The sequence below is a fragment of the Gardnerella sp. DNF00747 genome, assembly GCF_049262675.1.
GTDB lineage: Bacteria > Actinomycetota > Actinomycetes > Actinomycetales > Bifidobacteriaceae > Bifidobacterium > Bifidobacterium swidsinskii.
Map to the genome: position 1 here is coordinate 1,384,115 of NZ_CP058394.1, position 57,671 is coordinate 1,441,785.

62 protein-coding genes and 2 tRNA genes (2 of these 64 running past the window's edge) are annotated in these 57,671 nt (G+C 45.0%); 7 read left to right on the forward strand and 57 right to left on the reverse strand.

The window, feature by feature from the left end:
- Positions 1–1,415 carry the 5' portion of an App1 family protein gene (locus HXT32_RS05420; RefSeq protein WP_415692895.1) on the reverse strand. It extends 70 nt beyond the left edge of the window, so only the first 1,415 of its 1,485 coding nucleotides appear in the window; its start codon is at positions 1,413–1,415; its stop codon lies beyond the left edge, outside the window.
- Positions 1,412–3,229, reverse strand: a complete 1,818-nt coding sequence (locus HXT32_RS05425) for a L,D-transpeptidase (protein ID WP_116431919.1) — start codon at positions 3,227–3,229, stop codon at positions 1,412–1,414. Before HXT32_RS05425 ends, HXT32_RS05420 begins: the two co-directional genes overlap by 4 nt.
- Positions 3,230–3,610: 381 nt before the next feature.
- Between HXT32_RS05425 and HXT32_RS05430 the strand changes: the two genes are divergently transcribed.
- The 4 genes from HXT32_RS05430 (at position 3,611) to rpiA (ending at position 8,860) form a co-directional block, all read left to right on the forward strand.
- The gene (locus HXT32_RS05430; RefSeq protein WP_102703356.1) at positions 3,611–4,738 is read left to right on the forward strand and encodes a diacylglycerol/lipid kinase family protein; all 1,128 of its coding nucleotides are present in this window, start codon (positions 3,611–3,613) and stop codon (positions 4,736–4,738) included.
- Positions 4,739–4,768: 30 nt separating this feature from the next.
- A complete protein-coding gene (pgm, locus tag HXT32_RS05435) occupies positions 4,769–6,442 on the forward strand; it encodes a phosphoglucomutase (alpha-D-glucose-1,6-bisphosphate-dependent) (protein ID WP_004574076.1) in 1,674 nt (557 codons plus the stop codon).
- A 35-nt stretch (positions 6,443–6,477) separates the two neighbouring features.
- Positions 6,478–7,563, forward strand: a complete 1,086-nt coding sequence (locus tag HXT32_RS05440) for a ribonuclease H family protein (protein WP_004110200.1) — start codon at positions 6,478–6,480, stop codon at positions 7,561–7,563.
- A gap of 598 nt (positions 7,564–8,161) precedes the next feature.
- Positions 8,162–8,860: a ribose-5-phosphate isomerase RpiA gene (rpiA, locus tag HXT32_RS05445; RefSeq protein WP_415692894.1), complete on the forward strand. Its 699-nt coding sequence runs from the start codon at positions 8,162–8,164 to the stop codon at positions 8,858–8,860.
- A gap of 704 nt (positions 8,861–9,564) precedes the next feature.
- Here the strand turns inward: rpiA and HXT32_RS05450 are convergent.
- Together HXT32_RS05450 and HXT32_RS05455 are read right to left on the reverse strand one after the other, a co-directional pair.
- Positions 9,565–9,654: a 30S ribosomal protein bS22 gene (locus HXT32_RS05450; RefSeq protein ID WP_004268639.1), complete on the reverse strand. Its 90-nt coding sequence runs from the start codon at positions 9,652–9,654 to the stop codon at positions 9,565–9,567.
- A gap of 104 nt (positions 9,655–9,758) precedes the next feature.
- The gene (locus HXT32_RS05455) at positions 9,759–10,415 is read right to left on the reverse strand and encodes a hypothetical protein (protein WP_004109607.1); all 657 of its coding nucleotides are present in this window, start codon (positions 10,413–10,415) and stop codon (positions 9,759–9,761) included.
- Positions 10,416–10,522: 107 nt separating this feature from the next.
- Here HXT32_RS05455 and radA point away from each other — a divergent pair, with 107 nt between their 5' ends.
- Positions 10,523–12,010 (forward strand): DNA repair protein RadA, encoded by a 1,488-nt coding sequence (gene radA / locus HXT32_RS05460; RefSeq protein WP_174182672.1) that lies wholly within the window; start codon positions 10,523–10,525, stop codon positions 12,008–12,010.
- A 28-nt stretch (positions 12,011–12,038) separates the two neighbouring features.
- Here radA and HXT32_RS05465 read toward each other — a convergent pair whose 3' ends face one another.
- The 9 genes from HXT32_RS05465 to nusA form a co-directional block, all read right to left on the reverse strand.
- On the reverse strand, positions 12,039–12,596 hold the full coding sequence (locus tag HXT32_RS05465; protein ID WP_004109612.1) for a cysteine hydrolase: 558 nt from the start codon (positions 12,594–12,596) through the stop codon (positions 12,039–12,041).
- Positions 12,597–12,637: 41 nt separating this feature from the next.
- Positions 12,638–14,146, reverse strand: a complete 1,509-nt coding sequence (locus HXT32_RS05470; protein ID WP_422118943.1) for a purine-cytosine permease family protein — start codon at positions 14,144–14,146, stop codon at positions 12,638–12,640.
- 75 nt (positions 14,147–14,221) lie between these two features.
- A complete protein-coding gene (locus HXT32_RS05475; RefSeq protein WP_116773820.1) occupies positions 14,222–15,346 on the reverse strand; it encodes a PfkB family carbohydrate kinase in 1,125 nt (374 codons plus the stop codon).
- A gap of 54 nt (positions 15,347–15,400) precedes the next feature.
- A complete protein-coding gene (locus HXT32_RS05480) occupies positions 15,401–16,444 on the reverse strand; it encodes an ADP-ribosylglycohydrolase family protein (RefSeq protein ID WP_422118944.1) in 1,044 nt (347 codons plus the stop codon).
- A gap of 120 nt (positions 16,445–16,564) precedes the next feature.
- Positions 16,565–17,809 (reverse strand): bifunctional riboflavin kinase/FMN adenylyltransferase, encoded by a 1,245-nt coding sequence (gene ribF, locus HXT32_RS05485; RefSeq protein ID WP_422118945.1) that lies wholly within the window; start codon positions 17,807–17,809, stop codon positions 16,565–16,567.
- A gap of 61 nt (positions 17,810–17,870) precedes the next feature.
- Entirely contained in the window at positions 17,871–18,974 is a 1,104-nt protein-coding gene (gene truB, locus HXT32_RS05490; RefSeq protein ID WP_004105445.1) for a tRNA pseudouridine(55) synthase TruB, read from the reverse strand.
- A gap of 48 nt (positions 18,975–19,022) precedes the next feature.
- Positions 19,023–19,577, reverse strand: a complete 555-nt coding sequence (gene rbfA, locus HXT32_RS05495) for a 30S ribosome-binding factor RbfA (RefSeq protein WP_004109626.1) — start codon at positions 19,575–19,577, stop codon at positions 19,023–19,025.
- A gap of 2 nt (positions 19,578–19,579) precedes the next feature.
- Positions 19,580–22,444 carry a translation initiation factor IF-2 gene (gene infB / locus HXT32_RS05500; RefSeq protein WP_102706235.1) on the reverse strand — a complete coding sequence of 955 codons (2,865 nt, stop codon included), beginning with the start codon at positions 22,442–22,444 and terminating at the stop codon, positions 19,580–19,582.
- Between the two features lie 318 nt (positions 22,445–22,762).
- On the reverse strand, positions 22,763–23,845 hold the full coding sequence (gene nusA, locus HXT32_RS05505; RefSeq protein ID WP_004109632.1) for a transcription termination factor NusA: 1,083 nt from the start codon (positions 23,843–23,845) through the stop codon (positions 22,763–22,765).
- Positions 23,846–24,015: 170 nt separating this feature from the next.
- Here nusA and HXT32_RS05510 point away from each other — a divergent pair, with 170 nt between their 5' ends.
- Positions 24,016–25,017 (forward strand): hypothetical protein, encoded by a 1,002-nt coding sequence (locus HXT32_RS05510; RefSeq protein ID WP_064622096.1) that lies wholly within the window; start codon positions 24,016–24,018, stop codon positions 25,015–25,017.
- Between the two features lie 441 nt (positions 25,018–25,458).
- Here HXT32_RS05510 and HXT32_RS05515 read toward each other — a convergent pair.
- From HXT32_RS05515 to HXT32_RS05720, 42 genes are all read right to left on the reverse strand, one after another.
- Positions 25,459–25,544: transfer RNA gene (locus tag HXT32_RS05515), tRNA-Ser, on the reverse strand.
- Between the two features lie 91 nt (positions 25,545–25,635).
- Complete coding sequence (locus HXT32_RS05520) at positions 25,636–26,553, reverse strand: tRNA pseudouridine synthase A (RefSeq protein ID WP_064622099.1); 918 nt, start codon at positions 26,551–26,553, stop codon at positions 25,636–25,638.
- A gap of 27 nt (positions 26,554–26,580) precedes the next feature.
- A complete protein-coding gene (locus HXT32_RS05525; RefSeq protein WP_119504591.1) occupies positions 26,581–27,825 on the reverse strand; it encodes an Mbeg1-like protein in 1,245 nt (414 codons plus the stop codon).
- A gap of 128 nt (positions 27,826–27,953) precedes the next feature.
- Positions 27,954–28,388, reverse strand: a complete 435-nt coding sequence (gene rplQ / locus HXT32_RS05530; protein ID WP_004129014.1) for a 50S ribosomal protein L17 — start codon at positions 28,386–28,388, stop codon at positions 27,954–27,956.
- Positions 28,389–28,465: 77 nt separating this feature from the next.
- A complete protein-coding gene (locus HXT32_RS05535) occupies positions 28,466–29,461 on the reverse strand; it encodes a DNA-directed RNA polymerase subunit alpha (RefSeq protein ID WP_004574084.1) in 996 nt (331 codons plus the stop codon).
- A gap of 79 nt (positions 29,462–29,540) precedes the next feature.
- A complete protein-coding gene (gene rpsK / locus HXT32_RS05540; protein ID WP_004105468.1) occupies positions 29,541–29,939 on the reverse strand; it encodes a 30S ribosomal protein S11 in 399 nt (132 codons plus the stop codon).
- Between the two features lie 83 nt (positions 29,940–30,022).
- Positions 30,023–30,400, reverse strand: coding sequence for a 30S ribosomal protein S13 (gene rpsM, locus HXT32_RS05545; RefSeq protein WP_004105472.1), 378 nt, complete (start codon positions 30,398–30,400; stop codon positions 30,023–30,025).
- A 144-nt stretch (positions 30,401–30,544) separates the two neighbouring features.
- Positions 30,545–30,658, reverse strand: a complete 114-nt coding sequence (gene rpmJ, locus HXT32_RS05550) for a 50S ribosomal protein L36 (protein ID WP_003842636.1) — start codon at positions 30,656–30,658, stop codon at positions 30,545–30,547.
- A 20-nt stretch (positions 30,659–30,678) separates the two neighbouring features.
- Positions 30,679–30,897 (reverse strand): translation initiation factor IF-1, encoded by a 219-nt coding sequence (gene infA / locus HXT32_RS05555; RefSeq protein WP_004105485.1) that lies wholly within the window; start codon positions 30,895–30,897, stop codon positions 30,679–30,681.
- 142 nt (positions 30,898–31,039) lie between these two features.
- On the reverse strand, positions 31,040–31,600 hold the full coding sequence (locus HXT32_RS05560; protein WP_012913828.1) for an adenylate kinase: 561 nt from the start codon (positions 31,598–31,600) through the stop codon (positions 31,040–31,042).
- 28 nt (positions 31,601–31,628) lie between these two features.
- The gene (secY, locus tag HXT32_RS05565) at positions 31,629–32,972 is read right to left on the reverse strand and encodes a preprotein translocase subunit SecY (RefSeq protein ID WP_004574086.1); all 1,344 of its coding nucleotides are present in this window, start codon (positions 32,970–32,972) and stop codon (positions 31,629–31,631) included.
- A gap of 194 nt (positions 32,973–33,166) precedes the next feature.
- Positions 33,167–33,622: a 50S ribosomal protein L15 gene (rplO, locus tag HXT32_RS05570; protein WP_004109667.1), complete on the reverse strand. Its 456-nt coding sequence runs from the start codon at positions 33,620–33,622 to the stop codon at positions 33,167–33,169.
- Between the two features lie 2 nt (positions 33,623–33,624).
- Entirely contained in the window at positions 33,625–33,807 is a 183-nt protein-coding gene (gene rpmD / locus HXT32_RS05575; protein ID WP_004105491.1) for a 50S ribosomal protein L30, read from the reverse strand.
- Positions 33,807–34,535 carry a 30S ribosomal protein S5 gene (gene rpsE / locus HXT32_RS05580; RefSeq protein ID WP_004574087.1) on the reverse strand — a complete coding sequence of 243 codons (729 nt, stop codon included), beginning with the start codon at positions 34,533–34,535 and terminating at the stop codon, positions 33,807–33,809. Before rpsE ends, rpmD begins: the two co-directional genes overlap by 1 nt.
- A complete protein-coding gene (rplR, locus tag HXT32_RS05585; RefSeq protein ID WP_004109670.1) occupies positions 34,532–34,903 on the reverse strand; it encodes a 50S ribosomal protein L18 in 372 nt (123 codons plus the stop codon). The genes rpsE and rplR overlap by 4 nt, the downstream gene beginning before the upstream one ends.
- A gap of 1 nt (position 34,904) precedes the next feature.
- Positions 34,905–35,444: a 50S ribosomal protein L6 gene (gene rplF, locus HXT32_RS05590; RefSeq protein ID WP_004109673.1), complete on the reverse strand. Its 540-nt coding sequence runs from the start codon at positions 35,442–35,444 to the stop codon at positions 34,905–34,907.
- A 16-nt stretch (positions 35,445–35,460) separates the two neighbouring features.
- Positions 35,461–35,859, reverse strand: coding sequence for a 30S ribosomal protein S8 (rpsH, locus tag HXT32_RS05595; RefSeq protein ID WP_004105495.1), 399 nt, complete (start codon positions 35,857–35,859; stop codon positions 35,461–35,463).
- Positions 35,860–35,945: 86 nt separating this feature from the next.
- Positions 35,946–36,131 (reverse strand): type Z 30S ribosomal protein S14, encoded by a 186-nt coding sequence (locus HXT32_RS05600; RefSeq protein ID WP_003808046.1) that lies wholly within the window; start codon positions 36,129–36,131, stop codon positions 35,946–35,948.
- 1 nt (position 36,132) lies between these two features.
- The gene (gene rplE / locus HXT32_RS05605) at positions 36,133–36,705 is read right to left on the reverse strand and encodes a 50S ribosomal protein L5 (protein WP_004109679.1); all 573 of its coding nucleotides are present in this window, start codon (positions 36,703–36,705) and stop codon (positions 36,133–36,135) included.
- Complete coding sequence (gene rplX, locus HXT32_RS05610) at positions 36,702–37,037, reverse strand: 50S ribosomal protein L24 (RefSeq protein ID WP_012913827.1); 336 nt, start codon at positions 37,035–37,037, stop codon at positions 36,702–36,704. The genes rplE and rplX overlap by 4 nt, the downstream gene beginning before the upstream one ends.
- A 1-nt stretch (position 37,038) precedes the next feature.
- A complete protein-coding gene (gene rplN / locus HXT32_RS05615; protein ID WP_004574089.1) occupies positions 37,039–37,407 on the reverse strand; it encodes a 50S ribosomal protein L14 in 369 nt (122 codons plus the stop codon).
- A gap of 90 nt (positions 37,408–37,497) precedes the next feature.
- Entirely contained in the window at positions 37,498–37,764 is a 267-nt protein-coding gene (gene rpsQ, locus HXT32_RS05620) for a 30S ribosomal protein S17 (protein WP_004114365.1), read from the reverse strand.
- A 2-nt stretch (positions 37,765–37,766) separates the two neighbouring features.
- The gene (gene rpmC / locus HXT32_RS05625; protein WP_004105502.1) at positions 37,767–38,018 is read right to left on the reverse strand and encodes a 50S ribosomal protein L29; all 252 of its coding nucleotides are present in this window, start codon (positions 38,016–38,018) and stop codon (positions 37,767–37,769) included.
- Positions 38,018–38,437, reverse strand: coding sequence for a 50S ribosomal protein L16 (rplP, locus tag HXT32_RS05630; protein WP_004109684.1), 420 nt, complete (start codon positions 38,435–38,437; stop codon positions 38,018–38,020). The genes rpmC and rplP overlap by 1 nt, the downstream gene beginning before the upstream one ends.
- 4 nt (positions 38,438–38,441) lie before the next feature.
- Complete coding sequence (rpsC, locus tag HXT32_RS05635) at positions 38,442–39,260, reverse strand: 30S ribosomal protein S3 (RefSeq protein WP_004574090.1); 819 nt, start codon at positions 39,258–39,260, stop codon at positions 38,442–38,444.
- 2 nt (positions 39,261–39,262) lie between these two features.
- On the reverse strand, positions 39,263–39,622 hold the full coding sequence (gene rplV, locus HXT32_RS05640) for a 50S ribosomal protein L22 (RefSeq protein WP_004105510.1): 360 nt from the start codon (positions 39,620–39,622) through the stop codon (positions 39,263–39,265).
- A gap of 16 nt (positions 39,623–39,638) precedes the next feature.
- Entirely contained in the window at positions 39,639–39,917 is a 279-nt protein-coding gene (gene rpsS, locus HXT32_RS05645) for a 30S ribosomal protein S19 (protein WP_004114357.1), read from the reverse strand.
- A gap of 15 nt (positions 39,918–39,932) precedes the next feature.
- On the reverse strand, positions 39,933–40,763 hold the full coding sequence (gene rplB / locus HXT32_RS05650) for a 50S ribosomal protein L2 (protein WP_004574091.1): 831 nt from the start codon (positions 40,761–40,763) through the stop codon (positions 39,933–39,935).
- A gap of 34 nt (positions 40,764–40,797) precedes the next feature.
- A complete protein-coding gene (gene rplW / locus HXT32_RS05655) occupies positions 40,798–41,094 on the reverse strand; it encodes a 50S ribosomal protein L23 (RefSeq protein ID WP_004105515.1) in 297 nt (98 codons plus the stop codon).
- 5 nt (positions 41,095–41,099) lie between these two features.
- Positions 41,100–41,765: a 50S ribosomal protein L4 gene (gene rplD, locus HXT32_RS05660; RefSeq protein WP_012913826.1), complete on the reverse strand. Its 666-nt coding sequence runs from the start codon at positions 41,763–41,765 to the stop codon at positions 41,100–41,102.
- 5 nt (positions 41,766–41,770) lie between these two features.
- Positions 41,771–42,421: a 50S ribosomal protein L3 gene (gene rplC / locus HXT32_RS05665; RefSeq protein ID WP_004105519.1), complete on the reverse strand. Its 651-nt coding sequence runs from the start codon at positions 42,419–42,421 to the stop codon at positions 41,771–41,773.
- Positions 42,422–42,437: 16 nt separating this feature from the next.
- Positions 42,438–42,746 carry a 30S ribosomal protein S10 gene (gene rpsJ / locus HXT32_RS05670; RefSeq protein ID WP_003808013.1) on the reverse strand — a complete coding sequence of 103 codons (309 nt, stop codon included), beginning with the start codon at positions 42,744–42,746 and terminating at the stop codon, positions 42,438–42,440.
- 323 nt (positions 42,747–43,069) lie between these two features.
- Positions 43,070–45,775 carry a bifunctional acetaldehyde-CoA/alcohol dehydrogenase gene (gene adhE / locus HXT32_RS05675; RefSeq protein ID WP_422118946.1) on the reverse strand — a complete coding sequence of 902 codons (2,706 nt, stop codon included), beginning with the start codon at positions 45,773–45,775 and terminating at the stop codon, positions 43,070–43,072.
- Positions 45,776–46,131: 356 nt separating this feature from the next.
- Positions 46,132–46,620: a 30S ribosomal protein S9 gene (gene rpsI / locus HXT32_RS05680; RefSeq protein ID WP_410310961.1), complete on the reverse strand. Its 489-nt coding sequence runs from the start codon at positions 46,618–46,620 to the stop codon at positions 46,132–46,134.
- A gap of 17 nt (positions 46,621–46,637) precedes the next feature.
- Positions 46,638–47,087, reverse strand: coding sequence for a 50S ribosomal protein L13 (gene rplM / locus HXT32_RS05685; protein WP_012913824.1), 450 nt, complete (start codon positions 47,085–47,087; stop codon positions 46,638–46,640).
- Between the two features lie 260 nt (positions 47,088–47,347).
- A complete protein-coding gene (gene malQ, locus HXT32_RS05690; RefSeq protein WP_422118947.1) occupies positions 47,348–49,522 on the reverse strand; it encodes a 4-alpha-glucanotransferase in 2,175 nt (724 codons plus the stop codon).
- A gap of 8 nt (positions 49,523–49,530) precedes the next feature.
- Complete coding sequence (locus tag HXT32_RS05695; protein WP_415693584.1) at positions 49,531–50,157, reverse strand: AbrB family transcriptional regulator; 627 nt, start codon at positions 50,155–50,157, stop codon at positions 49,531–49,533.
- Positions 50,158–50,167: 10 nt separating this feature from the next.
- A complete protein-coding gene (locus HXT32_RS05700) occupies positions 50,168–50,836 on the reverse strand; it encodes a YigZ family protein (protein WP_288231018.1) in 669 nt (222 codons plus the stop codon).
- 15 nt (positions 50,837–50,851) lie between these two features.
- Positions 50,852–51,145: a metal-sensitive transcriptional regulator gene (locus HXT32_RS05705; protein WP_004109707.1), complete on the reverse strand. Its 294-nt coding sequence runs from the start codon at positions 51,143–51,145 to the stop codon at positions 50,852–50,854.
- Positions 51,146–51,328: 183 nt separating this feature from the next.
- Positions 51,329–54,187 carry a peptidase gene (locus HXT32_RS05710; protein ID WP_415691676.1) on the reverse strand — a complete coding sequence of 953 codons (2,859 nt, stop codon included), beginning with the start codon at positions 54,185–54,187 and terminating at the stop codon, positions 51,329–51,331.
- A 308-nt stretch (positions 54,188–54,495) separates the two neighbouring features.
- A tRNA-Ser gene (locus HXT32_RS05715) sits at positions 54,496–54,582 on the reverse strand.
- Positions 54,583–54,694: 112 nt separating this feature from the next.
- Positions 54,695–55,627, reverse strand: coding sequence for an EamA family transporter (locus HXT32_RS05720; RefSeq protein ID WP_004105538.1), 933 nt, complete (start codon positions 55,625–55,627; stop codon positions 54,695–54,697).
- 109 nt (positions 55,628–55,736) lie between these two features.
- Between HXT32_RS05720 and dinB the strand changes: the two genes are divergently transcribed.
- Positions 55,737–57,047 carry a DNA polymerase IV gene (dinB, locus tag HXT32_RS05725; protein WP_415693586.1) on the forward strand — a complete coding sequence of 437 codons (1,311 nt, stop codon included), beginning with the start codon at positions 55,737–55,739 and terminating at the stop codon, positions 57,045–57,047.
- 34 nt (positions 57,048–57,081) lie between these two features.
- Here the strand turns inward: dinB and fdxA are convergent, their stop codons facing one another.
- Together fdxA and HXT32_RS05735 are read right to left on the reverse strand one after the other, a co-directional pair.
- Positions 57,082–57,414, reverse strand: a complete 333-nt coding sequence (gene fdxA / locus HXT32_RS05730; RefSeq protein WP_012913817.1) for a ferredoxin — start codon at positions 57,412–57,414, stop codon at positions 57,082–57,084.
- A gap of 122 nt (positions 57,415–57,536) precedes the next feature.
- A protein-coding gene (locus HXT32_RS05735; RefSeq protein ID WP_064621619.1) for an APC family permease crosses the window boundary here: on the reverse strand, positions 57,537–57,671 show its 3' end. 1,497 nt of this gene lie beyond the right edge of the window; 135 of the gene's 1,632 nt are visible here — the last part of the coding sequence; its start codon lies off the right edge, out of view; the stop codon is at positions 57,537–57,539.

The following is a 57,671-nucleotide window of genomic DNA, read 5'->3' on the forward strand; positions in this document are numbered from 1 at the left end:
AAAAATGGCACGCCTTGCAAAGTACCAACAGCACCTTCTGCTTCAATTATGCGCATTTGAGCATCATCAAAATCATCAATATCACCAGAAAACTCGTTAGCATTATGTAATTTTTCGATCGCCATAGTAGGAATTTCTTGTGCATCTTCACACGTAGTATCAAGAGCATCCGAAAAAACATATGCACGCTTAGACGCACTTAAAGCAACCGCAAAATCACGAGATAATTTACGACGAAAATCCTCAACAGTAGCATGCTTACGCAATTGCCTAATACCTACTGCAAGCACACGACCTGGATGCTTACGAATAATATTCGCATACGTTAAAGGATCCTTTTGACCATCATCGCCAATAAGCACAAAACGCATACCCGGAAAATCATCCATAAGCTGAGTTGCAAATTCTAATTTATGCTGCGGTCCGTTTGGGATAAAAGTTTTAGGACGTGGATCCAAATCACGAAGAAGAAGAGGACCCTCAGGAAACTTTTCGCGATCAATAAAGTGACGAATTGAAGCCTCAACATTCCACGGAGAAGTAGAAAGATAGAAAAATGGAATATCGTCACGTAAACGCTCTAAAGACTGGAAAAACTCAGACATTCCAGTAACTGGCGAACGATGAGCAGGATTCATAATAAGCAAATTATAAGCAGCACGAATTGGCGAAGGCGCTTGAGTTACCATAATAGTGTCGTCAACGTCCGAAATAACACCAACAGGAACATTTGCGTCAATAGCAAACAAGCTCGCTTTTACAGGCTCACGATCACTAACAGAATACGAAACAACGTGACGACCAGGCTCTAAAGCGCGCTCAGTAATTAAATCTAAATACCCTGCACGGTCAGAAATACAATACTCTGCACTACCATCGCGCGAACCTTCAGGCTTATCGTATATTTCAGAATCGCCAATTTGAGCTGTTTCTACAGGAATACCGTCAATAGACAAAGCCACGCGCACACGCACAGCAGGAACAACAAGCATCGCGTAAATTCCGCGTTTTAGAGCAGAATGATGACCAAGCTTTGGAGCATACACAGTTCTGCAAATCAAGCGAGCATATCTATGCGTTCCATACCCAATATATGGCTCAACACTTGGAAACCAGCCAAGACGACGAGCAACACGACCAGCAAGACGCATCCACATGCCGACAATAGACGTAACGAGCCTGCGACCAAAACGCACAAGCAATGGCTTATTGTCAATACACTCAGCTTTAGACGGAGTGTCAAACAATGTTGCAGTAACATGCACAGGAATTGGCGCGCTGCTAATTCGTCTAGACGCAGCTAACTTCGGAGTAGATTGTGGACTTTGCACACACTCAAGATTAGAACGCGCAGAAAGCAAAAGTTCTTCGGCGCGTTCATCTTTGTTAAGTGAGTTACCCACAGATTCGCTCATTCGCGTACCGGACCATCTGGAGTCGTGCCAACAATTTGTACAATAGTGCCACGTGGGCAATTTTCAAAAATCCAGCGAGCATCCTGCTCATACATGTTTATGCAACCATGAGAGCCGTGATTTGCAGCATCGCCAGTTGCAATACCCTTATAATTCCAAGAAGCAGTGTGGAAGCCTTCTCCACCATGGTAATAGCTAACCCAACGCACTCCAGGAGAGAAGTAAGGAGAGCCATCGCCGTTCCTACCGCGCATATCTTGTGAAGCATAACGCAAGTAAATAAAGAATGTGCCGGAAGCTGAATCATCAGCACCGCGCTTACCTGTGCAAACAGGGAATGTTTTTACAAGTTCATCATTCTTATAAACAGAAGCCGTTTGAGTTGTTTTGTCAACAACAATGCGCATTTCAACAAGCTTCTTTTCAACGGTAAACTTAGTGATTTTCGCAGGAACAGCCATCTTGAAATCATTGCCATTGCGCAAAGATTCTACAGCCTTTTTCGCAACACTATTGGAATAGTTAATTTCAACACCATTAGAACCTTTAAGCGTTGTGAAAATAAACCTACCTTCTTTATCAATTGCATCTTCTTGATTAATTTTTTGCTGATTAAGTTCTTTTGGAAGAACTTGAGACAAATAATAATCTGCTTTATCTGCATCAATTGTGTAAGAAAGCTTACGGCGAGTCGTATCTGCTTTTATACTGATCCAAGACGCAATCGCTTCTTTTGGAACCGTAAAATCTTTACCGTCACCGTTATTAAACGTGATTTTTTTCTCAAGAAGTTTATTTAAATCATTTACAAGTTTCTGCGCTGCATCAAGCTTAATAGGAGCGTCAGTGCGTCGAGATGTAACAGAAACTTTTACTGTTTTACCAGGGTAAGCAATTAACTTTTTTACTGCTTCACGAACAGACATAGTTTCTATAGTGCGACCAGGTATGCCATCCTCTACCTTGTAAGATTCAGAATCCTTGTCGAAAACTGCACTATAAGGTACAGCACGATCCTTCTCACGAATAAACTTATGCAATAAGTACGAATCCAAAGCAGAATCATCACGTACAGCTTTCAAGCTCACAGTTTGATGAACCCAAGGCATAATACGAGTAAATAAATTATCTCGCTTAGCATTCATAATAGCTTTTACAGTTGCGTTCTTATCAATCTTGACACCAAGCTGACTCAAATCTGCATCAATACTATTTCCTTGATCGTCACTAATTTCTAATTCGCTATGATCCACAGCATTCTGAACAGTCTTGCTTACAGAATCTTCCTGATAGCCAGTGAGATTGCGCGTAATAGAAGCATCACCAAAATCAACACCTGGAGCAACTCGATTGTTGAAATACAAATGAAGTGCAAAAAATGCTGCTGCTAACAAAATAACAAAAATAAGAAGCGAATACATCAACGCCATTGCGGAACGATTCGTACGATGTTTCTTTGCTTTCGGCTCTACTACTCTAAATGAATCGGTTGCAGTTGAATCGGCAGGAGTTGCATTTGCATACATGCCATAAGATGCAGCATTATTACCAAACACATTCTTCTTATTACCGGCAATATCTTCAACGATATCGTCAACAATGTCTCCAGAAGTATCTTCTTCATCGGCGACTTCGTCTAAATTATCAGCAAGAGTTCCCTCATAATTAACAGAATTATCAGCTATTTGATCTTCTACATGACTTTGAGGAACCTGCATAAAAGCAACAGTATCGTCACTAGCATCATCAGGCATATTACTAGGTGTAATATTGAGGGATTCATCTCCCTCAAAATTTTGCTGTAATTCAGCCATATTCAAAACCTCTGCTCAATAGTTGTATGCGACAGATACGCTTGCACAGTTTACCACTAGCGACGCACGAAATTAGTATTAGCGAAGCAGGAGAGCATAACTGGTTACATAACTAGCTATATAACTAACTAAATATTTAGTACAGAATTAATGCGAATAATACACGTGAAAAACGAGCAAAGAACAAGCAAAAGCAGCAAAATGCACAATTAACTAGCAACTAGCCGACACCTGATGAGTAACTAATAAACATCTAATACAAGCAATAAACGGTATTTATAAAAACAATACATACTATACAAATGTGTAAAAAACGTAAATATTCGCAATATGCCGCAAAATTTAGTATTGTAGAAAAAATAATGTGCAAGAATAGGAGGTATGCCAACTATGCCTATTCAAGCGACTATTGCTCTTATGATGATTGTATTCGCGCTTGTACTCGCTCCATTCGTCATCATGATTGTTTCGCGCGCTTTAAAACGTCATCATTTGGCAGAAAAACTTGCTCAACGACATGGCGACTCAGTGCATTACGCATTCATACTTAATCCTTCAAAACCACAAGCGAAATCGTATCGCGAAAGTATTAAAAATTATTGCAAAGAACGCAATTTAACCTACGAAATTATTGATACACAGTTAGATAAAGATGGACGCGAATGCGCTTTAGAAGCACTTTCAAACGGAGCTAACGTAGTAGTAGCAGTAGGCGGAGATGGCACGGTTCGTACTGTTGCGAGCGCAGTAAGCGGTAAAGGTCACGCGATGGGAATTATTCCTATTGGAACTGGCAATCTTTTTGCTAGAAATATGGGAATTCCAGTAAACGACGTGGATGCTGCGTTGCGTGTTGCAACTTCTCACGGCTCTAGGCAGGTTGACGTTGGGCGCGTAACGATTCTCGACAATCCAGAAGAAGATCATGGACACGCATTCTTAATTATTGCAGGCATTGGTTTTGACGCGTTAATGATTGACGACACTGATCCAAACTTAAAAAAGAATATTAGTTGGCTTGCTTATTTTGTCTCTGGCGTAAAGCATTTGTTTATGCCAAAATATCGCGCAACCGTTACCTTACAGCGTTCGAATGGCGACGAAAGCGTGCTAAAAGGATTGACTTTCCGCACACTTATGGCTGGAAATTGCGGTCAGATTCCTATGTTTTCGCTTATGCCAGAAGCAGCATATGACGATGGTGTGCTTGATTTTGAGATTATTGACACTTCGGGCGGTTTAATTGGTTGGGCTAATTTGTTCCGAGGAGTAATACACCAAACGCTAACAGGGCGCGCGCTCCAGCAGGATTCGCTTTCTGCAGGCTCAAGAATTGACCAAACGCAAGGTTTTAGCGCAGAAGTGCAATTAGAAAAAGCGGCGCCAGTGCAGGTGGACGGCGACATTTTGGGTTACACAAAACATTTGCGATTCACTGTTGACAAACAAGCACTGTGCGTGCGCGTGCCGGCAAGCGTAAAAACTAGCGTTGCTTCAGAAAAAATATAAAATACAAGCGCCGTGGCAAAATAAAAAATTATGGTAGCAAAAAATGCGGGAATGCCCGCCACCCCAGAAGATCTAGTCGACGTCGACGCTTTGGTTGGCGCTTACTATGATGAAGTTCCAAATTCCAACATTCCAGAACAGCGCGTGATTTTCGGCACGTCCGGTCACCGTGGTTCTGCTTTAAAAACTTCGTTTAACGAAGCTCATATTGTGGCAATTACACAAGCTATTGCTGAATATCGCAAAAAAGCTGGCGTAACTGGCCCTCTTTATATTGGTCGCGATACGCATGCTCTTTCTGAGCCTGCTCAAAAGACCGCTATTGAGGTTTTGGTTGCTAACGGAGTTCACGTTCGCGTGGATTCTCGCGGCGATTTCGTGCCAACTCCTGTTGTATCCCAAGCTATTTTGACGCATAATCGCGCAGCCGACGGCACTCAGCGTTTTAGCGGCGACGGCTTGGCTGACGGCATTGTCGTCACTCCTTCGCACAACCCACCAACCGACGGCGGTTTTAAGTACGATCCTGTAACAGGCGGTCCTGCCCCTGCAGAAGTAACTAACGCAATTGCAGCTCGAGCAAATGAATTGCTCGACAACTACAAGTCTGTAAAGCGCGTACCTTTCGAGGAAGCAATCAAGTCTGATTTGGTTGAAGGATTCGATTACCGCGAACACTACGTTAGCGATTTGGCAAACGTAATCGACTTCGACGTGATTCGTTCCAGCGGCGTGCGTTTGGGAATTGACCCACTCGGCGGCGCAAGCGTAAACTACTGGCCACTTATGAACGAAAAGTATGGCCTGAACATTGGCGTTGTGCGTCCAGAAGTTGACCCAACTTGGAGATTCATGACTATTGACCACGATGGCAAGATTCGTATGGATCCAAGCTCCCCTTACGCAATGAAGGGCTTAGTTGATCAGCTTAACGCTGGCGCTTGGGATAAGTACGATTTGGTTGGCGGCACCGATCCAGATGCTGACCGTCACGGTATTGTGTGCCCGAACTGGGGCGTTATGAACCCGAACCATTACATCGCGGTGTGCGTGGAGTACTTGTTCGGCGGCGCTCGCCCGGATTGGCCAAAGAATACTGCTATCGGCAAGACGCTTGTGTCTTCTTCCTTGATCGACCGCGTAGCTGCTTCTATTAACGCAAAGCTTGTGGAAGTTCCAGTTGGATTCAAGTGGTTCGTTGACCCACTCTTTAGCGGCGAAGTTGCTTTCGGCGGCGAGGAAAGCTCCGGCATGAGCTTCTTGCGCAAAGATGGTCGCGTGTGGACCACCGATAAGGATGGCTTGATTCCTGATTTACTCGCTGCGGAAATTACTGCAAAGACTGGCAAGAACCCAGCTCAGCTTCACCAGGATCAGGTAGCTCGTTTTGGCGAAAGCTGGTATAAGCGCGTCGATACCCCAACAACACTTGAGCAAAAGCAGAAGTTTGCAGCTTTGAGCGGCGACGACGTTGAAGCAACCAAGCTTGCTGGTGAGGATATTACCGCAAAGCTTACGGAAGCTCCTGGAAACGGCGCAAAGATTGGTGGCTTGAAGGTGACGACTAAGAACAACTGGTTCGCTGCTCGCCCATCTGGTACCGAGAATATTTACAAGGTTTACGCAGAATCCTTCGTTTCTCCAGAAGCACTTGACAAGGTGCTTGAGGAAGCTACTGCTGTAGTCGACAAGGCTTTAGCGTAACGTAATAATCTTGCGTAAATAAAGAAATCTACTAATTGCGCTGGTTGCAATCTGCAGTCGGCGCATTTTTGAAAGGTTTTGTCATGATTGTTGTTTCAACAGACGGTTCCGCGCTCGGAAACCCGAATGGTTCAATGGGTTGGGCGTGGGCAGATCACATTGACGAGTCTGGTAGCTCTAACGAACATCATCACACAGGCAATGCAGATGCTGGAGGCGCAACTAATGGCACAAATCAAATTGGCGAATTATGCGCGGTTTTGGAAGCTTTACGAGCACATCCTGGAAGAGAGCCGCTCACAATCGAAAGTGATTCACAATACGCTATTAACTGCGCAACTACGTGGATTCACGGATGGAAAAAGAACGGTTGGAAAAACTCTAAAAATGAACCTGTTAAAAATGCCGAGCTGATTCGAGCAATCGACGCGGAAATTACTAAGCGCGAAGGCGCCGTAAAATTCGTGTGGGTTAAGGGTCACGCAGGAAACGAAGGAAACGAAAAAGTTGATACATTAGCGCGCGGATATGCGGAAGATTGCCGAAATGGTTTGAAGGACGGATACTTGCCTTTAGAAGGCTGGAAGTCGCTTCTTGCTTCTGAATATGCAAAAGGTACGAATGTGCCAAGTGATGCGAAAATGCTTTTAGACGGCAAAATTTCTCATGCAAAATACCATCTTGAACGCACAGTTGGCGAAGATATTAATCCTGATTTTTCTGCACAAAATAGTAAAAACACTAGTGATCTAACTGAATCTGCAAATGAATCAGCGCGCGAACAAGCGCGTGAAACAAAGCGTGAAACGTTAGAAAATAGCGAAAAAGATGCACTATCAATAGAAAATAAACAAAATGTACACCAGCAAGATGCACACCAGCAAGACGCTATAACTATTGTTCAAGAAGTTCCAAAAACAAAGCAAAATGTTACGCAAACTGCATCTAAACCAGTTCAAGGATTAAGTGTTTCTGGCGTGCTGCAATTTACTCCACCACCAAACACAAGCCCAAGTTTTAACGGCGAGGCGCGCTTTATTTCCGGCACAATCAACGTAAACGGCTACGTAGAACCAGACGGCACCTTGCATTTATCTCCAACCGCCTTCTACCTTTCATAGCTATTTTTTGCAATTCGTTTAGTGTGGTGTTTGGCTGGCGGATTTCTGAAGTGGCTGTGTGAGATAGGAATTACTTGTCTCGCAGCGCTCCGCTCTTATACCTTATTTGAGCTTAGCGGTTGCATAGTTAAGTTTAGTTTTTTACTTACTTTTTCTGCAAAAATAGTATTCATCAACAAGATTATTACTATCGTTCCGCTTTTATATTGCTCGACCAAGCAATTCCTATCTCCCACTACTAATAAAACCGCTAGCGTTCTGTGGTGTGGTATGAGTGCCTGGTGTGGCACCATGCAGTAGCAATGACGCTAGTGTTCTCTAAGCAATAAATACTCAACGTCTGCAGAGCGCAACTGCAAAACTTCATGAACGTGCAAGCATCCAATCAGTGCAAAAAATCTCAAATCTCTACCACACGAATATCCCGTGAATGAATGAAGGCACAATTAAAATGCACATAGCCCTAAAAATCTGCACGCAGACTAATATGGAAATGTACGAAAATGAGGCACGCATAAAAACACAAAGCCTCTCCCGCAAATAGCGATGGAAGTTCATCGGCGAACTCGGGAATAACAAAAACAAGAAAGCAGGGATAATGGATAAAGCACAACAAGATGCGCTTAAAAAAGCAGCAGGCATTGAAGCCGCAAAGATTGTAAAGAATGGAATGATGGTTGGCCTTGGCACCGGCTCTACAGTGCGCTTCTTGGTTGACGAGCTTGGCCGCAGAGTTAAGGAAGAAGGCTTGAACTTCACAGGAGTCACCACTTCTCGTCGCACACAAGAGCAAGCAGAAGGCTACGGCATTAAGATTCTCGACATTAACGAAGTAGACCACATTGACGTTACAATCGATGGCTCCGACGAAGTCGATAAGAACTTCAACGGCATTAAAGGCGGCGGCGCAGCTCTTCTTTGGGAAAAGATTGTGGCTATTAACTCCGACCGCATTGTGTGGATTGTTGATGCAAGCAAGGTAGTCGACACGATTGGCAAGTTCCCACTTCCTGTTGAGGTGATTCCATTCGGCTCCGCGCAAGTGATTCGTAAGTTCGAAAAGCGCGGATATAAGCCAGTTTTGCGTCTTGATGTTGACGGCAAAGAAGTTCGCACCGACGAGAACAACTTCGTGGTTGATTTGCATATGGAGCGCATTGAGCATCCACAGGAGTTGGCGAAGGATTTGATTGAAACTGTTGGCGTTGTGGAACACGGCTTGTTCTTGAACATGGTTGACACCGTGATCGTCGGCGATCCTAACGGCCCTCGCACGCTTACCAACCCAAATAAGTAGCGAAACTAAGCGAAAAGTAGAGTCCGTAAACACGGGCTCTATTTTTTTATTACTGTTGCGCGAGTTTTTGTTTGGTGTGGCGCGAGTTTTGGGGGATTTCTCTCCTCGCATGCGCTACGACCTGCTTGAGCGCAGCATTGTGCGCGCGAAAGCAACTCGGAGCGTGAGCTTGCTCAAGTTGAAAGCACGGTGTGCTTTCAACGCAAGCTCAGTAGCGAGCGCACCTAGACCGCGCGAGCGTTCCTTCGGGCGCTTTATTCTTAAACGTTTTTTAACGATACGCTCGCGTTTTATTACGCTCGCTTGCGAAACTCGCGTTGGAAGTCCACTGGACTTCCAACTTAAGCGAGTTTCCGCATTGAAGTGCCTCCGCGCGCTACGCTTTAAGCGCTCCGGCAAGTCAATGCGCCCAGTCCTCTTTTAGTGCTCGTAGAGAAATCCCCCAAACTCTGCGTGTTTAATCGTTAATAACCGTGCCTTATCGCAGAGATTTTTCGATTTTTCTTCTTCGCTTGGCGAATCAGCAGCCTGCGGCTCTGACGTTCGCCGCGCTCAGTGCGAAAAATCTCAAATCTCTACCACACGAATATTTGCAAGACAATCCGCGAAATATATAAATAAATAAAAAGCGCCGGAAAACCGACGCTTCAAAAAAGTCTTACGTGCCTAAACGTTCAGACACGCATCAACGCATAGCAAGAAAATTACTTGCGCTGGTGACGAGTCTTACGCAGCAGTTTGCGGTGCTTCTTCTTGCTCATCCGCTTGCGGCGCTTCTTGATGACAGAACCCATCTGAAGCCTCCATTCCTATGTAAAGTGTGCAACTTGCCTAATGTTACACCGTTTTAACGACTTTGTGGAGTGATATTACAAAGAACATCATTTTTTACAACAATTTACATTGGGAATCTGTGATAAAAACGCTCTACTGCTTGCTTTGCGCCGTTCACTTCAAAAACAGCGGTATCGTTCTGCCACAATGCACTAGCCTGTGATTTATCATTTTCATCATTTCGCAACACATAGCTACCGGAAGTCTTGCCAGAAACTTGAATTTTTCCACTTGCGATATCAGAACCCTTAAGTCCATCAACTAACGCCTCATACTGTTTGTTTGCAGAATCGCGATTCGACCATTGAGCAACAGTTACAGACACTTCCCCATCTGGCTGACCAGTTGAGTACTTAACAGAATATTCCTCCAAAGGCGACGATTCAGTCCAAGTTGCACTAGGTATAGCGTCAACACGAGCGAAATCAAGTACGCTATCTGGCATAGCCTTAAGCAATGCCGTAGAAGATGCTGGCAAAGGTTTCGATGGTATAGAAGGCGTTTTAGGCATTACCATATGATTTTTGCTCGCAACGTTTTCGTGATTTAATGCCCAACCTGGCCACATAAATGCTGAAATTAGAGCCAAAACCACAATTACTGCAGCTGAAGTCAACACAACTAATAACTTGCTGTGTGATGAATTATTGACACTTGAGGAATTCATATTCAACGCACCCATCTTTGAAGCATTCATACTTGAAGCATTCGATTTCGACATACTTGCATTATGTCACATCGCGATGACGCTTTTAGTACGCAAAAGCGCTTTACAATCAAAAACAAATACAAAATATGATTGTCTAATAAAGCGTATAGCGTCGAGATATGGCTAGTAAATCTACTCTTCACTATTTATGCTCTGAATGCGGTTGGAGCGGCTCAAAATGGTACGGTCGCTGCCCTGAATGTGGCGAATGGGGCACAGTGAACGAGTTTAGAGAAGCGCGAGTTAGCGGATTATCTCGTACAACACGTACACCGCGCGCAACAACAGCATCGCGCACCTATTCACCAGATAGCATAACTACTTCTAATCGCAATATCGCACATTCAACTCTCGATTCAGCAACATCCGCGCAACCAATTAGCGAAATTCAAGCAGACGACGCAATGCGCATCCACACTGGTTTTAGCGAATTCGATCGCGTATTAGGCGGAGGACTTGTGCCAGGCTCCGTAACTCTTATAGCAGGAGAGCCAGGTATCGGAAAATCAACACTACTTCTAAAAACAGCAGCTTACGTATCTAAGCAATCAAAAGACAGCAACACTCCCCCTGTATTGTATATTTCCGGCGAGGAATCAGCAGCGCAAGTTAAATTGCGCGCGTCTAGAATTAACGCTGTAAACGATTATTTATTACTTGCAACAACAGGCGATCTTGACACTGTGCTGGATCTTATTGAAACGCATCACCCTACGCTTGCCATTGTCGATTCTGCGCAAACGATTTCCGCACAAGAAGTAGATGGTATTACAGGCGGTTCTACACAAGTTAGAGAAGTTGCGAGCGCACTTATCGACGTTGCTAAAGCTAACAATATTCCGATACTTTTAGTTGGGCACGTTACAAAAGATGGTTCAATAGCAGGACCGCGGACGCTTGAGCATTTAGTTGACACAGTATGTCAATTTGAAGGCGATACACAAACAGCGCTACGCATGCTAAGAGCCGTAAAGAATCGCTTTGGACCTACAGACGAAGTTGGCTGCTTCGATATGAGCGGTGAAGGAATTGAGGAAGTGCCAGATCCTTCCGGACTGTTTTTGTCTTCTACAGAAAACGATAATCAAGGTAAAAATGCGCAAGATGGCACAAACGACGGAACTTGCGTCACTTTTACACTTGAAGGACACAGAAGCCTGCCGATTGAAATACAAGCACTTGTAACGCAATCAGCCCTGCCCACTCCTCGCCGTGCAGTTTCTGGTGTTGATTCTAACCGTCTTGCAATGCTTACAGCAGTTTTGTATCGTCACGGACGCGTTAATTTGCTTGCAAAAGATTTGTACGTATCTACTATTGCAGGAGCGTTGGCAAAAGAGCCGTCTTGCGACTTAGCAATCGTAGCAGCTTTAGCTAGCGCTGCTGCCGGGAAAGCAGTAACTCCTAAAACTTGCGCAATTGGCGAAATGAGCTTAACTGGTCAAGTTCGCCCAGTGCCAAGAATAGAGCCGCGATTGCGCGAGGCTGCGCGAATAGGATATAAGCGCGCAATAGTTTGCCATATGCGGAAAAACGTTAATATTCCAGGATTAGAAATTATTGAAGTTAGCACAGTGCGAGAAGCGTTGAAAGCACTTGGGCTATAAGCTAAGCAAATGCCCAAGTGCTACTACTTTAAAGGATTTCGCTTGTGCTGCACACTGTTATAAGCGGTGTAAAAAGCTCCATAGTTTTAAGAGCTAGCTTATGATTTTCCGGCGTGCTTCCTGCACAAGCATCTTCTGCAATACGCACAGCAACGCCATTATCCGCTGCAGCTAAAGCAGTTGTTAATACGCAACAATCTGTTGCAACTCCGCAAATTGTTATTTTGCGACATTCGCCTAATGCAGCCTTAAGTTTCGTACCCCACTTTCCGAAAGTTTCGCAAGTAACTACAGTGTGACCTTCCGCAAGTTCTGCTGTTTCTGGAGTGAAGTCATACATTGGGTCGTCAGGTTTTACGAGGAATTGTGGCCAATCTTTAAAATAGTCAACCCAAGCGTTTTCTGGCTTAAGCGGTGCTACATAGCGCGTGTAAATTACTCGATTACCATAAGCTTTTGCAAGTTTTGTAAAAGCTTCTGTTGTTGAATCGTAAGTGTGATCTGCACACGCCCAAGTCGACCACTCACTTTCGCAAAAAACGCGCTGTCTGTCGATTACCACTAACCATTCGTCTTCTTTAATCATTTGAATATCCTTTCATACGAATATCCTTTTTATTTTTATTTTTATTCTGCAATTTCGCTTGTCTGCAAACCTACTTCGCTTGTTGGCAAATCCGCTTCTTGCTCAGCAATATCTTTACGCTGGAAAATTAAAGAGCCGATCAAGCCGATTAGTAGCGCAACTATTACGCCCAGGTTTGCACCAGCCCAGCTACTTGATTTTCCGCCAACAAGCCAAAGCAAATAACCTTGCCATGTAAGCCATTTCGCTGCAGAGTTTACGACCAAACCCCATCCAACAATCGTTCCAACGCAAAGAATTGTAAAAGCTTTAACATTCCAAGCGCCATAGCGACCTTCCGGCTTATACAAGTCCTCAGTGCAATAATCTTTTTTGCGAACAAGCACATCCGTAGTAAACATTCCAGCCCAAACAGCCATTGGCACTCCCAAAGTTGTTAAGAAGCCTTGGAATGGTCCAATAAATGTGTCGGAGAAGAACGTGACATAAACAACACCAAGAGTAGTTAGAATTGCAGTAATAATTGCTGCAACAGTTCTAGGAATACGTATTCCAAAAGATAGCAACGCAAGACCGTTTGAATAATTGTCCATAATTGCTCCAGACATAAGTCCTAGAACCGCTACAATCGTATACGGAATCAAATACCACGCTGGCAAGATTGCCGCAATTGCTCCAATCGGGTCGTTTCCAACGTTTTGAGCTAATTTCATATTAGAAGCTGCGAGTAGAAGACCGTAGAAAATTAGGAACACGTTTGCAATTGACGCTCCAAAAGTAGTCCAAAAAACGATTCCGCTATTTGAAGATTTTCTAGGCAAGTATCTTGAGTAATCAGCAGCAACATTAACCCATCCTATGCCGAAGCCAGTCATAACGAAGAAGCAGCAACCGAGCATTGCAGGAAGAGATCCGTTTGGAATTTGACCAATCGCAGCAAAGTTTATGTGTCCCCAGCCTAGTACGAAGAATCCAAGAGTGATTATTCCCGTTACAATTGTTATAACTTGCTGGCACTTCATAATTAAGTCGTAGCCGTAAATTCCAACAATTACAATTAATCCAACTACGATGATTGTGCTCACGATTTTAACACTCGTGCCACTACCCCAGCCGATCTTTTCTGCGGCTGTTGCCATTGCAAGAACGGCAGTTATTGCTAGCGAAATCTCCCATCCGAGCGTTGCAATCCAACTTAGTGCTGCTGGAATGTTTGCTCCACGTACGCCGAACGTTGCGCGAGTCAATACCATTGTTGGAGCGTTTCCGCGTTTGCCGGCTATTGAGATTACCCCAACCAGCAAGAATGATACGATTACGCCGATTATTGTCATTAATGTTGCTTGCCAGAAGGATATTGCAAAACCTAATGCCCACGCTCCGTACGACATGGCAAATACTGAAATATTTGCTGCAAACCACGGCCAGAATAAGCTTGCCGGCGTTCCTTTACGCTCGCTTTCACTGATTGTGTCTATGCCTTGTTCCTCAATGCTTAAGGAACTTTGGGTTTGTTGAGCTTTAGCTTCATCTACTTTAACTTTACTCATTGTTTCACCTAGTTTCTTTTTTAGGTTGATTTGCTTGTCTTTGCACAACGTAAGAAAAGTTAACAAATGTTGGTGTTAATAAACATTTGTTTTAATAAAATCTTCTATCTCCTTTTTCGTAGGGCACGTTGCAGGCCCGTATTTGGTAACAGCAATGGCTGCCGCAGCGTTCGCATACAAAACTGCTTGCTTAAGCGTCATTTTGTAGCCTATGCAAGCCGCAAGTACGCCAGTATGCGCATCTCCAGCTCCATTTGTATCTACTGCTTTTACTTGAAAACCTTTAATATGCTCGGCTTCTTTGCCTAAATCACACACCCAAGCTCCGCAAGATCCTGCATGAACGATGAGCGGAGCTTTTAACACACGCTGTAAACGCTCGATTTTGTATTTTGTAAGTTGATTATTAGTTGCGCAAATAGCATCTTCACTAGCACCTTCGCTAGCTACTTCGCTAACACCGTCACTAGCACATTCGTTGCATTTAGCATCATTCCAAGCGTTAAGCCTTTTTGCTAAAATCTCAGCTTCTCTAGCATTACACAACCAAATTGGCGCGTAGTCAATCAAGGCTTTTAAATCTTCATCTGAAATATTTGCAATCATTGGAGACGCATCAAAAATCGCTGTAAACCGGCGCTTGTGTTTATCAAAAGAACTCTCTAAAGCACTACTACCTAAACCGCACAAACCGCTTGTTCTTAGCATAAACCGCAAAAGCGCGCGCTTTATAGGACTTACAAACGTGTATCCGCTAATGTACACAACATCTTGCGGATTTGGGTTTACTAAGTCAAAAGCATGCTCGTCACCACTAGTTTCCGCACCTTTAGTAGATATAAAAGTTCGCTCTGCGCTTTTATCCGTAAGAGCTATGCAAAATCCTGAATCAAGCATGGAATTTTTTGTGCCAATATGCGAAATATGTGCTTCGTTTAAAGCTTTAGAAATAATATTTGCAAAATATCCTTCACCCAAAACGCCAGCCCATTGCGCTTTAGCTCCCATTTGACTTGCAGCAAATAGCATGTTGTAACTTGCACCAGCGCTCATACTATACGAGTTTGCAAATATGTCTTCACCTGGTTTAGGAACGGAATTAACTTTCATAGTTACATCTACGATAATTTGACCAAGTGAGATTACTTGCGGCACGACCAAACTTGCTTTTTCATTCAAGCTTATGTTTGATTTGTACATTGCAATCGCCTCTAAAAGCTACTATGCAGCATATTCTCTACTTTTCTCAATCTTCTAATTTTTTCTCATTAAGCACAAAGCATACACCATCTTTTCTACGTCGTAGCAGTGTTCAATTCGCAAATTCTCTAAAACGCGTTCTCGTATTTTTGTATCGAATACTTGCAGACCGTATTTTGAACCCAACATTGCAGAACACATTGCAGCAATCGTATCGGTATCTCCGCCAATCGATGCTGCAAAACACGCAGCTTTGGTTGGTTCATTTGCAAAGCGAGTTGCAATTGCGAAAGCTGCAGCTACGGATTCATTAGCTTCAACACTTGTACCACAATCATTTTGCAACATTTCAGCAAAATCATCGTCACTTACAGATAAGCAACTCAACTCCTCAGCTTTTTTAGTGAAAAAATCGACCCTACTTATAACGCTTGCTTTTGCGCTCCAATTACCATATTTTGGAAGCGATTTTACGAATTTTATTGCTTCTTTAAGCGGATTTTCACAACCTTCAATACCTAAACTTACTGCCACAGCAACGAGTGTTGTAGATTCAATTCCTTGAGTCGTATTGTGAGTAATTAAGCATGATTTTCTGGCTGCCTTAGCAAGCGATTCACCTGGTTTGAAAGCAATGCCAATTGGTGTCGCGCGCATTGCACCACCATTAGTTGTGCCAAATTTGCCTGTTTCTTCAGGACTTACTCCATTTACAAGCGCTTTTAAAGCTGACTTAGTTGACGGTCCTAGCAAATCCAAGGAGCCTTTTTCGCGCATTGCATCTTCCCAATCTAGAAGATTTTGCGCATACTTGTTGTTGTCAATATTGCCATTATCTGCGATTATGCGTTCAGCAAGTAAAAAAGCTTGCTCCGTATCATCTGTTACAGAACCTGCTTTCATATTTGGCGCGATTGGCTGCTGACTTACAGCGTCCATTAATCTTGTAATTGGAACGCCATAAAAACGGCGTATGCTTTGAGCGCTCATGCTTTGAGTTGGCATTCCAAGCGCATCGCCTATAGCAAGACCAACAATAGCTCCAAACGCGCGATTATATGTTTCACTTTGCTCAAGATTGATTGCTGCGTTTATCATAAGTATATTTTATGCTTTCGCAAACACAACTTTAAAAGCACTTGGGCTATAAGTTAAACGCAACTAAGCGCAACTAAGCGCAATTAAACGCAATTAAACGCAGCTAAGCAAATATCAAAATCAGACTTCAGACTCAGCATCTGTAATCTCGCGCACTTGCTCAACATTAGCTTTGAGCATATCTTTTAACGCGTCAACTGAATCAAAAGTCTGCTGCGGGCGCAAGAAACTAGCAAACTCGATGCAAACGCGATGTCCGTACAAATCTTTCCAATCATCGAACAATCCGTAAGCTTCAACAGTGCGCTCTGCATCTTCTTCGCCATCTTTATTAAATGTTGGCTTAGTTCCAATAGAAATCGCAGCAGGCCAACGCCACGGAGAATGAACGCCTAAATGAAGCTCGTCACGACGCAAAACACTCACATCTGGAACAGCATTTTTCGATGGTCTGACATCGTTCTTATTGTCAGCATCTAAATCAACAACCCATCCTGCATACACGCCATCAACTGGCACATAGCCTTCAATTTTTTCGCCAAGATTTACTGTTGGGAATCCAATCTCGCGCCCACGCTCGTCTCCATGAACTACTGTTCCTTCAACGCGATGCGGCTGATCCAAAATTTCACGCGCTTCTTTGACTCGACCAGTAGCCAACATCCAGCGCACATTTGTAGAACTCCAAGCACGCACTTTCTTATTTGGCATGCTCTTGCTCCAAGCACGATATTCAGCTTTATTCATGCCCTCAGAAGGATCTTTAGGATCTCCAGGTTCCTGTGGAACTTCACGAACAATAGGATCAGGCACGCGAACGTCATCTGGACCCAAATCCTCTACTTCAATAAGCTCAAAAACTCCAGTTGCTTGAGACAACTCACGAATTGCTTTAATATCACCAGCACGACGAGCACCAAGCGCAGCATCAGAGCCAAGAACTAATGCTCGCATACCAAGCTTTCCAACGAGCTGACCTAAGAAGAAACGGTACGATTTTGCAGCAAAAGCAAGGCTGTAGCGCACAATCACAACATGATCAACATCCAACTGTGACATCACACGCAAACGTTGACGCACGCTTGTAAGAGCATCCGGATCGTCCGGGAGTTTAGAATTAACGTCGCCAAAATCATCGTATAAATCAGGATTAGCATGCACTACGCTTGGACGCGGATCAAACATAATCACTACTGAAAACGCTCCATGACGATGCGCAAGATCCACAGTACGACGAATAACCTCGCGATGACCTTTGTGCATACCGTCGAATACGCCAATGGTAACAACCGCTTTACGCTCCGCACTTAACGTTGGCCAATTAATCATGCCGTTGGCATCTGGTCGAATGTCGATGACCTTCATGATATCCTTACTATCCGCGTTCAAGCATTACTCAAGCAAACTACGCAAAATACGCAATTCGTTATTTTAAATACTTATCTAGTTTACCAGTCTTCTCGCTTGCCGGAAATACCACAATTGGTTTGATTTGATTACTTTTTATATTTTTTGTCAATTCAACTACTGCAACAACGTCACATTCCTCAGTATTTGCGTTTGAAACGTACGCTATTGCAGGATAATTTTCGTAATTTATGCCAGATTTAAGCTCAATCCAGCGCCCAAAACGTAAGTCTTTAGCTTGATTCTCATCAATGCTTAAAGTTGGAAGCGAATGCGAAGCTGCATCCATCATATTTAAGCAAATTTTAGGAAGCATATTATTTGCGTCAAAATCGTCACTAGGAACTGCTTTTGAGCGATGCTGCAATACTCCATTGCGATCAGTAAATTCTCGCATTTGCGAGCGAAGTTTAAGAACTCGCGAATCAGTAACCGAAAAATCACCAACGCTAGTGCGACGAAGCTGAGTAAGATGTCCACCAACTCCTAGTAAGCGACCTAAATCACGAGCTAAAGCGCGAATATATGTTCCACTACTGCAAGAAACTTTTGCAGATATATCGCATACGAGTTTCCCACTCACTCCCCTAGTAATTCGAGGATTGCTCACTGAAAAATCACTAACAAATATCTCTCTAGGAGCAATCTCTACTGATTTTCCTTCGCGCGCTAAATCATAAGCGCGTTGACCATTAATTTTAATAGCAGAAAAAGCAGTAGGAGCTTGCATAATTTTGCCTACTAAATTTTCGCTAACAACTTGCTTAATTCGCTCAAAAGACAGTGACTTTTCAAAAGACATGTCTTTATTAGCGACGTGAACCCCCGGACCTATATTTAATGCGTCATTCGGAAGAATTTCACCTTCTGCATCATCAGTAGTAGTTGCTTCTCCTAAGCGGATTACTGCTTCATAGGTTTTATTGTGCCCCAACATGTAATTTAAAAGTCGCGTTGCATTGCCAAAACCTATGATTAACAATCCTGTTGCCATAGGATCAAGCGTTCCTGCGTGCCCAACTCGCTTTGTATGCAACAAATGACGAGCGCATGCAACAATATCGTGACTTGTAACACCTTGCGGCTTATCTACAAGCAGTAATCCTGAATCTGGTATGCACATAAGTTAAATCTAGCTACTATACGATTCACATTGAGTTTGCTTTGAGATTTAATTGTTGTCAGACGATTCAGACGTGCCTTCAAAGTCGTCGCTTTCAAAGTCATCGTCGTCGTCAAAATCGTCGTCGTCGAAATTATCATCGTCAAAGTCATCGTCAGATTCTTCAACTTCGCGCGGCTTCTTATACGGATCGACATCGCCAGCATACTTAGCATTTTCACGCAACTTAGCTAATTCTTCATCACGATGACGAGCTGCAACAAGAATATCCTCAATTTCATGCGCTTCAGATGGCACTTCGTCATAAATAAATTGCAATTGGGGAGTCAAACGCAATCCAGCTTTTGCACCGACCAAAGAGCGCAGTCGACCGTGAGCCTGCTGCAAAGCTTGTGCTGCACGCTGACGCTCGCCCTGCTCTTTACCTTCGTGACCAAGTTGCGTCCAGTAAACCTTTGCAATTTGCAAATCGTTCGTAACGCGCACTTCCGTAATAGTCACACTCGCCAAACGCTTATCATGCAAATGCGATTCCATATTAGAAGCGATTACGCGCTGAATTAATGCTGCAATACGTGCAGCTCTAGGATTCGTTCCTGCCATAATTACTTGCGCTCAATCTGCTTCATTTCAAAGGTTTCGATTATATCGCCAAGCTCAATGTCATTGAAGCTGCCGAGATTAATACCAGCTTCGTAACCTTCGCTAACGGATTGCACGTCATCCTTAAACCTACGCAAGCTGGAAATCTCCAGGTCGTTGACTGTAGCAACGCCGTCGCGCAAAATACGGCACTTCGTACCGCGCTTGACTTCGCCATCTTGAACCATAACACCAGCAATATTGCCGAACTTGGAAGAACGGAAGATTTCGCGAATTTCGGAATGCGAAGTAACAACTTCTTCGAATTCTGGCTTAAGCATACCCTTCAAAGCAGCTTCGATATCTTCGATTGCCTTGTAAATAACTGAGTAGTACTTAACTTCCACGCCTTCACGGTCTGCCAAATCAGCAACTTGACGGTTTGGACGCACGTTGAAGCCAATAATCACAGCCTTATCGACAGTTGCCAAGTTCACATCATTCTGAGTAATTGCACCAACACCGCGGTGAATAACCTGGATGCCAACTTCCTCAGAGACCTCAATCTTCATCAAGGAATCTTCCAAAGCTTCAACAGAACCAGAAGAATCGCCCTTAATAACGATGTTCAGCATGTCAACTTCAGACTTAGCGAACTGTTCCTTAAGGCTTTCAAGAGACACAACCTTGCGGCGCTTAGCAAGCTGAGCTGCACGCTCTGTAGCTGCACGCTTTTCAGCAATTTGACGAGCAGAACGGTCGTCCGAAGTAACCAAGAACAAGTCGCCAGCGGTTGGAACAGAAGTTAAACCAAGCACCTGAACAGGAGTGGAAGGAGCCGCATCCTGCAAATGCTTGCCGTTCTCGTCAAGCATAGCGCGCACACGGCCATAAGAAGTGCCAGCAACAATAGAATCACCAATGTGAAGAGTACCTTGCTGCACAAGAACAGTAGCAACAGCACCACGACCCTTATCGAGTCGAGCTTCGATAGTTGCACCGCGAGCATCCATATTTGGATTTGCCTTAGGATCAAGCTCAGCGTCAGCAGTCAACAACACAGCTTCAAGAAGCTTATTGACGTTAGTGCCCTGCTTTGCAGAAATATCCACAAACATGGTGTCGCCGCCGTATTCTTCAGCAACTAAACCGTATTCTGTAAGCTGACCGCGAACCTTTTCAGGATTAGCACCTTCAACATCAATCTTGTTCACAGCCACAACAATTGGCACATGAGCAGCTTGAGCGTGGTTAATAGCTTCAACAGTCTGAGGCATTACGCCGTCGTCTGCTGCAACAACAAGAATTGCAACGTCTGTAAGCTCAGCACCGCGAGCACGCATAGCAGTAAACGCTTCGTGACCTGGAGTATCGAGGAACGTAATCTTACGAGGTTTTCCTTCAAGATTTACAGTTACTTGATAAGCACCGATACGCTGAGTAATGCCACCTGCTTCGCGATCGATAACATTCGACTTACGGATGGTATCAAGCAAGCGAGTTTTACCGTGATCGACGTGACCCATAACAGTAACAACAGGCGGACGAGATTGCAAATCGTCATCTTCTTGCAGCTCTTCTTCGTCCAAATCGATGTCAAACTGCTGCAAAAGCTCTTTATCTTCTTCTTCAGCAGAAACAATGCTGATATTCCAGCCGATTTCTTCACCCAAAATTTGGAATGTTGATTCATCCAAAGATTGTGTAGATGTTGCCATTTCTCCCAAGTGGAAGAGCACAGTTACCAAAGCTGCTGGATTTACATCAATCTTTTCCGCCAAATCAGAAAGAGTTGCGCCTTGACGCAAGCGAATCGTAGCGCCGTTACCAGAAGGAATACGCACGCCGCCAATCACTGGTGCTTTAAGCTCTTCGTATTCACGACGTTTCGCTAAACGATTCTTACGAGCCTTAGAAGATTTACCACCTTGACGACCGAATGCGCCTGCAGCTCCTGCACGACCGCGACCGCCGCCACGCGATGGACCACCATTAGGTGCGCCTGCTGCAGCAGCCTGGAAGCTAGCTCCTTGAGATGCAAAACGAGATTCTGCAGATGGGCGAGAAGATGCACCAGAGCCAGCACCTGCGCCACCTTGACCACGACGCTGACCCGACCACTGCGATGAGCGTGCGCCACCTTGACCAGAGCGGCCACCACGCGAGCGGCCACCGCGTTCTGCACGTTCACCACGCGAACCTTGAGGTCCAGAGCCAGCTTGACCTGGACGACCACCGCGGCCATTTTCAGCACCAGGACGAGACATCGGATGAGGACGTGGAATATCTCCAGGTGTAGGAGCACGCATACCTTGCTTACGGCTAAACGGATTATTACCAGGACGTGGAGCAGATGCGCCTGCACCTTGTGCATTCTGGTGCGGACGAGGGCGAGGAGGCATCTGTGAACGATCTGAGTGAGATTGACCTTGAGCTTGCTGTCGCGATTCGCCGCGATTATCACGATTATCATTGCGACGATCATTTTTTCTATTTTCGCCGGCAGCAGCATTAGAACGCGAAGGATTGTTTGAACGAGTATGATTTGCACCCGGCTTTGGAACAAAATGAGAAGCTGTGTTGTGCACAGGCTGGTTAGCAGAAGAGCCAGCTACAGAATCACTGTGTGACGAATCTTTAGCTTGAGGTTTAGCCTGCGGCTTAGCTTGAGACTTAGCTTTTGGCGCAGCAGGCTTACTTGCACTAGATGCCTTTTCGGACTTATTTCCGTCAGATGCTAACGCTGTTTGCAAACGACGAACTACTGGAGCCTCAACTGTTGAAGAAGCAGACTTAACAAATTCGCCCATGCTCTTCAAACGCTCCAACACGGTTTTACTGTCTACACCAAATTCTTTGGCCAGTTCATACACGCGCTTTTTAACCACTCAGTGTTCTCCTCTGTCTGTGGCAGCGCTAGTACACGCGACCACTTTACATTATTGCGAGCTTATTATTTATTATCGTGCGATATATCATCGTGCGACCATGATCTTATACCTCGTCTCCCGCCGGACGATGGCGATTGCCTTTCGCCCAGATTCCAGCTTTTAGCATACTCGAAACGTTGGATTGACTCGAGTGTCGCTAAATGCCACGCGAGAGACTACTTTATTTGCACACCACTAGCAAAATAAACAATCAAGAAGTGCTAAACATTGCGGAAATATCAATCTAAAAATATTTAGCACTTCTCAATTAACAATCTATTCAGCAGCAGATGCGTTATTATTCAAATCAGCTGAAGCAGGCTGAGCATTTTGTGCTTGAGCTGCAGCAACCTTCTTAGCATGCTCTTCCGCAGACTCAATACCAATCTTCCAACCAGTCAACTTTGCAGCCAAACGAGCGTTCTGACCTTCTTTACCAATAGCAAGAGAAAGCTGAGCATCATGAATAAAAGCAACTGCAGTTTGATTCTTTTCACTCACTACTTGCACTTGTGTAGCAGTAGCAGGCGAAAGAGCAGCAGCAACAAACTTTGCTGGATCAGACGACCAATCGACAATATCAATTTTCTCTTGACCCAAGTTTTCCATTACAGCACGCACGCGTGAACCGCCAGGACCAATTAAAGCACCCTTTGGATTCACACCTTCAGTATTAGCTCTAACAGCAATCTTTGTGCGAGCTCCGGCTTCACGTGCAATCGACATAATAGAAACTGCTCCAGAAACAAGTTCCGGCACTTCTCGCTCAAAAAGACGACGGACTAATTCAGGATGTGAACGTGAAACAACAATTTCCGGACCACGCAAACCACGAGCAACATTTACGACATATACGCGAATACGCTCACCATGGCGGTAACGTTCACCTGGAACCTGCTCGCGACGCGGCAAAATAGCTTCAACGTCTCCAACAGCAACGTGGATATTAGTGTTATCTTTTGCGTCTTGTTGAATAATGCCGTTAATAAGCTTTCCTTTTTGACCAGAAAACGCACCAAACACGCGATCATCTTCAGCTTTACGGAAAATTTGACTAATAACTTGACGAGCCGTTGCAGCAGCTAAACGACCAAAATCATGAGGAGTATCGTCATACTCCTCTCCCAGCGTTGGAGCTGGATACGGGTTATCTTCAGTAGGTTTACCAGGAATTTCATCCCTAGCCCACACAGTGAACGAACCTGCACGTTCGTCCAATTCAACTCGCACATGCTTTGCAGGATGAGCGGTTTTCATATACGCAAGACGCAAGGCCTCGGCGAGCGCCTCGTCCAGCTCCTCGGCATTAATCCCCTGCTGTGCCGCAAGCTGATGCATTCCCGCCAAATCCAATTCCATCGCGCACGTCCTCTCGTTATAACGCATTAATTTATGATTATTAATTGTAACTATTAAAGCACACTTATTTTTTCTTCTAACGACAGTTAGCTTTAATTGTTGCAGACTTAGAACAAATACCAAATTAATAAATCGATATTGGTCACAGTCAGTGGCTATTTTAGTAGATTATGCAGACACTTTATGTTTTGTTAAATGACATGCGCAAACAAGTAAAACGCAGTATTGCCAGAGCACTCGTGCTTCTTATATGCGTTTTAATATCTCCACTGCTAACAGCCTGTGGAACATTACAAAACATTCACGTCGAGCATACAGTTCACACAGCAGCTCCAGAAAATGCATGTGCTAAAGCATACAGACTTGCGCAAAAAAAGCAGCGCGAAATCAAAAAGAACCAAAACGACACATCCATTAAGGATTTTGAAACCGCAGCAAAATATTGGAAAACTGTCGCTCAGCAATGCCCAGGAAGATTAAGCGAAAGCATTATATACAGCACGCAAGCTCAATGGGAAATGCTTTCGAAGAAAAATAGTAACGAAAATTCAAATAATGTAAGCAATAAAAGCGGAAACGAAAGCTCAGAAAATACAAAAACTACAACAGCGCAACAAATGGAGCACGATTCATACGCGAATCTTATAGAAGTAATAAATCATTACAAAAACTTCAAATGGACACATCAACCCTTAGCTCAAGCTGCAGAAGCTGAAGACAAACTTGCTTTTATTTTACAAACACTAGCAGCGAGAAAAGAGCAAAATATAGCATTGGAATACAGCGATATGGCGTCGACAAACGCTCAAACTCTTATGCGAGTTGCAGGAGAAGGAACAGACTTGCGCAAAAAAGTTTACGATATTCCTCAAGAGGCGTTAGAAAGCGGAAAAACACATGATTCAGCAAGCGGAAAAGATCTGTCGATTACCGCTATAGCTTATATGGATTGCGCTAGAGAAGAGCTAGCTGCTTTTAATCAAATAATAACTATTACGTCAAAAAATAATAATGCATCCGAGAATAACGTTACTGCAAAAAGCGATGATAACGATTCTGTAATGCGCGCTCAACAAACTCTTAAAAATGCAACTGTGCAATTAATCACATCTAGACTGCTAAGAGCTTATGAACTTGGGTATCCTACTGATACGAAGCTTATTTTGAAGTAAAACTTAACCTTGGGGCTTTTAGCCTATAGGGCATTCCCCTTTACACACAAAATAGGACTCGACTTCAAACGCGAGAGAAAGTTCGCACGGATTACGATCGCTTACGAAGTTCGGCGAATTAAAAAAGCCTAAAGCAAAAACAACCACACTAATCTGCCCTGCCTGCGTCAATCGAGACGCAGGCAGACCTCGCTTTCACTGAAAGTGCACTGCACTTTCAGTTTTGAGAAAGCTCGGCAGAATAAAAAAGCTTCAAGCGCGAAATACGGCAACACAAACCTAACACACTACGTTAAACACACTAGCCCACACTTTCTGTGTCTTTATTGACGCAGAAAGACCTCGCTTGCGTTGGAAGCACACTGTGCTTCCAACCTGAGCAAGCTCGGCGAATTAAAAAGCCTAAAGCAATTTTTACATGCTTTAGGCTTGGTTAATTCGCGGATGAAGCGAGATTCGAACTCGCGGAGGATTTTACCCTCACACGCTTTCGAGGCGTGCTCCTTAGACCGCTCGGACATTCATCCACTTACGATTTGTCGCACTGAAAGCGCATACAAACGCAACTTTTCAATTGTAAACCATGCCACGAATATAAATTTATGGCGAGTTGAAACGTTATAACTCAGACGAATCACGGCGAGCGCGAATTTTTTCAGCGCGAGAAGCAAGCTCCTCATCAGGAGGATAAGCTACATATTCCAATGTCAATCCATGAGGATCAATTGGACCCGTCGAGCCTTCACGAAGAGGAACATTGATCTTTTCCTCAAACCAATCAAAAGAACGCTTACCACGCCCAATCTGCACGCAAGCTTGCACAAGAGAACGCACCATATTGTGCGCAAAAGCATCAGCAACAATAGTAAATTCAAGCAAACCCTGCTCAACAGGCGGCACGCATCCAGTTTTAAGCTTAACGCGCACGTCATTAGCACGCGTTCCCACGCGTTCCCAACAGGCACTTTTTACATCGCGAATAGTAGTACCTCCAGGATTAGGGCGCGCAAAAGATCCAAAATCGTGAAGGCCAATCATAAGCCTCGCAGCCTGGTTCATTGCATCAACATCCAAAACATCATCAAGTTTCAAAACAAAACCGCGCATACGAGGGTCATAATCACAATAATCAGAAGCGTCGCAAATACGATATACATACGTGCGCTCTAACGCAGAAAAGCGTGCATCAAAACCAATGGGCGCAACGCTAACCTTATGCAACGAAATATCTTGTGGCAAAACATGCTTAAGCCTGTACTCGAGCGCGCAAACACCGTCCAATCCGGTATGACCTACGCATCGCAATAAAGTTTCTTCACAAACATCAAGATGACAAACCTGATGCGACGCATGCACACCCGTATCCGTACGACCAGCCACAGTAAGGCGCAGCGGCTCAGCAACATCCCCTTCTGGCACACGCAATACTGTGTGCAAAGCCCCCTCAATTTCACCCTGCACAGTTCGCAAAGTAGGCTGCTTAGCCCAACCGTAAAATCCGCCACCATCGTAAGCTAAATCTAAGCGAAGTCGCATTCAAAACCTTTCCAAACAGACTTTACACTAGCTTTTCTTATCCGAAGAGCTGCCGCCCGCAAGCGCAAAAGCACTCATAACACTACGAATAAGCTCATAAGTTTTTGAATCAATGTGCATTGTAATCTTCAATAATTTAGGAACAACATCCGACCAATGCGAAGATATTTCATCAAAAGTTGAGTAACCTAAACTGCTAAAAATGCTGTAAACGCTGTCAATTCTGCGCTTTCGCTCCTCAAATGGCAGATTCATCATCCACTCGTTTGTAGCCTTAGAAACAGCCAGAGCGCGCGGAGTTACGCAATCACAGTAGTCAAAATCACCATTTTTAACCTGCCAATACATGCCAAGATGTTGCATTAATCCAATCGAATCGGCAAATGTAACCTTATACGGCACTCCCGTATCCATAATCAATCCAATAAAGGCAGACTGCGGAACTACTTTTTCAATACGACTTGAAACATTCGCAAAAACGCTTGTGTCCACTACATCAGACGCAAAACCAGGTCCGTCCATAGAATAAATTTTTGATACAAGATCACCTAATTTTTGACTTGTAGCATCTAAGCGCATAGCCGCATAAGCAGCCATGTTCCCACCTTTTGAATGACCGACAACAATAATATTTGGATTATTATTTTGCAAGTCTACGGAAGATTTTGAAAAGCGGGCAAAAAGTTTGTTCGCAAAAATTTTATTAAAGAAGTTTTTATTAGGATAACGTTTGCTATATCTTTGCGCTACAGAAGTCAAATATTCAGCAGCAGATTCTTGCGCTGGCACTGGGCAGCGGAAAGCCATGTTGAAATCTTCTTTCCACCCAACAAGCGTACTGTCAGTGCCGCGATACGCAACAACAAGAGTATGAGGATTATCAATCCCCTCGCAATTGCTAAGATCAAAAGTAACTCCAGCAAACTGCTGCTCTAATGATTCGTCAATATTTGATTCATCAAACCTCTCAAGATACTCCCCTACGCGAATTCCCCTATACCTAGGGCTGGAAGCGACAGCAAGAAGCAGCTTCCTACGGAATTTATCTACTTTAGGAGACCCAGAAGCAAACATTGACGAATATTCTTCTATTCTAAGCAATTCGTTAATAGATACAGTAGAAATATTCTTTGGATTATCGCAATATTTTGGCACGTACGTTGGCATATTTATATAAGATAGCTCGCACAAAATCAGCGCATCTACGGCATTAAACTTGCGCTGAGCGAAGGTAGAGAAATCGTTGCGCAACAAATCAATAACATTCGACATAATTCAATAATAATACAAATAAAAAACGAGCCGAGGAAATCCTCGACTCGTTTTAGCAATTCTTCAAGAAGCGATTTTACGCTTAACTTTAAGATTTACTTTACCGATGCGTAAAGCTGAAATGCTGACTACTCGGCAGCTTCTTCTTTAGCTGCAACCTTGGTAGCTGCTTCAGCTTCCTTCACAACAGCCTTCTTTGGGCTTACTGGCTCAGTTACGAGCTCAATAATTGCCTGAGGAGCGGTATCACCACGACGTGGAGCAATCTTCACGATACGTGTGTAACCACCTTCACGCTGCTTCATCTGCTCAGCAATCTGAGTGAAAAGCACGTGAACCACGGACTTGTTGCGAATTACACGCAACACACGACGACGCGAATGCAAATCGCCACGCTTAGCGAACGAAATCAAACGCTCAGCAAGCGGACGAAGACGCTTTGCCTTTGGCAACGTCGTTACGATACGACCGTGCTGGAAGAGGCTGGTCGCCATATTGGCCAGCATCAGGCGCTCATGAGCCGGGCTAGAAGCCAGACGAGGGCCTTGTTTCGGTGTAGGCATTATTACTCCTTATTGTCGCATCGTTCAGGTGGGCATCAACCCGAACATCCGAACGTTACGACGATTGCAGGCGGAACTTACTCGTCTTCAGGCGAGAAGAAAGTGCCACCTTCGAGATTATTGGCGTCGAAGCCAATCGGTGAAGCCTTCAAAGACAGACCCATTGCCTGCAACTTCTCTTTAACTTCATCGATGGATTTCATGCCGAAATTACGAATATCGAGCAAATCCTGCTCAGTGTGAACTACCAGTTCGCCGACTGTATGAATACCCTCACGTTTCAAGCAATTATAGCTACGCTGAGTAAAATTCATATCTTCAATCGGTATAGCCAACTGAGAATCAGCTTCATCATGAGTTGGCGCTGGACCAACTTCAACACCTTCAGCATCAACGTTAAGCTCACGGCAAAGACCGAAAAGCTCAACTAAAGTCGAGCCTGCAGATGCAACTGCATCACGCGGTGTAATAGCTGGCTTGGTTTCCACATCCAGGATGAGCTTATCGAAGTCCGTGCGCTGTTCCACGCGGGTAGCTTCGACCTTATAGCTCACCTTCAAAACTGGTGAGTAGATCGAATCCACAGGAATGCGGCCGATTTCGCTGTTCTCCTGCTTGTTCATCTGAGCTGGCACGTAGCCGCGACCGCGTTCAACAGTAAACTCAATTTCAAGTTCACCATCTTCTGCGAGTGTAGCAATATGCAAGTCAGGATTAGCAATAGTAACACCGGCTGGAGGAGTAATATCTCCAGCAGTGGCCTCACCTTTACCATTCTTGCGCAAATACATCACTACAGGCTCGTCGTACTCACTCGTGAGCACGATGCCCTTGATGTTCAGCAGAATTTCAGTGACATCTTCTTCAACACCTGGCAGAGTCGTAAACTCATGCAAAGCTCCAGAGATGCGAACCGAAGTAACGGCAGCACCTGGAATAGAGCTTAACAAGGTACGACGCAGCGAATTGCCGAGAGTGTAGCCAAAACCTGGTTCCAGCGGCTCAATAGTAAAGCGAGAACGCTGGGGATTCAGTGATTCCTCGGTAAGTGTCGGACGCTGTGCGATAAGCACTTTGGTATCCTTTCAGCTTCTGGTCGGTGGTGCACTCGCCGCCCATAAGCGGGTTGGATGGATGGATTCGTAAGAGTGCTCAGACGCGGCGACGCTTTGGTGGGCGTACGCCGTTATGCGCTTGTGGGGTAACGTCGGTAATAGAACCAACTTCGAGACCCGCGGACTGGAGGGAACGGATAGCGGTTTCACGACCGGAACCTGGACCCTTAACAAACACGTCGACCTTCTTGAGGCCATGCTCCATTGCCTTGCGTGCAGCAGACTCAGCAGCCATACCTGCAGCGTAAGGAGTCGACTTACGGGAACCCTTAAAGCCGACATCACCGCCGGAAGCCCAAGAAAGGACTGCACCGGATGGATCGGTAATGGAGATAATCGTGTTATTGAATGTTGATTTAATATGCGCCTGCCCAACCGGCACCGACTTGCGGTCCCGGCGACGCGGCTTGCGCGAGGCTTGCTTTGCAGCTGCCATTGACCCTCGTTTCCTAATGACGAATGAGTTGGTATGTCTAGACGATGGAAATATATCCGTGGCCTAGAGCCGACCACCGACTACTATCGGGTGGCCTTCTTCTTCCCGGCGACAGTACGCTTCGGACCCTTGCGAGTACGAGCATTAGTCTTAGTACGCTGACCACGCACAGGAAGACCCTTGCGATGACGCTGGCCTTGATAGCAGTTGATCTGAATCTTACGACGGATGTCAGCGTCAATCTCACGACGCAAATCGCCTTCAATCTTGTAATTGGCCTCAAGATAATCACGCAAGGTGATCAGCTGTTCATCCGTAAGATCCTTGACGCGAGTGTCCGGATTAACACCGGTCGCGGCAAGCGTTTCCTTAGCGCGAGTACGACCAACACCAAAAATGTAGGTGAGGGCAATCTCAATGCGCTTCTCATTGGGAATATCTACTCCGGCAAGACGTGCCATTGTAATTCCTTTACTGTTACGCAGGTCGTGCACCAAGTCTTCCGCACTAATAGAAATTAAGTGCGGCCTGGGCCTGCGCACCCAGGGTTCAGCTTAGGCTGTGACTTAGCGCCTTATTCTTTGTATTCCGCGATGGAAATCTGCTCAGCCCTGACGCTGCTTATGACGTGGGTTAATGCAGATCACCATGACGCGGCCGTGACGGCGGATCACGCGGCAGTTTTCGCAGATCCTCTTCACGCTAGGGCTGACCTTCATGGTTTTCCTTTGCTTGTACCTTACTTATAACGGTACGTAATACGCCCACGATTTAGATCGTAAGGGCTCATTTCTAGCACTACACGATCTTGAGGAAGAATGCGAATATAATTTTTACGCATCTTACCAGAAATCGTAGCTAAAACAATGTGCTCATTCTCAAGCTGAACGCGAAACATCGCATTTGGTAGTGCTTCTACTACCGTGCCTTCGACTTCAATCACACCGTCTTTTGCCATGAGCCTCGTTCCGTTCCTTGGGCATACTACTTTGCGCATCCGAAGACACGCCAATCTTTTATAATACAGTAAATGCGTCCCATTCAACACTCGGCGTGTCGAACAGAACGCATTTTACTTTTTAAATTTAAAAACGCACTACTTAATTAAGTGATTCAACAATGCGATTATTGATTTCCTTAATATCTCCAACGCCATCTACTTCAACCAACTGACCGCGGCTATCATAGATATCAAGCAATGGAGCTGTTTCCTTCTCATACGTTTCTAAACGCTTAGCAATTACTTCTGGAGTATCGTCAGAACGACCTTGCTCCACTGCACGCTTTTGCATGCGTTCGAGCAAAACATCGCGCTCAGCCTCGAGAGCCACAACGTGATCGAGAGGAGTGCCAAGCTCTTCCAACATACGATCCAAAGCTTGAACCTGAGAAGCGTTGCGAGGATAACCGTCGAGAATCCAGCCGCTCTTTGCATCGTCCTGAGCAAGACGATCCTTAACAATGCTGTTAGTCAGCTCATCTGGAACCAACTCGCCCTTGTCAAGATATCCCTGAACCTGTTTTCCAAGCTCAGTATGATTCTTAAGGTTATAGCGGAAAATATCACCAGTAGAAATCGCTGGAATGCCATAATGCTCACTTAACAAAGCGGCCTGAGTGCCTTTTCCAACGCCCTGTGGACCCATAATTAGTAATCGCATATTCATCTCCTTAGCTCACTAACTGTAGTTACTTAGATACTTGCTTTTGCTCATCATGCTTGAACAAGAAACCAGCATACTGGAATTGTTCAGTCTGAGCCTTTGCTTGACGCAACGTATCCAAACCAACGCCAGCAATAATCAAAATTGTTGTACCACCAAATGGCAATTTTGTATTCAAATGCAAAGCCATAATCAAAACGGTAGGAATCAATGCAACAAAGAGCAAATAAATAGCACCGACAGTATTCAACCTATTCATAACATAGCTAAGATAATGACTTGTAGCACTACCAGCGCGAATGCCTGGTATGAAGCCACCATACTCTTTCATGTTATCTGCAGTCTCATCAGGATTAAAAGTAATCTCTGTGTAGAAGAAGCAGAAGAACACAATCATTACTGTGTAAAACGCAATATACCAAGCAGAAGTGGAATTAGCCAAATTAGCTTCAATCCAATTCACCCAAGCCTTGCTCTTATCTCCAAACTGAGCAATAAGGGTAGGAACAGCAAGAATTGACGAAGCAAAGATTGGTGGAATAACACCACTCATATTTACCTTTAATGGCAAATAAGTCGAAGAGCCGCCATACATTTTTCGGCCAATCATGCGACGCGTATACTGCACAGGAATACGACGCTGAGCAAGCTCAACAAAGTCAACAAATATGAGGATAACAATCAAAACGCCACCAACAATAGCGAACTTATTCCAATCGCCATTAGAACCGTTGGTTCCCCAACCAATCTCCCAAAGCTTTGGTAAGAAGCCAGAGCAAATAGACATAAAGATTAAGACAGACATGCCTTGACCGATACCCTTATCGGTAATGAGTTCTGCCATCCACATAATAAGACCAGTGCCGCCAGTCATGATCAAAACCATGACAATAAGGCTCCACATGCTTCCGTCTGGAATAATATTATTTCCGCACTGATAATTAAACAAAGCACCCGTACGTGCTGTTACCAAAATCGTAGTAGATTGCAAAATTGCCAATCCAATAGTTAGGTAACGCGTGTACTGCGTAAGCTTTGTTTCTCCAGACTGACCTTCCTTATGAAGAGCTTCGAAGCGAGGAATAACCACGCGCAAAAGCTGAATCACAATGGAAGCAGTGATGTAAGGCATAACACCCAAAGCAAAAATAGAAAGCTGCAACAGCGAGCCACCTGAGAACAAGTTAACTAACCCAATAAAGTTCTCGCTCGATGAAGCTAATTTAACAGTGCAAGCGTGCACAACTTTATAGTCCACACCCGGAATCGGAATAAATGAACCAATACGATAAATAATTATCATAGCGAAGACGAAGAGGATCTTGTTCCTCAACTCCTTCGTCCTGAAGGCCTGGATTAACGTTTTCACCTGGGTCTTCCTCCCTTTTTTCGCGCACTCCTAGGCGCAACAGTGCAAAAAACAAACTCTGAGACGATAGTTTAACCCACGGTACCTACTGAAATAGGTTATTGTGAGTTTTGGTGATAAAAATAGTCCCTCTAGACAATGCTAGAGGGACTATCACAGATTTATAACTGCATCAAGCTTTAAGTAGCCTTTAACTACTCTTCGCTGATGGAGCCGCCGGCAGCCTCAACCTTTGCCTTAGCAGAAGCAGAAGCCTTCATACCCTTAAGAGTCAAAGCAACAGTCAATTCACCATCGCCAAGAACCTTTACAGGATAGCCATCACGTACAGCGCCCTTAGTAATAAGGTCAGCTACAGTAACCTCGCCACCCTTTGGGAAAAGGTCAGCAAGATCTGCAACGTTGACGACTTGGAATTCCTTCTTGAAAGGACTCTTGAAGCCACGCAACTTAGGCAAGCGCATGTACAGTGGGAGCTGACCACCTTCGAAGCCAGGACGAACCTGATAACGCTTCTTTGTGCCCTTATCACCACGACCTGAGGTCTTACCCTTAGAGCCTTCACCACGACCTACACGGATGCGATCCTTCTTAGCTCCTGGAGCTGGACGCAACGTGTGCATATGCAGCATTGGTTCTTCGTTAGCCATAATCAGTCGACCTCCTCGACGCTCACCAAGTGACGAACGGCCATAACCAAGCCACGATTGACGGGGGTGTCCTCGCGAACTACGCTGTGACCAATCTTATGAAGGCCGAGCGTATGAACATTCGCGCGCTGGCGCTCAGTTGTATGAACTAAACCATGCACCAGAGTGATCTTCAAATTTGACATCACTCACCATCCTTTGCTTCAGATGCCTTGGCGGCCTGAGCTTCTTCGCGAGCCTTGCGAGCTTCGGCAATGCCAGCAGCACGCTCACGGAGCAAAGCATCAGGAGCGACTTCCTCAAGAGAAAGACCACGACGAGCAGAAATCTCTTCTGGCTCTTCGAGCTTCTTCAAAGCGTCCACAGTAGCACGCACTACGTTTACAGCAGTTGCAGAGCCCATGGACTTGGTGAGGATGTCCGTGATGCCGGCGCATTCCATAACAGCGCGTACAGCACCACCAGCAATTACACCAGTACCTGGAGCAGCTGGACGGAGCAACACAGTACCAGCAGCATCGTGACCGAGCACTGGATGAGTGACGGTGCCACGAATGCGTGGAACAGTGAACATATGCTTCTTAGCGTCAAGCTGACCCTTAGCAATAGCAGCTGGAACTTCGCGAGACTTGCCGTAACCAACACCAACAGTGCCCTTACCGTCGCCAACAACAACAAGTGCTGCAAAGCTAAAGGTACGACCACCCTTGTGGGTCTTGGAAACACGGTTAATAGTAACTACGCGATCCAGAAGCTCTTCGCCACGGTTTTCTTCACGACGATTACGACGTTCGCCGCGTTTACCCTCGCCCTTGTTACGGCGAGAACGACGATCATCGTTACGCTCCTCAGCGGATGCCTGAGTGTTCTGAGTTTCTTCAGCCACTTGGGTTTCCTTTTCGTTGTCGCTCACAGTGCCAGACCTCCCTGACGGGCGCCTTCAGCCACTGCTGCGACGCGACCATGATATTTGTTACCGCCACGGTCGAAGACTACAGCGGTGATACCCGCTTCCTTCGCCTTAGCCGCTACTAATTCGCCAACCTTGGTTGCAGCTTCAGTCTTCGTGCCAGTGAAACCAGCGAAGTCAGCAGTCAAAGTGGAAGCACTTACCAAAGTAATTCCCTTGGTATCATCCACAATCTGAGCAACCATATGACGGTTAGAACGGGAAACAACTAAACGAGGACGTTCAGATGTGCCGGCAATGTGCTTACGAAGACGGGCGTGACGACGCAAACGTGCGACTTTGGTACCCTTACCGAAAATCTTAACGCTCATATCACTTACCAGCCTTTCCAGCCTTGCGCAGGATACGTTCATCGGTGTACTTAATACCCTTACCCTTGTAAGGTTCTGGAGCACGAAGCTTACGAATGTTAGCAGCAACCTGACCAACAGTCTGCTTATCGGTGCCCTTTACGATTACCTGGTTAGGATTTGGCAACTCGAACTCAATACCTGCCGGTGGTTGAACGGTAATAGTGTGAGAATAACCGAGCGAGAACTCAATGCCCTTGCCCTTCATCACTGCACGATAACCGGTACCGACAATATCCAAAGTCTTGGTGTAGCCTTCATGTACACCCTTCACCATAGAAGCAACAATTGCGCGAGCCAAACCATGCTTTGCACGAGTTGGACGCAAATCGTCAACTGGAGTCAGAACAATCTGATTGTCAGCGACTGCTGCGGTGATTCCCTCTGGAATTTCATAAGAATCAGAACCCTTAGCGCCTTTGACGCTGAAGGACTGACCTTCAATCTTTACTTCCACGCCTGCAGGAATGTCGACGGGGAGCTTACCAATATGCGATGCCATCTTCAGCTCTCCTTTCTCACCATACGTAGGCGACGATTTCGCCGCCAATGCCTCGATCGAGGCATTCCTTCTGAGTCAACAATCCCGAGCTGGTCGAGATAATAGCAATACCGAGACCACCAAGAGGCATTGGCAAAGCATCAGACTTTGCGTAACGACGCAAGCCTGGCTTAGAAATGCGCTTGATGCCTTGGATAGAACGCTGGCCATTGGAGCCATACTTCAACGTAATTTCCAACGTCTGTCCAACCTTAGCTTCCTTAGCAGCGAAGTCCTTAATATAGCCTTCGTGCTTCAGAATCTCGGCGATATTCGCCTTGAATTTGGAGTACGGCATTTCCACGGTATCGTGCTTTGCCGCGCTCGCATTACGCAGACGTGTCAACATGTCTGCGATTGGATCTGTCATTGTCATGTGGGCTAACGCCCTTTCTCGCCGTGGTTTCCACCGCCTCTATATGAGAACTTTGTCTTCAAGCAGTGGACCTTCAGCGTCGATATTTACCAACTGGACTTCGTAACACCCGGCAACTCACCGCGATGAGCCTTCTCACGAAGGCAGATGCGGCACAGACCGAACTTGCGATACACGGAGTGAGGACGACCACAAACCTGGCAACGCGTATAAGCGCGTACCTTGAACTTCGGCTTGGCGGCCGCCTTGTTTTTCAGAGCGGTTTTTGCCATTTCAGTTCTCCTTGAATGGGAAACCGAGGTGCTTAAGCAAAGACTTGGCCTCCACATCGTCCTTGGTGGTAGTCACCACGGTGATGTCCATACCACGCTGATGATCAATCGAGTCAGGATCAATCTCATGGAACATAGACTGTTCCGTAAGACCAAAGTTGTAATTACCCTGACCGTCAAACTGGTTGCCATTGATACCACGGAAATCGCGGATACGAGGCAAAGCCAGAGTGAGCAAACGATCCAAGAATTCCCACATACGATCGCCACGAAGAGTTACGTAAGCACCGATAGCCTGACCTTCGCGCAAATGGAACTGAGCGACAGACTTCTTTGCCTTAGTTACCTTTGGCTTCTGGCCGGCAATCAAAGTGAGATCCTTAATCGCACCTTCAATGAGCTTAGAATCACGAGCTGCAGCGCCGACACCCATAGAGACGACAACCTTCTGCACGCGAGCCACCTGCATAGGATTAGTGTGGCCGAATTCTTTCTCCAAGGCTGGTACGATTTCATCCTTGTATTGTTGCTTTAAGCGCGGAGTTGCCGGCAACTCAACTGTAGTATCGGTCATGCCAGCTCCTTTCCGGACTTCTTGGCGACACGCACGCGCACGGTCTTAACCTTGCCGTCACGAGCCTCTTGCTTAACAATCACGCCAACGCGTGTAGGCTGCTTGGTCTCTGGATCAATAACCATCACATTAGAGCGATGGATTGGAGCCTCAACCGAGACAATGCCCGCCTGCTGACCCTGCTGGGTGGCGCGAACGTGCTTCTTAACGATCTGAACGCCTTCTACAATCAAACGGTCATCGGCTAGTACACGAACTACTTTGCCTTCCTTACCGCGATCCTTGCCGCGAATGACCTTCACCTGGTCGCCGGACTTAATCTTGGCTACCATATCAGATCACCTCCGGAGCAAGGGACACAATCTTCATGAAGCGCTGATCACGCAATTCACGACCGACTGGTCCGAAGATACGAGTGCCTTTTGGTTCACGACCGGAGCCGAGAATTACGGCGGCGTTCTCATCGAACTTAATATAGGAACCATCGACACGGCGATGTTCCTTGACAGTACGGACGACGACAGCCTTAACTACGTCGCCTTTCTTGACCGACCCGCCAGGGATCGCGTCCTTGACGGAGGCGACGATGATGTCGCCGATGCCGGCATAGCGTCGCTTCGATCCACCGAGCACGCGGATGGCAAGTAACTCCTTAGCACCCGTGTTGTCGGCGACATGAAGCCGCGTTTCCTGCTGAATCATTGATTCTCCTTAGCCGAGCTGGTTCTCCCCACTCACCTGTGTCTACACATTAGCAGACACAGGTGAAGCGCGGAGCCTTGCCGAACTTGTTTACTTGGCGCGCTCGATAATCGAGTCGAGACGCCAACGCTTGGTCTTGCTCAGTGGCCGAGTTTCCATAATACTCACGAGGTCGCCAATATGTGCCTCATTGTGTTCATCATGGGCTTTGACCTTGCGGGTGGAGCGAACGACTTTACCGTAAAGCGGGTGTGTCGAACGCTGCTCCAGCTCAACGGCGATTGTCTTGTCCATGGCCTCGGACACGACGTAGCCGCGACGAACCTTGCGGAAGTTGCGCTCTTGGTTCTCAGCCATGCTTACTTCTCCTTGACCTCAGTGGCGCCAGGCTCTTGGCTGATGCCGAGTTCACGCTCACGCAGGATAGTATACATCCTGGCAATGTCGTGCTTGACCGCCTTGAGGCGAGCGCTGTTTTCGAGTTGACCAGTTGCTGCCTGGAAGCGCAAGTTAAATAGCTCTTCCTTAGACTTCTTCAAGAAGCCTTCGATCTCAGCATTTGTCTTCTCGTTCAAATTCTTGATGGTGTAGTCTGCAGTTCCGACTGGCATCAGATGTCACCGCCTTCACGCGCAATAACACGGCATTTCATTGGGAGCTTATCGATAGCGCGGCGCAAAGCCTCGCGAGCGATGTCCTCAGAAACACCACCGATCTCGAACATTACGCGTCCTGGGTGGATGTTGGCAATCCAGAATTCTGGAGCACCCTTACCGGAACCCATTCGCGCACCAAGCGGGTGCTTGGTTAATGGACGATCTGGGAAGATCGTAATCCACACACGACCGCCACGCTTAATGTAGCGAGTCATTGCGATACGAGCTGCCTCGATCTGTCGGTTAGTGATGTAAGCCGGAGCCAGCGCCTGAATACCAAAATCGCCGAAAGCGATCTCGGTGCCACCCTTAGACATGCCGCTACGGGTAGGACGGTGCTGCTTACGATATTTAGTCCTCTTTGGGATAAGCATCTGCTCACTCCTTCGTTTCCGTTGCGGCAGGAGCTTCAGCAGCTGCAGCTTCAGCTGGCTTTTCAGCCTGTGCTTCAGCAGCCTTCTGCTGGTTAGCAGGACGTGCGCCACGACGTGGACGACGATCGCCACCACGACGACCTTCACGCTTACCCTGCTGAGCCTGCTGCTCTTCGAACTCACGCTCGGTCATATCACCCTTGTAGATCCAGACCTTTACGCCGATACGACCGTATGTGGTCTTAGCTTCAAAGAAGCCGTAATCAATCAAGGCACGAAGGGTCTGCAGTGGAACGCGACCCTCGCGATAGAACTCAGAGCGGCTCATTTCGGCACCACCAAGGCGACCGGAGAGCTTGATACGGATACCCTTGGCACCTGCACGCATTGCATCTTGCTGTGCCTTACGCATAGCACGACGGAATGTAACACGGTTTGTCAACTGCTCCGCAATTCCCTGAGCAACCAACTGAGCGTCAAGTGCAGCGTTCTTCACTTCGAAGATGTTGAGCTGTACTTGCTTGCCTGTGAGCTTCTCGAGCTTTGCGCGAACGCGCTCAGCTTCAGCGCCACGACGACCGATGATAATACCCGGACGAGCAGTGTGAATATCTACACGAACGCGATCACGAGTGCGCTCGATAACGATACGAGATACGCCAGCACGCTCGAGGTCATGGCTCATTTCCTTGCGAATCTTGTCATCCTCAAGGACGAAGTCACGATAACGCTCGCCAGCTTTGTTGGAGTCAGAGAACCACTTAGAGCGATGATTCTCGGTGATGCCCAGGCGATAGCCGAAAGGATTGATCTTCTGACCCATCTTTAGCGGGCTCCTTCCTTAAGCGAGACGATAACAGTGATATGGCTTGTGCGCTTGTTAATGCGCGCAGCGCGACCCTGTGCACGAGCACGGAAACGCTTAAGCGTTACACCCTCGTCCACATAGGTTTCCTTGATGACCAAGTCCTGCTCACGGAATGGTTCACCGGCTTTTTCAGCCTTAACGCGAGCGTTAGCAATCGCGCTTTCAAGAACCTTGCGCACCGGCAATGATGCGTCCTGAGGAGCAAACTTCAAAATGGTAATAGCTTCGCTTGCACGCTTGCCTCGGATGAGGTCGACCATGCGGCGAGCCTTGCGCGGCGTCACGCGAACGTGACGAGCAATTGCTTTAGCTTCCATGTGTCCTAACTCTCCTTTAGCGGCGTGCCTTTTTGTCGTCCTTCACATGACCCTTAAAGGTCTTGGTCGGGGCGAACTCACCGAGCTTATGACCAACCATGGCTTCGGTAACGAATACCGGCACATGCTTGCGGCCATCATGTACGGCAAAGGTGTGTCCAATGAAATCAGGAGTGATCATCGAACGACGCGACCAAGTCTTAATGACATTGTGCGTACCCTTGTCGTTTTGCTCGTCGACTTTCTTCTGCAAGTGGGCGTCGACGAAAGGGCCCTTCTTGATGCTACGAGTCATCTATTCGACACTCCCTTACTTGCGGTTCTTACCATTCGGGCGACGACGAACAATCATCTTGTTCGAAGCCTTCTTTGGACGACGTGTACGAACCTCGCCCTTGCCCCATGGAGAAACTGGTGGCTTACCACCACGGGTGCGACCACCATGTGGATGGTCCACAGGGTTCATGGATTCGCCTCGGGTGATTGGTCTACGACCAAGCCAACGTGCGCGACCTGCCTTACCAAGCTCGATATTGGCGTGATCGGAATTACCTACTTCGCCAACAGTAGCGCGGCAACGAGCGTCCACGTTACGAATTTCGCCAGATGGCATACGCAACTGCGCATAAGCACCATCCTTAGCGACGAGCTGAACAGCAGCACCAGCGGAACGAGCAATCTTCGCACCACCAAGTGGACGAAGCTCAATTGCGTGAACCACGGTACCAGTTGGGATATTCTTCAGAGGCAGGTTGTTGCCTGGCTTAATATCAGCCTGAGCGCCGGTCTCAATAACATCACCCTGGGCAACGCCTTCAGGAGCGATAATGTAACGCTTCTCACCGTCTGCGTAATGCAACAAAGCGATGCGAGCGGAACGGTTAGGGTCATACTCAATATGAGCGACCTTTGCTGGCACGCCATCCTTGTCCCAACGCTTGAAGTCGATGAGACGATACTGACGCTTGTGACCACCGCCGCGATGGCGAGAAGTCATGCGGCCGTAAGAGTTACGACCACCAGTCTTGCTGAGTTTGCGTACCAGCGACTTTTCAGGCGTAGAACGCGTGATCTCGGCAAAATCCGAAACCGAAGCGTTGCGACGGCCTGCAGTCGTCGGCTTATAAACGCGGATAGCCATAATATAGTATTCCTTTACTTTTCTCGGCTAGCCTTCAGTTACCAAAGATGTCAATCGTTTGACCTTCAGCCACGGTGACAATAGCACGCTTCTGGTTCACACGACGGCCGAAACCGGTGCGAGAGCGCTTCAACTTGCCAGCGCGGTTCAAAGTGTTAACGTTTGTCACCTTGACCTTGAAGATTTCTTCGATAGCCTGCTTGATCTGAACCTTGTTAGCATCTGGAGCCACTACGAAAGTGTACTGACCACGATCAGAAGCTGCGTAACTTTTTTCAGAAACAACTGGCTTAAGAATTACGTCATGTGCTGGGTTATGGACTGCGACCATTTAAATCAGGCCTCCTTAACGACAGGCTCGGTCTTAGCAGCAACGAAGGCTTCGAAGCCTTCCTTGGAGAAGACGACGTACTGAGCTGTAACAACATCGTAAGTGTTGAGCTGATCAGCGAAGATCACGTGAACAGTTGGAATGTTGCGTACAGACATCCACTCATTGATGTTCTCACGAGAAAGAACAACAGTAGTGAATTGGTTATTGGTCACAGGAGTAAGTGCTGCAACAGCTGTCTTGGTGGATGGAACATCCTTAATACCAAAGTCAACTACAGCAATACGTCCAGCATTTGCACGATCCGAAAGAACGTAGCGAAGAGCAGCTGCCTTCATCTTCTTCGGGGTGCGCTGATCGTACTTACGAGGAACTGGACCGTGAACAACGCCACCATGTACCCACTGAGGAGCACGAATGGAACCCTGGCGAGCACGACCGGTGCCCTTCTGCTTCCATGGCTTCTTACCGCCGCCGGAAACATTAGCACGATTCTTCACAGCATGGGTGCCCTGACGAGCAGCAGCAAGCTGAGCGATTACGACCTGATGAACCAGTGGACCGTGAGCTAAAACGTCTTCGTTGGAGATGCCGAAAATTTCAGCAGGAGCTTCAACGGTTCCGTTTGCATTGCCCTTAGTATCAGTGACGTTCAGAGTTACGTTTGCCATAATTATCAGGCTCCCTTCACTGCCGAACGGACGAGAACGATTGCGCCCTTAGGACCTGGAACAGCGCCCTTAATAGCGAGAATGCCGTTCTCGACATCCGAAGAAACGATGGTGAGGTTAAGCGCGGTGGAAGTCACATGACCCATGCGACCAGCCATACGCTTGCCCTTCAAAATGCGGCTTGGAGTTGCGCAAGCGCCCACAGAACCTGGGCGACGTTCGTTCTTGTGCGAGCCGTGAGTACGACGATAGGACTTGAAGCCCCAACGCTTGATAGTGCCAGCAAAACCCTTACCCTTGGTAGTGCCAGTGACATCTACTTCAGAACCCTCAGCGAACAATTCAGCAGTCAATTCCTGACCTGGCTGATAATCTGCCGCGTTCTCGGTGCGCACCTCAGCGAGGTGACGACGAGGAGTTACACCAGCCTTTGCAAAATGACCAGCCAATGGCTTAGTCACCTTGGTAGGATCAATCTGGCCGTAACCGAGCTGTACTGCGCAATAACCGTCAGACTCTACAGTCTTTACAGCGGTAACTACGTTAGTAGCAACTTCAACCAGAGTTACGGGGACGAAGAAGCCGTTTTCATCCCAAACCTGCGACATACCCAGCTTGCGGCCGAGCAATGCAGTGCGATTCTTATTCTGCGACATTACTTTCTCCCCCTTCCTACAGCTTGATCTCGATGTTTACATCCGCAGGCAGGTCAATGTGCATCAAAGAATCCACAGCCTTTGGCGTTGGATCTACGATGTCAATGAGACGCTTATGAGTGCGCATCTCGAAATGCTCGCGAGAATCCTTGTATTTATGAGGAGAACGGATAACAACAAACACGTTCTTCTCGGTCGGCAGAGGAACCGGACCCACCACTGTGGCGCCCGCGTTCGTCACCGTCTCGACGATTTTCTTCGCCGATTGGTCGATGACCTCATGGTCATAGGACTTAAGCCTGATGCGGATTTTCTGTCCCGCCATTGCCGTCCGCCCTTTCTAGCGATTCGTTTACTGTTTACCAACCTGAATTCAAGGGCACCGGCGAGAATAAACCCCTAGGGTAATTCCACATCAGTGCGCGGCATCAAAAACCTATTCATACAAAAAGATTTCGATTCAAAGTTTTTGCTTCCGCGCTCGCTTTTTTTAATTACAATATGCGAGCCTTAAAACAGGCAACTAAGTAATTAAACCATCAACCTTCGATTATTAAAAACCGGGCGTGTCGGCTATTTTCCAACAAAAAAATGGCAGAAACTACAATTAGTTGAGCTTCTGCCATTATTAACTAGATATGCAAATAATTACGCCGCTTCACGCTCCAAACGCATGCGATGACCTTCTTCTTGAGAAACACCATAATATGCAGCAATAGCAATATCCTTCATATCCTCAATTTGCGGAATACGAGGATTTGCAGGCGCACACTGATCTTCGTAAGCACGCATGCCAATATTGTCAAGTATCGACCAGTAGTACGCTTCGTCTACGCCACAAGCCTTAAACGAAGCGTCCATGCCAAGCTTTTCATTTCGATACTCTTCAACAGCACGAGCAAGATTTTCAACGCCTTCTTCAGGAGTTTTACCAGGATCTACACCAAGATTCTTAGCGATCTCCTGATACCTCTCAAGAGCAATATAGCGGTTGTACTTTGGCCAGCTAGTTGGCTCTTGCGGAATTTGACCGTTATAACGAATAACGTAAGGCAGCAAAATTGCGTTCGTATGACCGTGTACAACGTGGCACAAAGCACCAATAGTATGAGCCATAGCGTGGCACATTCCTAAGAATGCAGAACCAAACGCCATTCCAGCCATAGTAGCTGCATTATGCATTTTTTCTTTTGCTTCAATCTTGCGCTGAGAATCTTCACAATTCACAGAATCGTTGAGATTTTCCCAAATAAGTTTCGAAGCGTGCAAAGCCATAGCATCCGTAAAATCATTTGCGTAAACAGAAACATAAGCTTCCATAGCATGAGTTAAAGCATCAAAACCAGAATCGCACGCCAATCGACGCGGCTGAGTACGAGCCAAAACAGGATCGACTATTGCGACCGTTGGAGTCAAAGCGTAATCCGTAATAGGATACTTGTATCCAGTCTTGTGATCTGTAATAACAGCGTAAGGCGTAACTTCAGAACCAGTTCCGGAAGAAGTTGGTATGCAAATAAGCTTAGCTTTGCTACCAAGAGACGGAATCTTAAATGCGCGCTTTCGAATATCGAAGAACTTTTCTCGCAAATCAGCGAAAGAAATCTCCGGATGCTCATACATAAGCCACATAATCTTAGAAGCATCCATTGGAGAACCGCCACCAACAGCAATAATTGTGTCTGGCTGGAATTCGTCACGCATCATTGCTGCGCCACGCTCAACTGTTTCAACGCTTGGCTCAGGCTCAACGTAATCAATAATACGGAAGCTAACGCGATTATCTCGAGCACGAAGCTGATCAACAATCTTATCGACTACGCCAAGTTGCTCCATAACTTTATCGCACACAATAACTGCGCGCTCAACGCCATACATATCCCTCAAATAACGAATAGCATTCGGCTCAAAATAAGTTTTAGCCGGAATCTTGAACCATTGCATATTATTATTCCTTCGTGCAATACGCTTAATATTAAGAAGATTTATAGCTTGTACGTTGCCAGAAACGGAATTTCCACCATAAGATCCGCATCCAAGAGTAAGCGAAGGAGCAATCGCGTTGTAAATGTCTCCAACGCCACCAAGAGATCCAGGAGAATTCCAAACAATTCTGCAAGCATGCATACGAACACCATATTCGCGCACAAGATCTTGATTATTTGTGTGAATTACAGCAGTGTGACCAGCTCCATGCACAAGCATCTGTTCACACATCTTGAAGCCTTGTTCCTTATTTTCTGCGCGAAGCATTGCGTGTACAGGAGCGAGCTTTTCCATAGTAAGCGGCTCCATTTCGCCAACTTCTTTGCACTCTGCAACCAAAATCACAGCATCTTCTGGAATTTCAAATCCAGCTTCGTGCGCAATATATTGCGGAGACTTACCAGGAACAACAGAATTAAGTTTTGGCGTATTTCCAGAATATGCAGTGCATCCAAACATATATTGTTCAAGCTTAGCTTTTTCGTCAGCGTTAACAAAATATGCTTTCCTGCGCTTCAATTCGCGAAGCAATGGCTCATATACATCCTTATGCGCAATAATTGCTTGCTCTGTTGCACAAATCATTCCGTAATCAAAATGCTTTGAAAGAATCAAATCATTTGCAGCACGCACAATATCAACATCACTATCGACATATGCAGGAGCATTTCCAGCACCAACACCAAGAGCAGGTTTTCCTGAAGAATACGCCGCCTTAACCATTCCAGGACCGCCTGTTGCAAGAATAGTTGCGATCTTTGGATGTTTCATCAATGCACCAGTAGCTTCAATTGAAGGATGCTCAATCCACTGAATGCAATCTTTTGGCGCGCCTGCAGCCACAGCAGCATCGCGAACAATTCGAGCTGCTTCAGAAGAGCACTTTTGGGCGAAAGGATGGAATCCAAAAATAATTGGGCAACGAGTCTTAAGTGCAATAAGCGACTTAAAAATAGCTGTAGAAGTTGGGTTTGTAACTGGAGTGACGCCTGCAACAATACCAACCGGTTCAGCTATTTCGTCAATTCCGAGAACATCGTCCTCGCGAATAATACCAACTGTTTTTTGACCTGCTAGATAATGCGTAATATGTTCGCATGCAAAGATATTTTTTGTAGCTTTATCTTCTACTAAACCACGACCTGTTTCATCAACAGCCATCTTTGCAAGAACCAAATGTTTATTCAACGCTGCCACTGAAGCTTTAGCAACAATATGATCAATTTGCTGCTGATTAAGCTTCTCAAACTCATTCAAAGCGACAGTTGCTTTTTCAACAAGTTTATCAACTTCATTTTGAGCAGCTAACGCAATGTCATCAGCACTAGCAGTTTTGCCAGTTTCGGCTTGGTGTTGTGCCTCAACCATGAGTATCCTCCTCGATAGTTCCACCAGCGGTATCAATAGACTTATGAACAAACTAATTTAGTATTCACCGCTAAATATGTGATACAAGTCACAATTTAGTCTCTTTGCTGTACTTTCGCATCTTTGAAGCGAGTTGCGCTATTTATGAGCGAGCTTTATCCTCTATTGTTCGTTATTTGTTCTTTTTTGTAATGATTTATGTTCGATTAATAGATAAATTTTTCTAGAATGTCAATTTTGACAGATAATTACACACTATTTATAACATTTACTCAACAAATTTAATAAATAATAAAAAATACAAAAATGGCTCCCAGCAAAACCAGGAGCCATTTGTAAATATAAATTCGCGAAACTTAACGCTTCGAGAACTGAGGTGCACGACGTGCCTTGTGCAAACCAGCCTTCTTGCGTTCCACAACGCGAGCGTCACGAGTCAAGAAGCCAGCCTTCTTCAAAGCAACACGGTTTGCATCGCGATCGATAGTATTCAATGCACGAGCAACACCCAAACGAATAGCACCAGCTTGACCAGTGGTACCACCACCGTCAACGAGGACTACAACATCAAACTTGCCTTCAAGCTTGAGCAACACGATTGGTGAATTCACTTCGCGTTGCAACAAACGAGATGGGAAGTACTCCTCCAAAGTGCGACCATTGATAGTCCACTTACCGGAGCCAGGAACCAAACGCACGCGAGCAACAGCTTCCTTACGACGACCAGTGCCGTAGCCTGGCTCGATGGCGGAAGTACCAGTGCCTGCACCAGCATTGGTTTCAGTGGTGTAGCTAGTCAGTTCTTCTTCGTTCTCAAGAACCGCGGAGTTGTTATTTTCTGCCATATCTATTCTCCTTGATCTCACTTAGCCTGCTGAGAGACCTGAGCGATCTCGAAGACCTGTGGCTTCTGCGAAGTGTGCGGATGCTCAGCTCCGGTGAACACACGAAGACGGTCAAGCTGCACCTTAGCAAGACGATTCTTTGGAAGCATACCCTTAACGGCAGCCATGATAATACGCTTTGGATTCCTTTCCAAAAGCTCTGCATAGCTATCACGACGAAGGCCGCCCGGACGACCAGAGTGGGAATACAGTTCCTTGCTCAACTTATTGCCAGTCAAAGCAATCTTTTCAGCGTTAATAATAATAACGTGATTGCCAGAATCAGCATGAGGAGCAAACGTTGGCTTATTCTTACCACGCAGCAAGATTGCTACCTGAGAGGCCAAACGACCAAGTACCACGTCAGTGGCATCGATGATGTACCAGTCATGAGTTAAATCTGCTGGTTTCGGTGTGAAAGTCTTCACAATCGTACCTTTTCTCTATTGTGTTTCGAGCGTATATCTTCTTGGTTTATAGAAAATATTTTACTCATAATCCGTGGGCTCCCTGAAAGTCCTCGATGGCGAGTGGGAAAAGCGCTTTGAAGGACCCCTTAGGGAAACACAACAATCTGCAAGTATATCGCCAAGTGGCGACTACTTGCAAGTGTCTATTTTATATAAGGCTGAGACGAATACAAAACAAATTGCTAAACAAATTGTCAAACAAAATAAATCACAAAATGTTATGCATTCATAATCGCAGAAAGCGACTGCACTCGAGGCAAATCAAACATATTATCCAAGGACACAGGATTGCCTTCACCATCAGCTAATGGAATACGCCAATTCGGATACTCGTCATTCGTTCCAGGCTGATTTTGCACACGACACTCTCCAACTGCATCGACCAAAGAAGCAGCCAACAATCTGGAAGGAGCAGCCTTCAAAGCGCGGTACAATGCTTCAACAATCTCCTGAGTATGAGCATCCTCATCCTCAAGCAACTGAGCATCCAAATAACCACCTTTGACCAACATTCGCATCATAGCGCGATGCTCTGCCTCAGCTCCAGCGCGGAATTCTTCAACAGAACCAGTAAGCAAGTGCAAGCGCTCACGAATATTAACTTGCTCATAGCGCAAATAGCCGGCAGCAGGAGGCAAATCATGCGTATTTACAGATGCAAGCGTCATTTCGCGCCACTTGTCTGGAGTACGGAATTCGCCGTCACGCTCTTCGAACCATTCAACCGTGCAACCAAGCACAGCCTTCTTGCGCAACACTTCCAAAGCATTTGCGGGCAAAACACCCAAATCTTCGCCAACAACTACACCGTGAGCACGAGCGGCTTCAATTGCCAAAATGCCAAGCATAATATCAGCATCGTAGTAAACATAAGCACCGCCACTTGGAGCTGAACCTTCTGGAATCCACCATAAGCGGAAAAGTCCAAGAATATGGTCAATGCGAACAGCACCTGCTGAAGCAAACATTCCATGAACCATATCTCGGTATGTTTTAAAACCAGTCCGCTCAAGCTCAAATGGGTGCAAAGGTGGCTGAGACCAATCTTGACCTTGCTGATTGAAGTAATCAGGTGGAGCGCCAACAGTAGCTCCGTTAGCAAATCTCTCCGGATTCCACCAAACTTCAGATCCTGCAGGATGCACGCCAACAGCCATATCAGACATAATGCCGATTTTCATACCAGCTTTACGTGCAGCAACTTGAGCATCATGCAATTGCGTAAAAGCAACCCACTCAAGCCAACGATAAAACTCAAGAGTATCTGGGAAACGATTAGCTAATTCGCGAACTTGATCAGAATCCTTAGTAAGAGTTTTCTCCCAGCAATCGTCACCCTTTGGAGCACCCCACTTGTCGTAGCACAAGCACCAAGTGGCATAAGATTCAAGCCTGTCACCCATCTCATGCTTAAACTCATTAAAAATGCGAGCGCGATCTTCAGACATACCAGCCTTGAAAATCAGCCACAATGCACGCATTTTTACACGCCACATGGAATCACGGTCTATTATTTGCGCGTCATTGTTAAGCGGCTCAACCTGTCCATGAAGTTTTTCAATTTCTTTGCGAGTTTTATCGTTTAACGTTTCGTACTCAGGAATACTTTCTGGGCTAATATACGTTACGTTTACCATTCCTCGAGCAACCGGCAGGTATGGGGATGGAGTAAGCGGAGTTATAGGCTCACCTGCATGCATTGGGTTTATTAACACAAAGTCAGCGCCAGTTTTTTGCTTAGCTTCAGTAAGAAGAGTCGCCAAATCAGCAAAATCACCAACACCCCAAGACTTTGAAGAACGGATTGAGTAAAGTTGTGCCATCCATCCCCAAAGCTGTTCTCCATTGGGCTCTAAGGAATTCAGCGTATCAATGCTTTCTGGAGCACTAATAAGTGTTGCTTCTTCTTGTCTCTCACCAACTGTCACACGCAATGTGTGATAACCCATTGGCACATCTTCAGGAATTTTTATAAGAGATGTTGCAACAAATTTTCCATTTACAGGGTATGCAACATCATTTTCGTTAGGAACAATAGTTAAATCGCCTTTATATTGTTCACCATTTTCCAATGTCAATGTTGCAACTGGGTATTCTAATATTCCCGTATTAACTGTAACTTCATCACATTTGCCAACAGTGTGCAAAACTGTTGGAGCAACAATACGACCGTGTCGATACGCTAAAACGTCGTTTATAGATTTTTCTATTGTCTCATTTGTGGAAGCGTCTACGCCTAATGCGCTTAAGACAGAAACTAATACGTTATCTTGAATCTCGTGTTTTTGATTATCCGAACCAATAAAACTCACGCCAACGCCCATTAATTCAGCAAGACGGTGTAATGGCTTCATTGCTACTTCTTCATCTGTTGTATTATCCATACGCTCCATTATTCGCGTTAGCAACGACTGCGCGCCGCTGATGATACATCTTCAGATTTATCGTTGCATAGTTCTTGCAGCACATTTTGTGGAACACAAGGATTTAGCGCAACAGCTCTTCGTACCATGGAAGCTACTACCGTTGGAGCGTTTTCTTCTGCACTAACACCAAGGGAGGCGAGATATTTCAATGTTTCAGCACTTATGCCATCCGATTGCGCACCCTCTAAACGCATTTTCCAAGAAGCTTTTGGATTGCATAATGCAGCATTTCGAACTGCGTTACATGAATCTTTAGTAAGTCTTCCAACTAACCAATTTTTAGCATTTTTATTTTCAGCAACAGCCAAACGTACTTTATCAGCAGAATCTTCAGAAAGTTTCACTAATATGTTTGGGAAAGGCATTTCTGTAGCTAAATAAATACGGTCTTCTTCTGGAGTATTGATATTACCTGCAACTGCTTCAAGCAAGGAGGTGGCTCTAGAAAATGCCGCTTGGTCTGATCGATCCGGTAATTCTCTCCTAGCAAATTCATGAAGCTCAGCTGAATCTTCGCTATGTCGTAAATGCTCATATACAGCAGTTAAAGGTTCATAAGATGAATCGTCAATAGTGTTTGTTTTTTCATTAGTCTTTTCCATGAAATCACCTTTAACGCTTAGTATCTATCAGCTTATTACTTAGAGTACCATCTGCTTTCGGCACAACGTTTCCAGAAAAAGCATTCTGAACCATATCAAGAAATTCTTGTGATTTTAAAGTTGGAATAGCAATATTAAGAGAAATTTCAGCACCATAAATTTCGTTGTCAATTATGCCTTCCATTTGGCTTACAATATGCTGCAACATTCGCAATTGTTGATATTGCAACTTGCAAGTAAAACGAGTGCACGTAATAATATCAACTATTTGCGCAGATTCTACTGCCATACTTGCTGCACGCACATAAGCTCTGGTTAGGCCACCAGCTCCAAGCAAAATACCACCAAAATATCGCGTTACTGTTACTACACAATCTGTTAAATTTGACGATCTGAGTACATCTAATATTGGTTTTCCTGCTGTTCCAGTTGGCTCACCATCGTCACTCATGCGCTCATGCAATTGAGCTTTCGACGAGCCACAAATTGCAGCATACGCAACATGGCGAGCTTTAGGATTCTTAAAACGCACTGATTGCATAAATTCCGCAGCATCGTCAAGATTATCAATATGACAAATGCATCCAATAAACTCTGATTTTTTCTCTACGAAAGAAGCCTCGAAAGGCTGTGATTGCAATTGACGAACAGTGTGCAGAATATTATGCGAATTAGTCACTAGATACTACCAATACTACGCTTTTTCGTAACGCAATAACCTGTCAATGATACCAGAAATATCTTCCATTGCTGCATCGGCACCTTCTTCGGTACCAATTTTTACAGATTCATGTATTTCTTTATTGACATGTTCCCTTGCCACTATCACTGCTAAAGAATGTAAAGCAGCAGTTGCAGCGGAAAGCTGCATAAGAACATCTTGACACTTCGCATCGTTTTCAATCATAGTATTGACTGCTGCAAGCTGACCTTGTACTCGATGCATGCGTACTATCAGTTTTTCTTTATCAATATCATAATTTTTCATCGTTACTCCGATTTATCAATTACACAACCACATAAAGGTTATAACATCATATATAAATTAATACAATAAATCGTTGTATCTATATTATGCATCATCGTATTATTTATTGCAAAATGACGCGTTAATCTACTTCAAAAAAATCTCAATAGACTAACGCGCCAAATATTCTACATTAAAAATGCACTATTTCACTAACCGACGCCTCATTGGAGGAATCCCGCCATGTCGCGCTCCACCAGACATTCTCCCATGCTTAGGAACTATAGATGAAAAACGACCTAACGATAAACCTGAAGCAAAGGTTAACGTAATAACAGCCAGAAGTATCACAGTTATTGAAGAAGCACCAGTAACAGCAAGCGATGTTGGAATTGTATTACTTCGATTAACATAATTCTTATTAGCATTTTCGTTGCTATTTGTGCTGTCGTGTTGATTGGAAGCATTATCATTCACATCATTTTTCGAATCAGTTGAATCATCACTGCCAGTTTTACTATGATTTTCTTCTACATTTTCTTTGTTTTCTTTATTATTCTCCTCATTTTCATCATTCTTAGAACGATCCTCGCCGCCGGAAACTTGCACAGTCTCTCCTTCTACACCCAATGCGTGAGTTGCTAAAGGATTACCCTGAGCATCGTAAACTTCAGCTTTCCAATAAACAGTTCCTTCATGATCTAATGTAATATCTGCAGAACTTACAGAAATAGAAGACTTTTTACTTTCTTCAGCTTGTTTATTTGTAATATTTACGCGAGATTGAGGCATTTTTTTCTCAATTTCAGCAGATATTACAGTTTCCTTAGTCTCTTTAGTTTCCTTAGCTTCCTTAGCTTTCTTAGCTTTCTTAATCTCCTTAGTTTCAGAATCACTGCCATTCTTAGCATCGCCATTCTTAGCGTCACCATTCTTAGCATCGCTACATTTAGCTCCATTAGAATCACTCTTATTCCCCTTACCATCTTCATACTCGTATGCACTAAACACTACGTAACTTCCTTTTGGCAACGTGCCAGTAATACGAGCATTATCGTGGAACTTTTCACCAGCCTTAACTTTTTCATCGCTTACTCTAGTTGTAACAGATACAGGGGTAGTTAAAACATCCGGTTCAACTAAGGCACGACTCCACAATCCGTCATACGCGGATTTATGAGCTAAAGCGCGTGAAGAACCAGGAAAATCATAAACAAACACATACCATCCTGACTCACTATTTTTATTAGCGCGAATATGCACGTTATTTTCCAAAACTTTCGGCTCAGTAGTAGACCTATCAGTTCCAGCAATAGGTCTAAGCGTAATATTTCCGTTGCCAATCTTGTACACGCCATTAACTGCAGGAACATCCCACTTTGCAATCAAACGATGATGACTATCTTCTTTTGGCTCTTGATAAGACGGCTCGCCTTTAGATCCCGGCATATAATTTTCGTTGTCTTTTTTAGTAGGATTTTCGCTACCTGCACCAGCCCACCAAACGCGAATATGCGCTTTTTTATCTTCATTAAAGCCGTAACTGTTATTTCCCTTAAAAGATCCGTAAGTTTCAGGAAGACCTCTTACAGTAATCTCATTAACAATTTCCGTATTAAGCCCAACAGTTTGCTGCTTAGCAACAATATCTGAGCTCACGGTTGCTTGATGAACAGCCGTAGTGTCTGTAGAACCAAATAGCTGCACAACATCATCTTTCAGAAACTCTCGGTCAGATTTATTCTGAGAATCGCGAGAAATAATCCAAACCCATGTGCCAAACAAACCTGCTTCTAAATCATTTACTTTATAAGCTTCTGCTTTATCAAGATCAGATGCTGTAATATCGCCATTAGCGCGTTTTGCTACTGCAGTTATAGTTTCGCCAGAATTAGAGAAATTAGCTTTAGCCGCAGCAACTTGGCGCAAATTAGGCATAGAACGCATGCGATTCAAGTACTCTTTAGCAGATTCACCACTATTTCGCTGTTGAATATGCAAAATATCTTCAGCTGAACCTACAAAATAGTAGCCTTGCGCGCGAAGACGAACATTTTCTGGCCAAGAATCATTTCCTGCAACACTGCTAGTTACAGTACTATCTACCTGCTCTCCTGCACGCAGCTCATGCTTTGATATTTTCGACTTAAGTAACGGCTGGAAAGTTTTTTCTACACCAAAAGAAAAATCTTGCGGATACCATGTATTTTCAAAAGATCTAATCACATCTTGACCATCTGGAGAGAATAAACGTTCAGCTTTTGGAGCGTTAAAAGAAACTTCAATTCGAGCGTTTCCAGCATCAAGTGCGTTCCAAGTAATATCTAAACCTTCTTTTTTAGATTTTCCTTCAAAAGACTCAGATCCGTTAGCAAATTTAATAAGATTATTTGAGGATTTTACTTTAATAGGTACTCCTCCTAAAGAATCTCCATTAGAATTTTGCAGACTAATATGCATTACGCCAATGCGCTTGCCCTTAGTGTAATCATTTTTTAGCACAGCCTTAACCGGAGTTTCTTTAACACCCTGCTGCCACAACTTATCTGCCTTATTCCTTAAAGTTTCTGTTTCAACGTCTACAAATCCGTTTTCAACAGCCTCCTTCCATCTATCTTGATTAATATCAAAATGATTATGAATCATAAACGCCAAAGCAGCCTGAGTTAAATCATCGTCATTGTTGTTGTGCGTTTTAATAATATTTGCAGCAATACGATAATCTTCACCATTCATCTGCTTAATATTGCCTTTGTAATCTATAAACACGGAAGATTCCATGCAAAAAATAGAATTCTTTCTACCCTCCCACTTATCCGTAACAGGACCGAGCCTTAGCCTTGCAATCTTTTCGCTTAGCCATTCAACAGTATTCGACTTTTTGTAATAATAACCCGTTAATTTATCGACAGATCCCATAGCAATTTGCGAACAAAGCACCGAAGGAACTAGTACTGCGGAAGTAAACAATGCCAACATTTTGCGAATATTTTTTTGTTTCATGAGGTTTCGCAATTTATTCGCACAACTAAAATTAGTATGCTTCCCCAAATATGTTTCCATAAAAATCTCCTTTAACCCAACCCTTAATGCAATAGCGAATTATGAGAATAATTTTCTATTTGCATTGAACACTAGAGTAAGCGCTCATGACATCAACTATGACTTTAGAAAAGATTTGCGTAAATATTTTTTTAGTATTGTGGTTAAAAGGTAGTATTTGGATAAAAGTTATGCACAAATCCACAATTTTGCTTAAATCTCTTGCCTAAATTTTTGCCGTTTACCCGCCGCTTACCCAATTTTTTCATGTGGAGATTTTTAAAAAAAACAAAAACTCCGGACTGCAAAAAGCAATCCGGAGTAATCCGCGGAGTCAGAGAGATTCGAACTCTCGAGCCGCTTACACGACTAACACCTTAGCAGGGTGCCCCTATCGGCCACTCAGGCATGACTCCACTTGTTTACTGTACATAACAGCAACAGATTGACACTATAGCACCTCTTAAGGACTGTAAACAAGCTTGGCGACACACTTTAAGATAACATTTAATATAACAATATCCAGTGCTACACAGGATTGTGATCTCCAGAAAACGTTACAACTACAGCAAACATAACAAGAATTATTCCTGCAATATCAGTCAATGTTGGAATTTCACCAAATCCCATTCCAATAATAACCGCGATTGCAGGATACAACGCTTGCATAACAGAGTATTTTGCAGAAGTAACACGTTTCAATAAAACCTGATCAAGCAAAGTTGGGAAGAAAGAAGCACATATTGCAATAACCAACATTAACGCAAGTAAAGCAAAAGAACCACCAGGGCGAGCAGCCCAAGTAGCTTCTGGTTTAGGCGAAATAACATGCTGCACTGCAGGAACAGCAAGAACAACAGATTGCAACAGCCAACCAATAAGAGCTGCAACACTTACACGATCAATAGCGTGCGAACTTTTTGCCAACATGCGACCTGAAACAATATATAGGCCCCACATTGAACCGCCAACAAGAATGGCGAATAACCCAATTAGAAAATGCGGGCTTACTGAACTATGTATAGAAGCGCTAGCTAACAGCATAATGCCACAAACAGCAATCACAATTCCCACACGCTCTCGCCATTCATGACCTGTAATAACAGCTACAAGCAAGGGACCTATGAATTCTATAGTTACCGCAACACCAACAGCCATGCAACTAATAGCAACATAGAACATAGTGTTCATAGCAACTAACGACACGCCAACAGCTGCAACAATCCCCCATTCTCGTAGCGTTTTTGGCAAAAGACTACGTTTGCTGCGAGAAAATGGTCTTCTCCAAGCCAAAAGCAACAATGTCATAAATCCTACGCGATACCACACTGCATACAGAGGATCCAATTGGCTAAAAGCTACTTTTGCAACAGAAGTTGCTGTATACACCATTGAAGCCTCAATGACGATAATAAGCAGCACAGGCATGCGATGTAAAAGATTGACGACAAATTGCTTCATAGCAACAACCCTACATGAATATTGATCCGACATACGCTTTTTTACAAAAACATTAGTTTAATCCACAAATTTTTTCCATAAAATCGAACGTTTGTTCTATTATAAACTTATGAGTACAGCACCGAGAGTACAAGCAGCGAAACGTGATTGGGGACACGACACCTCAGGTTGTAACATACTTCACGTCGACATGGATGCATTTTATGCTTCTTTAGAAGTTGCAAGACACCCGGAGCTTAAAGGAAAGCCGCTTATTATCGGCACAGGCAATCGCGCTGTTGTTTCTGCAGCAAGCTACGAAGCGCGCGCTTACGGCGTTAATTCCGCTATGCCCGTTGTTAAAGCTAGAAATCTTTGTCCACAAGGAATTTTCTTGCCAGTTGACATTCCTTACTATTCAAGCGTTTCCAAAAGTATTTTTGAAAATATTTTTTTGCATATTACTAATCAAGTTGAAAAAGTTTCTGTTGACGAATGCTATATGAATGTTAAATCGGCTTTATTACAGTGGAAATCGCCTGTAAATATTGGAACTTGGGTACGAAAAGAAGTATTTGAAAAGTATCATATTACATGCTCGGTTGGCATTGCCAGCAATAAACTTATTGCAAAGATGGCTTCAACTAATGCAAAACCTAATGGAATGCTTCTTATTCCGCAAAAATGTAATGAAGATTTTGTGTCAATAATGCCCTTGCGCGCAATACCAGGAATTGGCTCATCTTTAATACATAAGCTTGAGGATTGGGGCTTATCTACTGTTGCGTCGCTTAAAAATGTTGACGAAGCAACACTTACTCGCATAACGGGTTCGCAAATCTTAGCAAGAATGATATATCAATCAGTTAGGGGCATAGACGAGCGCACTGTGACTGCACATGCCCCTGAAAAATCCATTGGAACTGAGCGAACTCTTGATACAGATACCACGGACGAGAATGCTGTTAAACAATTACTACAGCAATGCTGCAGCGAAGTAACTCAACAGTTGCGAAACAGAAAACTTATGGCACGCACTATAACGTTAAAACTACGCTTTGGCGACTTGCACTATGTTACTAGATCTTCTACTTTGCAAAATGCAACTGATTCAACACATGAGTTTTACAAGCATGCCGTTGTTTTGCTTTCTAAAGCTAATCCAACTGTGCATAATTACATTCTTGGAGGCAATAATACAAAGCTTTTAAGCCCAGTTCGTTTAGCTGGTGTTACAGCGAATAATCTTGTGCCAGCAAACAAAGTTTCACTTCAGCCTTCTCTAAACGATATTCTGGAGGAAAATACTCGCGAATCTAAAAATCCTACACAAAACATCATGTCCACAATGAATAAAAATACTAGATTGCGTCACGCAGAACACGCTTTAGATGCCGTTCGCAAAAAATACGGCAACAACGCTGCCCACATTGGATTGTAAACTCGCGCCACATTAAACAATACTTTGCAAATAATTAATTACTTGCTTTATCTGAACGCGGAGGCAATGCCGCAACGCGAGCTTCATCCCATCCGGAAGCTCCAGCATCTGTAGCTCCTCCCAAATCCCCGAGCTTGTCGAAATAATCAACCGCAGCATCGCGATACCACTCCCAGCCATCTGGCAAATCATCTTCATAAAAAATAGCTTCTACTGGGCAAGCCGGTTCACAAGCTCCACAATCCACACACTCGTTTGGGTTAATATAAAGCGTTCGATCGCCTTCATAAATGCAGTCTACAGGGCATTCATCTACACACGCTTTGTCTTTTACATCAACACAAGGCTCTGCGATTACATATGGCATAACGCCCTCCTTTCTGCTTTTATGCAACTTTTCTATTATAGAACATTTTTGAAAAGTCTATGACACAAAAAGTCGGCATGCGATATAACCGTATGCCGACTTCTTGCTAAATAAATAATTTATTAATTTTGACTATCTTGCGAGGCTGCAGCAGTCGCCTCAGCTTGAGCTTCTGCACGAGCCTGCTCCTCTGTTTCTCCTTCAGCTACCTTCTCTGCAGCAGCAGCATCTTGAGCAAACAAAGTTTCAACCGGAAC

What these genes read in the sequence shown, in the direction of transcription:
- HXT32_RS05425 (WP_116431919.1), bottom strand. Translation starts at nt 3,229, where the DNA reads ATGGCTGAATTACAGCAAAATTTTGAGGGAGATGAATCCCTCAATATT.
- HXT32_RS05430 (WP_102703356.1), top strand. Translation starts at nt 3,611, where the DNA reads ATGCCAACTATGCCTATTCAAGCGACTATTGCTCTTATGATGATTGTA.
- pgm (WP_004574076.1), top strand. Translation starts at nt 4,769, where the DNA reads ATGGTAGCAAAAAATGCGGGAATGCCCGCCACCCCAGAAGATCTAGTC.
- rpiA (WP_415692894.1), top strand. Translation starts at nt 8,162, where the DNA reads ATGGATAAAGCACAACAAGATGCGCTTAAAAAAGCAGCAGGCATTGAA.
- HXT32_RS05450 (WP_004268639.1), bottom strand. Translation starts at nt 9,654, where the DNA reads ATGGGTTCTGTCATCAAGAAGCGCCGCAAGCGGATGAGCAAGAAGAAG.
- HXT32_RS05455 (WP_004109607.1), bottom strand. Translation starts at nt 10,415, where the DNA reads ATGTCGAAATCGAATGCTTCAAGTATGAATGCTTCAAAGATGGGTGCG.
- radA (WP_174182672.1), top strand. Translation starts at nt 10,523, where the DNA reads ATGGCTAGTAAATCTACTCTTCACTATTTATGCTCTGAATGCGGTTGG.
- HXT32_RS05465 (WP_004109612.1), bottom strand. Translation starts at nt 12,596, where the DNA reads ATGATTAAAGAAGACGAATGGTTAGTGGTAATCGACAGACAGCGCGTT.
- HXT32_RS05470 (WP_422118943.1), bottom strand. Translation starts at nt 14,146, where the DNA reads ATGAGTAAAGTTAAAGTAGATGAAGCTAAAGCTCAACAAACCCAAAGT.
- HXT32_RS05475 (WP_116773820.1), bottom strand. Translation starts at nt 15,346, where the DNA reads ATGTACAAATCAAACATAAGCTTGAATGAAAAAGCAAGTTTGGTCGTG.
- HXT32_RS05480 (WP_422118944.1), bottom strand. Translation starts at nt 16,444, where the DNA reads ATGATAAACGCAGCAATCAATCTTGAGCAAAGTGAAACATATAATCGC.
- ribF (WP_422118945.1), bottom strand. Translation starts at nt 17,809, where the DNA reads ATGAAGGTCATCGACATTCGACCAGATGCCAACGGCATGATTAATTGG.
- truB (WP_004105445.1), bottom strand. Translation starts at nt 18,974, where the DNA reads ATGTGCATACCAGATTCAGGATTACTGCTTGTAGATAAGCCGCAAGGT.
- rbfA (WP_004109626.1), bottom strand. Translation starts at nt 19,577, where the DNA reads ATGGCAGGAACGAATCCTAGAGCTGCACGTATTGCAGCATTAATTCAG.
- nusA (WP_004109632.1), bottom strand. Translation starts at nt 23,845, where the DNA reads ATGGAATTGGATTTGGCGGGAATGCATCAGCTTGCGGCACAGCAGGGG.
- HXT32_RS05510 (WP_064622096.1), top strand. Translation starts at nt 24,016, where the DNA reads ATGCAGACACTTTATGTTTTGTTAAATGACATGCGCAAACAAGTAAAA.
- HXT32_RS05520 (WP_064622099.1), bottom strand. Translation starts at nt 26,553, where the DNA reads ATGCGACTTCGCTTAGATTTAGCTTACGATGGTGGCGGATTTTACGGT.
- HXT32_RS05525 (WP_119504591.1), bottom strand. Translation starts at nt 27,825, where the DNA reads ATGTCGAATGTTATTGATTTGTTGCGCAACGATTTCTCTACCTTCGCT.
- rplQ (WP_004129014.1), bottom strand. Translation starts at nt 28,388, where the DNA reads ATGCCTACACCGAAACAAGGCCCTCGTCTGGCTTCTAGCCCGGCTCAT.
- rpsK (WP_004105468.1), bottom strand. Translation starts at nt 29,939, where the DNA reads ATGGCAGCTGCAAAGCAAGCCTCGCGCAAGCCGCGTCGCCGGGACCGC.
- rpsM (WP_004105472.1), bottom strand. Translation starts at nt 30,400, where the DNA reads ATGGCACGTCTTGCCGGAGTAGATATTCCCAATGAGAAGCGCATTGAG.
- rpmJ (WP_003842636.1), bottom strand. Translation starts at nt 30,658, where the DNA reads ATGAAGGTCAGCCCTAGCGTGAAGAGGATCTGCGAAAACTGCCGCGTG.
- infA (WP_004105485.1), bottom strand. Translation starts at nt 30,897, where the DNA reads ATGGCAAAAGACGGTGTGATTGAAGTCGAAGGCACGGTAGTAGAAGCA.
- HXT32_RS05560 (WP_012913828.1), bottom strand. Translation starts at nt 31,600, where the DNA reads ATGCGATTACTAATTATGGGTCCACAGGGCGTTGGAAAAGGCACTCAG.
- rplO (WP_004109667.1), bottom strand. Translation starts at nt 33,622, where the DNA reads ATGGCTAACGAAGAACCAATGCTGCATATGCACACGTTGCGTCCAGCT.
- rpmD (WP_004105491.1), bottom strand. Translation starts at nt 33,807, where the DNA reads ATGTCAAATTTGAAGATCACTCTGGTGCATGGTTTAGTTCATACAACT.
- rplR (WP_004109670.1), bottom strand. Translation starts at nt 34,903, where the DNA reads ATGAGCGTTAAGATTTTCGGTAAGGGTACCAAAGTCGCACGTTTGCGT.
- rplF (WP_004109673.1), bottom strand. Translation starts at nt 35,444, where the DNA reads ATGGCATCGCATATTGGTAAGCTCCCCGTCGACATTCCTGCAGGCGTG.
- rpsH (WP_004105495.1), bottom strand. Translation starts at nt 35,859, where the DNA reads ATGACAATGACAGATCCAATCGCAGACATGTTGACACGTCTGCGTAAT.
- HXT32_RS05600 (WP_003808046.1), bottom strand. Translation starts at nt 36,131, where the DNA reads ATGGCAAAAACCGCTCTGAAAAACAAGGCGGCCGCCAAGCCGAAGTTC.
- rplE (WP_004109679.1), bottom strand. Translation starts at nt 36,705, where the DNA reads ATGACCGATACTACAGTTGAGTTGCCGGCAACTCCGCGCTTAAAGCAA.
- rplX (WP_012913827.1), bottom strand. Translation starts at nt 37,037, where the DNA reads ATGGTAGCCAAGATTAAGTCCGGCGACCAGGTGAAGGTCATTCGCGGC.
- rplN (WP_004574089.1), bottom strand. Translation starts at nt 37,407, where the DNA reads ATGATTCAGCAGGAAACGCGGCTTCATGTCGCCGACAACACGGGTGCT.
- rpsQ (WP_004114365.1), bottom strand. Translation starts at nt 37,764, where the DNA reads ATGGCTGAGAACCAAGAGCGCAACTTCCGCAAGGTTCGTCGCGGCTAC.
- rpmC (WP_004105502.1), bottom strand. Translation starts at nt 38,018, where the DNA reads ATGCCAGTCGGAACTGCAGACTACACCATCAAGAATTTGAACGAGAAG.
- rplP (WP_004109684.1), bottom strand. Translation starts at nt 38,437, where the DNA reads ATGCTTATCCCAAAGAGGACTAAATATCGTAAGCAGCACCGTCCTACC.
- rpsC (WP_004574090.1), bottom strand. Translation starts at nt 39,260, where the DNA reads ATGGGTCAGAAGATCAATCCTTTCGGCTATCGCCTGGGCATCACCGAG.
- rplV (WP_004105510.1), bottom strand. Translation starts at nt 39,622, where the DNA reads ATGGAAGCTAAAGCAATTGCTCGTCACGTTCGCGTGACGCCGCGCAAG.
- rpsS (WP_004114357.1), bottom strand. Translation starts at nt 39,917, where the DNA reads ATGACTCGTAGCATCAAGAAGGGCCCTTTCGTCGACGCCCACTTGCAG.
- rplB (WP_004574091.1), bottom strand. Translation starts at nt 40,763, where the DNA reads ATGGCTATCCGCGTTTATAAGCCGACGACTGCAGGCCGTCGCAACGCT.
- rplW (WP_004105515.1), bottom strand. Translation starts at nt 41,094, where the DNA reads ATGGTCGCAGTCCATAACCCAGCACATGACGTAATTCTTAAGCCAGTT.
- rplD (WP_012913826.1), bottom strand. Translation starts at nt 41,765, where the DNA reads ATGGCAAACGTAACTCTGAACGTCACTGATACTAAGGGCAATGCAAAC.
- rplC (WP_004105519.1), bottom strand. Translation starts at nt 42,421, where the DNA reads ATGTCGCAGAATAAGAATCGCACTGCATTGCTCGGCCGCAAGCTGGGT.
- rpsJ (WP_003808013.1), bottom strand. Translation starts at nt 42,746, where the DNA reads ATGGCGGGACAGAAAATCCGCATCAGGCTTAAGTCCTATGACCATGAG.
- adhE (WP_422118946.1), bottom strand. Translation starts at nt 45,775, where the DNA reads ATGGTTGAGGCACAACACCAAGCCGAAACTGGCAAAACTGCTAGTGCT.
- rpsI (WP_410310961.1), bottom strand. Translation starts at nt 46,620, where the DNA reads ATGGCAGAAAATAACAACTCCGCGGTTCTTGAGAACGAAGAAGAACTG.
- malQ (WP_422118947.1), bottom strand. Translation starts at nt 49,522, where the DNA reads ATGGAGCGTATGGATAATACAACAGATGAAGAAGTAGCAATGAAGCCA.
- HXT32_RS05695 (WP_415693584.1), bottom strand. Translation starts at nt 50,157, where the DNA reads ATGGAAAAGACTAATGAAAAAACAAACACTATTGACGATTCATCTTAT.
- HXT32_RS05705 (WP_004109707.1), bottom strand. Translation starts at nt 51,145, where the DNA reads ATGAAAAATTATGATATTGATAAAGAAAAACTGATAGTACGCATGCAT.
- HXT32_RS05710 (WP_415691676.1), bottom strand. Translation starts at nt 54,187, where the DNA reads ATGGAAACATATTTGGGGAAGCATACTAATTTTAGTTGTGCGAATAAA.
- HXT32_RS05720 (WP_004105538.1), bottom strand. Translation starts at nt 55,627, where the DNA reads ATGAAGCAATTTGTCGTCAATCTTTTACATCGCATGCCTGTGCTGCTT.
- dinB (WP_415693586.1), top strand. Translation starts at nt 55,737, where the DNA reads ATGAGTACAGCACCGAGAGTACAAGCAGCGAAACGTGATTGGGGACAC.
- fdxA (WP_012913817.1), bottom strand. Translation starts at nt 57,414, where the DNA reads ATGCCATATGTAATCGCAGAGCCTTGTGTTGATGTAAAAGACAAAGCG.